Source organism: Litorisediminivivens sp. KMU-197, assembly GCF_056858395.1.
Window position 1 is genome coordinate 1 of the sequence record NZ_JBXEQG010000008.1, and the last position, 55,565, is coordinate 55,565.

Here is a 55,565-nt window from a genome sequence, read left to right on the forward strand (position 1 = left end):
CGATCAAAAAATTCTGGAGCCTCGAGAGCACGTCGCGTTCACGCTTTCTCAAGGTCGTTCTTATCTCCTACACGTGCTCTTAAGATCGCTCTGGCTCGCTGCGTTCAGGGGGGGTGCAGTGAAAAGCCGATTTTGTTCGGCACGGAGCGAGCCAATGGCATGGCTGACATGAAAGGGCTGAACGGCGGGAAGCTGACTTTCGCTGTATAAGCAAACACGCTTCAAGGAATTTCCGAAAGCAGACATTGCGACAGCCACGACGCGCCCCGTTCGCTCCGAACATTGAGCGGAGAGCCACTGCCAGACACGCTTAAAACGAAGCCGGGATGTCCTGCCAAGGCTTGAAGAAGAAATAGACCGACGCCAAAGGAGCCTGCACCGGACTGCGCGGCGGATCGGGTCCATCCATTCTCTCATGACATGCCACGTCTCATGAGCGCCGTGACAGGTTGCCCCGAAGGATGATCTGGTTGATCAGCCGAGCTGCGGCTTCGTGCGTCTCTGGCTCGGACCCAGTGCCATTGGCGTTCTCGTGGGTGGCCGCCGCGTCGCGCAGAATGCCGACGATCTCGGGCTCCGGCAGAAGTCCACGATCATTCAAGGCGAGCAGCAGCGCCTCGCAGATCGACAAGGCCGCGATACCTGCGGGGTCTATCTTGTATGACATGGGCGTTGATCCTTATTGGGTCGCATGACCGAGCGAGGTCGCGAGGTTTGTGCCCATAATGACCTGTGATATGATATGCAGAACTGATCGAAAGCAGCACCGAGGCGATTTCAAAAGTGTAAGGTGCCCTCGAAGGACAACCGATGACCACGGACACCAGTCCGCTCGCACGCAAGCTCGCGGCCTTTGTGGCCATGTCCGACGAAGAACTGGCTGTTCTTGACCGGCTGCACCGGCGGCGAAAGACGTTCAAGGCCGGGCAGGACCTCGTGCATCAGGGGCAATCCGAACAGGCGGCCTATATCCTCGCGTCGGGCTGGGTAGTGTCCTACAAGATCCAGCCCGACGGTTCGCGGCAGATCGTCGATTTCCAGATCCCCGGCGACTTCCTCGGTTTGCGCAGCGTCCTGTTGCACACATCGGATCACGGCATCGAGCCCATTGTCGACATCGAGGCGGCTGAGGTTCTGGTCAGCGATCTCCTCCAGGCCTTTGCCAAGACACCGCGGCTTGCCACCGCCATCCTCTGGGCCGTGTCGCGTGACGAAGCGATGGTGGTCGAGCATCTGGTCGGGCTGGGCCGCCGCGATGCTGATGCCCGGATGGCGCATTTCCTGTTGGAACTCGGCGTCCGGCTGTCGCTTGTCGGGTTGGGCACGCGCGAGGGCTATGGCTGTCCGCTGACGCAATATCATCTGGCCGATGCGCTGGGGTTGAGCGCCGTCCACGTCAACCGCGTGTTGCGCAAGTTGCGCGAGGACGGGCTGGTGACCTTTCGGGACGGCTACGTGAGGTTCGGAGATTATCAGCGTCTGGTAGCACTGGCAGATTTCGATCCGGCCTATCTGGACCAATCGCGACCGCTGTTGCCGTGAAACGGCCGCCCGCATCGCTCGGGCGGCTGACCTTCATATGCCAGAAGCGTGCTCAGCTGAGCGCGCGTCCAGCTTCCTTGAGCTGCTTGTGGGCTTCTTCGTCGTTTTCGGCCTCATGCGCCTGTTCGGCAGCGTCGTAGTGCTGCTGGGACTTGGTCTTCTTGGGGCCTTCGGGGGCCTTGTCCAAGGCAGACTTTATCGAGGCCATGTGCTTGACCGTGTGGTTTTCCTGGCTCTGGTCGTCGTCATTCATGGTGGTGTCCTTTCCTGGACTGTCCGAATAAGAGGCGGAAGGATCGCGCCGCTATTGAGAAACCACACGGTCCTCACGCCTCTGCTACTATTTGAAAAAAGAATGCCGACCCAATATTCGGACGGCTTGTCTTCATAGGCCGGTCGGGTGCCCCCGCGCACTGACGCAGGTTAGCCCACCTGCGCGAGGGAAACAAAGCGCGCCAGAACCACGCCGCCGATAAGGGCAATCAGCACCCATCGGGTGGGGATCGGCGGGGCCATGCTCCATATGGCGTCAGGCAGTTTCGACGTGGAAGGCGGTGCACGGCTCGGCAGCAAGGCGAGGAGTCGTATCGCCACGCTGCTGCTGGCGCGCGCCAGCATCGGAATGTCGCGGATCTCGGCAAGGTGGGCCTCGAGCCGGGCTTGTGCCTCCGGCCTTTTCAGGCGTGCAAGCTCTTGCGCCTCGGTCCAGGGTTCGAGCCCGAGACGCGCCAGCGCTGACAGAACGCTCACGCGCGTGCCGGTCGCATCCTCGCCCACTTCCGCGTGCAGAAAGGCGTCGTAGTCCGGGCCATCCGGTCGAAGAACGTCTGAAATCGTCATGGGGCTTCCTTTCGGCATGCGGGGTGTTGGCCCGCTTGGCAAGGCCTGTCTTCAAATCCCGCTGCCGGAGCCCGGGACCCTGCCATTGGGCATTTTGCCAGAACTGAAACCGTCTGGTGCTAACCTCGATCAGCATGGGGCGCACGCAATGGCGCTATCGTGATCCGAGATGCCATGCCCTGAGCATGTGCCGCGACGGATGCGTCCTGCCCAAGGCCGGCACCGGAAACTTTAAGACACTGATGAATGGATGCCACGGGCGATGCTTGCGCGTTCCGCCAGATTGAAGGGGACGTTCACCCTCACTTCGCGCCTTGCCGCACCGATCAGACCACGATGCAACCGACCGGGATCAGCGCAACGGCGCGTGACCCTGTGCACGATCAAACCAGACATGACAGCGAAGCGGCGCTTTCCCCGTTGGAGGACTTTTCATGACCACACCCGAATGGCTCAAGCCGGGCATCTATGGCGCTGTTGCCGGCGCTGTCTTTGTCGCGATCGTCGGATTTTCGTGGGGCGGCTGGATGACCGGTGGCGGAGCTGACAAGTTCGCCGGTGACAGGGCGCAGACCGAGGTGGTGGCCGCATTGCTGCCCATCTGCGTCGAGAATGCGCGCACCGACGACCAACGCGTCGCAAAGCTTGCCACGATCCGCGACGCTTCGACCTTCAAGCGGCGTGATGCGGTGATGGCCGCCGGATGGGCGACCGTGCCCGGTACAGAGACACCCAACCGTGATCTGGCGCAGGCCTGCCTTGCGGGACTTGATCTGAATGCGTCCTAATCCGGTGTCGCTTGCGCGGTGCCGCCCAGCCACGTTGATCCTGTTCATCGCGGTTGTGATGTTCGGACTTCTCGCGGGTGCATCATCGGCTCGGGCCCAAGCCGTGGCTGTCCCGGAAAACGCCCATGCGGAAAGCTATGGCGACGGTTGGGAATGTGACCGGGGCTTCCGGCCCGAAGGCGACGCCTGCCTGAGCATCACCGTGCCCGAGAACGCCTATCCGACGAACCGGACCTACGGGCTCGGGTGGGACTGCCAGCACGGATACCTTCGGGTCGACGAAAAGGCCTGTGTCGAGGTGGCCGTGCCCGCCGGCGGATACCTTGACCCGTCAGGGGAAAGTTGGAGCTGCCTGCGTGGCTACTCGCGAGTTGGCGATCTCTGCAAGGAAATCATCCTGCCCGCCAACGCCTATCTCTCCGACGACACCCGCAAATCGACCTGGGTATGCAATCGCGGATATGAGGCGATGGGCGACAGCTGCGTGGAGATTACGGTGCCGGAGAACGCCTATCCGAACGGTGCGAACTATGGACAGATCTGGAGCTGCAACCGTGGCTACAGCGAGTTGAACGGCGCTTGCGAAGCCGTCGATGTCCCGGAAAACGCTTACTTCTACGAGGTGAGCTACGGGGCAAGCTGGAGATGCAATCGCGGCTACGAGGTGGTGGATGACGGCTGCGTCGCCATCGAGCTTCCCGCCAATGCGCATCTCGACAGGACTGGGAACCGGTGGGAATGCAACCGGAACCACCAGCGCTCCCGAGGGCGCTGCTTGCTGAACGAATAGCCTGGCCAATACGAAACCTAACCGCGCCGCATGGACCCGGACGCAGTTGTCAAGACTGTAGCCGGGTCAGTGCGGTCGCCAGAAACTGGAACATCTCATGACATCGAACGCAGTTCGAATCCCCGTCGCAAGGCTGTCGACCATGCGGCTTCAGGCTCCTCCCAATGGCTCTGCCGTCATTGCAAATGGTCTCCACAAGTCCGTTGTGACACAGGTGCCGACCGCGGTTGTCTATTGCGAAGGAAATTTTGGCCAGATCGACGGCAAGACCGCGAACGGACTTGTGCGCCACTCGCAGGCCTATCGCATCCTCTCGGTCATCGACAGCCACTGTGCCGGCAGCGACAGCGGCGCCCTGCTGGACGGCGTGGCCAATGGCGTTCCTATCTTGAAGGATCTCGACACTGCGCTTCGGCACGAAGCTGCGGTGCCCGACACGCTGATCTATGGCATGGCGCCTTCGAGCGGAAAGCTCACGCCTTCGGATCGAAAGGTCGTGCTCGAGGCTGTCGCCTGCGGCATGAACCTCGTCAGCGGGCTGCATGAATACCTGGGCGACGACCCGGAGATCTCGGCCGCCGCCGCGAAGTTCGACGTGACGATCCGCGACATCCGCAAGCCCCGGCCCAGCAAAGACATGCGCCTGTTCGACGGCAGCGTGGCAGGGGTCAAGGCCATCCGTATCGCGGTCCTCGGGACCGACTGCGCGATCGGCAAGCGCACCACGGCCACGGTGCTGGCAAAGGCGCTGAACGAGCAGGGGATCAGAACGGTTCTCATTGGCACCGGCCAAACCGGCCTGATGCAGGGCTCCAAGTACGGGATAGCGATGGACGCGGTGCCACCGCAGTTCTGCTGCGGGGAATTGGAGCGCGTGATCGTTGCGGCAGCGCAGGGCGAAGCGCCGGATGTCATCCTGATCGAAGGTCAGGGCGCGCTAAGTCATCCGGCCTTCTGCACCTCGGCCTTCATCTTGCGAGGCAGCCAGCCGCATGCGGTCATCCTCCAGCATGCGCCCAGGCGCGCCCACCGCTGCGACTTCCCAGCCATGCCCATGCCCACCCCGGCAAGCGAGATCGCGATCATCCAGGCGTTCGCGGACACCCGGGTGATCGGCGTCACGCTCAATCACGAGGGGATGACGGATGCCGAACTTGAGACGGCCATCGCAGATCTGCCCGATAAACTGGGTATCCCGGTGACCGATGCGCTGGCCCGGTCTCCGGCGTTTCTGACCGACATGGTTCTCACGGCCTTCCCGCGATTACGCACCGTCGTGGCAGCGGAATGACCGCGCCGCGTGTCGAGATCGATCTGACAAAGATCATCGAGAACACGCGCTGCCTCGTCGAGCGTCTCGCCGCCCTCAGGATCACCGTGACCGGTGTGACCAAGGCCGTCTGCGGCCACCCCGATGTCGCCCGCGCGATGCTGAAGGGCGGTGCTGTCGGGTTGGCGGACGCGCGCCTCTCGAATGTTCTTCGCATGCGGGAGGCCGGGATCACCGCCCCGATCTCGCTGATCCGCGCTCCCATGCAGGGCGAAATCGAAGCGGTCGTTCAATGTTGTGACAGCAGCTACAACACCGAAGCCGACACGATCCAGAAGCTGGCCGCGGCGGCCCGGCTGCACGGGATTGTGCACAACGTGGTTCTGATGGTCGAAATGGGTGACAACCGCGAAGGCATCTTGCCCGACGACCTCGCGGAGCTCGCCGCACGCATCGTGAACCTGCCCGGCCTCGCGCTCAAGGGGATTGCCGCCAATTTTGCCTGTCTGGGCAATACGGCACCGACCACGGACGACATGGCATTGCTGTCACGCCTTGCCGACGCGGTCGAAGCGGCCTGCGGTCCATTCGTGGACGTGGTGTCCGGCGGTGGCTCGGCCAACCTGCATTGGGCGCTGGGCACAGCCGCCACAGGGCGGGTCAACAATCTGCGTTTGGGCGAGGCGATCCTTCTGGGGATCGACCCGGTGACGGGGCAGCCAATTGACGGGCTTCACCTTGATGCCTTCTCCTTCGTGGCCGAGGTCATCGAGACAAGCTTCAAACTGCGGGAGGCACTGGCAACGGCGCGAGACCTTAAGCCTGCACCTCTCAGGCTGGTGCGAAATGGCGACTGCCCGACCCGCTCGGTTCTTGCTGTCGGGCAGCAGGATACCGACACCTGCGGCCTCGCCTATCCCGAGGGTGTCGTCAGCCAGGGTGCGACGAGCGACCATGCTGTCATCTATTCCACTAACCCTATGGCCCTTGTCGGGTCCGAGATGACCATGGGGATGAATTACAGCGCATTGATGCGCGCAATGAGCGCCCATGACGTCGCAAAAGTCGCACGGCCCGACACGTCGACGGCAGCGACAAGTCACGGCAGTCGGTCACTCACCGGTGGGTTCTGACCTGACGACGCGATCTGACGAGTTCTCGCACTTGTTTCATGGCCTGAATGTCGGCTCTGGCGTTATCCATCGCGCGCGGGTTCGTTAGGTTCGCTGGAGAACAGCGCGACCTTGTTACCTTGCGGATCACGAACATAGCCCACGTAGAAGTAGGGGCCATACGAGGCTCGGAAGCCAGGCTGCCCCTCGTTGGTTCCGCCCGCGACTAACGCAGCGACATGAAGGTCGCGGACCTGTTTCTGCGAACCCGCCTGGAACGCGACCATTACGCCGTTCCCAGCCGATGCACATTGCCCGTTGAAAGGGGATTTGACGTAGAAATCGGGCTGAACGGAGGAATGACCTGTTTCGGCAGGCAAGATGTAACTCAAGTCCCCATGATACTTTTCCAGGCGGTAGCCAAGACTTGGGAGGAATGCTGAGTAGAAGCGTTCTGCCTTCACGATGTCGTCTGCACCAACGGTGACGTAAGCAATCATTTTATGGTTTTCCTCCCTAAGTCTCGGCGAAGGCGATGGGCCGCCATCCATCGAGAGAGTAGCACCGGCCGAAGCTGCCATTGCAACAGCCGCAGCGAAAGCTCACTCTGTCCGCACTGCCGACCTACGTCTGCAAGGCCATGCTGCACGATGCATGGATGACCGGTTCGGGGAAACTGCTTGGCAGCGATAGCCATCCCGGCGAATGTCCGGTGAGGGCCGTTCGCGACCCCGTTCCGGGATAAAAGAGATTTTTTGCCTTTCGATGCGTCTCGCACACGCCAAAGCTATTTGGACGTCCGTCATTTCCGTTATGAATTGGCCTGCCCCTCGTTGAGAACATCGAGCAGTGGGCAGTCAGGGGTATCGGTGCCGGTGCAGCGTGCGATGGTCTCGGAGAGAATGGTTTCGATCGCCTGAAGGTCGCGGATCTTGGCGCGGACGACGTCGAGATGGTGGCGCCCTACACGTTCGACCTCGGCGCAGGTATGGCTGCCTCGATCGACCAAGGATAAAAGACCGCGGATCTCTTCCATGGTAAAGCCAAGATCCCGGGCTTGCATCACGAAATTCAGCCGTTTCACATGAGGTGCGCCGTAGCGGCGATGGCCCGACGCCGTGCGCGGCGGATCGGGCATCAGGCCGACGCTCTCGTAGTAGCGGATCGTTTCCAGATTGCAGCCGGTCAGGCGCGCGAGGTCGGAGCGCTTCAGATCGCTCGCGATGGCGTGATCGTCGGACATGAGAAAACCCCCTTGATTCTGTAGCTGCTACAGACCCTATCTTGCCTGTCATCAAGCGGCAACCAAGGTGAAGCGATGAGCGAGATGATTGAGACAGAGCGACAGGCCGGAGACCAACCGGACAGGGCTGGATGGGCTGCCACTGGTGCATGTGTGCTTGGCGCATTGGCGATGACCTCCTGTTGCATCCTGCCGCTGGTCCTTGTCAGCCTTGGCGTCACCGGCGTTTTTATCGGCCAGCTCACGGCACTCTACGCCTACAAATGGGTGACCTTCACTCTCGCAGCAGTGGCTCTCGGCTATGGCTTCTGGAAGGCCTATCGCCCGGTGCCCGCCAATTCCTGCGGCACCGGCGCCTGCGCACGGCCGATGGATCGGGGCGTGATGCGGGCGCTCCTCTGGAGCGCGCTGGCAGTCGTGCTGCTCGCCCTGGCCTTTCCCTATGTCGCCCCGCGCATTCTGACCTTCTGACACGGAGACCCCGATGAAACGAACCCTACTTGCCGCGACGCTAATGCTCGCTCCTGTGATGTCATTGGCCGCCGAGGCCGAGACCCGTCTGCACGTCACCGGGCTGACCTGCCCCTCGTGCAGCTACATCGTCGCCACCGCCCTGAAGAAGGTGGAAACCGTCCGGGTCGCCGAGTTCACCGAGGGCAAGGCGGAGGACGGCACCTATTTGCTGCACTACGACGACGCAGTCACCGATCCCGACGCCCTGGTCGCGGCAGTGACTGGCGTCGGCTACAGTGCGACCCTCGTCGAAGACGGCTCGTGACCCGGCCCGAGGCACCTTCGGGCAAAAACGACCGCCTCCTGCAATACGGGCTGATCGGCACCGTCCTCGTGGCGCTATGCTGCTTTACCCCGATCCTCGTGATCCTGCTGGGCGCGGTCGGGCTGTCGGCCGTGCTGGGCTGGCTCGACATAGTGCTTTTGCCGGCGCTCGCGCTGTTCATCGGCATCACCCTCTACGCGCTCTGGCGGCGCCGACGCATCAACTGAAGAGAGGCTGACATGAAAGATTGCTGCACCCCCAAGGGCGGCGCCTATGACCTTGCCGTGATCGGCGCAGGCTCGGCCGGGTTCTCTGCCGCCATCACCGCCGCCGAGGCCGGGGCGCGGGTGGCGCTGATCGGCGACGGGACCATCGGTGGCACCTGCGTCAATGTGGGCTGCGTGCCCTCCAAGGCGCTGATCCGCGCGGTGGAGAGCCTGCACCATGCCCGTGCCGCGGGCCGCTTTGACGGAATTGAGGCCAACGCCAGAGTGAACGACTGGGCCGCGACAGTGGCGCAGAAGCAGGCGCTGGTAGAAGAGTTGCGCGCGGCGAAATACGCCGACGTTCTGCCCCGGCACGAGAATATTGACTACATTGAGGGCCACGCCCGCTTCGACGACGAGGGTTGCTTGACGGTGGGCGGCGCGGCCTTTCCGGCAGCGAAGATCGTCATTGCCACCGGGTCCCGCCCGCATGTGCCCGCCATCCGCGGCATCGAAAGCGTGGATGCGCTCGACAGTACCTCCGCGCTGGAGATGACCACTCTGCCTGCCTCGATGCTGGTGCTCGGCGCGGGCTACATCGGCGTGGAACTGGCGCAGCTCTTCGCCCGTGCTGGGGTCGCGGTGACGCTGGTCAGTCGTCGTGGCGTGCTGCCGGAGGCCGAGCCAGAGATCTCCGAGGCGCTGGAGGGCTACCTCGCCGAAGAAGGCATCCGCCTGGCGCGGGTCACCGGCTACGAGAGCGTGGCAGGCGACGGGGATACCGTGCGTCTGACCGCCACGGACGGAGAAGCCTTCGACGCCGAGCAGCTGCTGCTGGCTACCGGACGGGTGCCGAACAGCGATGGTCTGAACCTCGGCGCCGCCGGCATCGAGACCGATGCACATGGCGGGATTGTCGTCGATGCGCAAATGCGCACCGCCAACCCGAAGGTCTGGGCCGCAGGCGACGTCACGGGGCGCGACCAGTATGTCTACATGGCGGCCTACGGCGCCAAACTCGCAGCCCGGAATGCGGTGGCGGGCGATGCGCGCAGCTATGACAACGCCACAATGCCCTGGGTGATCTTCTCCGATCCGCAGGTGGCGGGCGTGGGCTTGAGCGAGGCACAGGCGCAGGCCGCCGGGCACGAGGTGGTCACCTCGGTCCTGCCACTGGACGGCGTGCCCCGTGCGCTTGCCGCCCGCGACACGCGCGGGCTGATCAAGCTGGTGGCGGAGGCGGGCAGCAAGCGGCTGCTGGGCGCGCAGATCCTCGCCCCGGAGGGCGCCGACAGTATCCAGACGGCGGCGATGGCGCTCAGGGCGAGGCTCACCTATGAGGAATTGGGCGACACCATCATGCCCTATCTCACCACGGTCGAAGGGCTGAAGCTCGCCGCACAGACCTTTGAGAAGGACGTGGCAGCGCTCAGCTGCTGCGCCGGGTGACCCCATGAGCGAAAGATCAAAGCACGATCTCCTCGGCTCGGCCCGGAACACTGCTCTTGCCTGGTGGCTCCCCCTCGGCGCCATGATCCTGGCGATCCCGCTGCCCGATGGTCTCAAGACCGGTATTTGGCTGCTCGCGCTGGTCTGGATGGGCGGGGCCTGCCTGTTCAATTCTCGGCGGTGCGGTCGGGTGCATTGCCGCTACACGGGGCCCTTCCTGCTGGCGATGACGCTTCCGGTGCTGGCACACGGCACCGGGCTGATACCACTGGGCGACAAAGGCTGGCTGTGGCTCGGGCTGGCGACGGGCGGTGGCATGGCCGCGATCTGGGGGCTGAGCGAGCGCATCATGGGCAGATACCGCTGAAAGCAGGGCGCCTTCCCCGGCCCAACACGTAAGAAACGAGGAGCATAAATGAGCGACACACTCGACCTGATCGTCATCGGTGCCGGCATGGCCGGGATCAACGCCGCGAAGAAATGCAGCATGGCCGGCTGGACCGTCGCCATCGTAGACGAACTTCCTTATGGCGGCACCTGCGCGCTCAGGGGCTGCGATCCGAAGAAGATGCTGCGTGCCGGTGCTGAAGCGATCGAGGCTGCTCGGCGACTTGAGGGCAAAGGCGTTGCGGGCGAGACCCGGATCGACTGGCCCGCGCTGATGAAACACAAGGAGAGCTTCACCGACCCAGTGCCCGAGAGCATGGAGAGCGGGCTGCGGGAGGCCGGGGTGCGAACGCTGCACGGTCGTGCCCGTTTCACGGCTGAAGACCGTATCGAGATCGATGGTCATGGCGAGATCGGCTTCCGCCATGCCCTGGTCGCTACAGGAGCAGAGCCGCGGCCGCTCGACTTCCCCGGCGCCGAAAAGCTGATCGACAGCACCGACTTCCTGAACCTCGCCGAGCTGCCCCACCGGATCGTCTTCGTCGGCGGCGGCTACATCTCCTTCGAGTTCGCCCATATCGCGGCACGGGCCGGGGCAGAGATCACCATCCTCGACCGTGGCGCGCGGCAGCTGAAGATGTTCGACCCCGATCTGGTCGACATGCTGATCGAGCGCAGCCGCGCGGCCGGGATCGAGATCATCCCCGAGGCCGCGATCGAGCGGATCGAGGGGGCGGAGGGAGCCCACCGCGTGGCCTACCGGAAGGGGGACGAGAACCATGCCATCGAGGCCGATCTCCTCGCTCACGGCGCTGGAAGGGCGCCTGCCATCGACCATCTCAACCTCGCTGCTGCCGGGATCGAGACCGAGCATGGCGGCGTGAAGGTCACACCCTGGCTCCAATCGCCGTCGAACCCGCGCATCTTCGCAGCAGGCGATGCCGCCGCATCCCCCGGCAAACCGCTGACCCCGGTAGCGGTCTTCGAGGGCAAGATCGCAGCCTCGAACATGCTGAAGAACAACCGCACCGAGCCTGACTATACCGGCGTGCCGAGCGTCGTGTTTACCATCCCCGAGCTGGCCCGGGTTGGTCTCCTCGAGGAGGAGGCGCGAGATAGGGGCGAAGTCGATGTCAGCTTCACAGACACCTCGGGCTGGTTCTCGCAGAAGCGGCTTGGCGAAAGCCATGCGGGCGCGAAGGTCATTACCGGCAAGGACGGCAAGATCCTCGGCGCGCACATGTTCGGGCCCGACTACGCCGAACTGATCAACGTCTTCTCCCTGGCGATCAAGCTGGGCCTGACCGCGGCGCAGTTGAAGGCCATGCCCGCAGCTTACCCAACGGGCGCATCCGACATCGGGTCGATGTTCTGAAATACCAGCGGCCCATTGCTGCGCGATCCACCAATGTCGGCTAACAGCTTAAAGAGACAGAAGCCCGACGGCCGAAGGTCCGTCGCACCTGGACCCATCTCTCGCACGTCGCAATCAACCGACAGTAGCCTACTCGGCTGATATCGGCTGCGAAGCGAGGGCTTGCTCGACGAGTTCAAGGTTTTTCGCTCGACCATCTTGCAGGACCCCAAAACGCTCAGTCAAATCAATGATCTTCATTAGCTGTTTCGGTGATAGTTCGATGCCAAGATAGACCGCGCCTTTACCTATGGCCCATGTCGCGTCGATGACACGTCCGGAGGAGGGGCAGAGGTTCCAGGCGTGAGAGAACGGGAGCGCCCCCAGTTCGACGTCCCATCCATAGCCCTCACAGTAAGGAAACCCATGCGAAAGGCTCAGTTGCCAAGCATTTCGAAAGCACTGTCTTTGAGGCCCCTTCTTTATGCCTGGCGGCAAAGCACTTCCCGACCAGCGACTGCCTTTCCTGCGAAGGCAATCTGTGAGAGGTAAGGCTCCGTAAGGACCGGCAAAAGTCTGGTCGATCAGGTCGAGTTGCTGAGTGGCGTTCATGTCGTGTCTCCTGTCTGGTGCTCAGCAGATTGGTCTTTGCCAGCAAAACGAAAAACCATGATCGGAGCAAAGGCCCGCTCCCGCTCGAAAGGGACCATCGCACCCTGGGCGATACTGCACGCCGCCGTTTAGCACTACGGAGTGAAGGTGCCGCGCGTCCTGACGTCCTGGAAGGTCCGACAGTGAGATCGCCCACCGTGTAGTCTTTCAACGGCAACTTGATCACAAACGACAGTGTCGGTTGGACGGACTGGCACAATAGGCTGGCAAGTAGGGGTTTGGCAACACTGGTATGTAACGGAGCAATACCGGTATGTAACGAGGCAATACCGCATACATACCAGCACTCGCAGTCGCGCAGGGGGGTCTTCGGACGGCCCAAGATTTAGGGCCTGGTCCTGCCCCTGCGAAAGCATCCCCGCTTCTCGGCCCTATGAAAGGAATGCCCCCGCGCGAGCGGGTGATCTGCTGCCCGCGGCAAGGGCAACTATGTCAGGCTCGTCCGAATGGCCGGTTCAGATGTTCGCGCTTAATCAGCGGCGGTCTAAACTGGCAACTGGTGGATCATGGCACGGGGGCTGCCATCCTCCGCCCAAAGGAACGCTAGCGTGATCGGCAGCCGAAAGCGGCGCGGGCCGGCTGCCCCGGGATTCAACCAGAGAATTGGGCCGGCCTCTTCAATGCTGGGCTTGTGCGAATGGTCCGAGATCACGACATCCCAGCCTGCGGCCTCCGGATCGGCCATTAGATCCTTGCGGTCATGGATCATGTAAATATGCAGCCCACGGATCGTGAGGTTCGCCGTTTTGGGCAGGTCCTGAGCCCTAAAACTGCGATCGATGTTGCCGCGTATTGCCGTCAAAGGCGCTATGCGTGCGAGCGCGTCAAGATGTTCTGGATCGCCTATGTCTCCGGCATGCAGGATGTGGCCGACGCCTTGAAGAGCTTCCAGCGCTTCGGGTCGGAGCAGGCCGTGAGTATCGGAGATGACGCCGACAAGCTCGTCGCGAGACGGCGGGCGAGGAGACTGCACAGTGAAGGCGTCGGTGGTCATCGAAGGAAGTCCTGTATGTGTTTAGCGTCTCGGAGACTGGCTTGGCGCGACAGTAGAATGCGGACGGCTCCATGAGACTGAGTATGCGCTCATCCTGCCCTTTCACCTCCTTGTCAGAGAGTTGATTGGTGGCTCGCGCTATTCAACATCGAGGTCGATATCCGAACTGATACGGCCGCGGGCCTTCTCGAAAGCGTCCCTGAACGCATCATCGCTATCGATCTGCCTGTCCGAGATGAGCAGCGCGAAGTGGCCACCGCACGCAATCACGTAGCGCTCGATGGACGCAAGGCTTGGCACGGGCCCGGACAGGGATTCCAGCCGTGCGACCATCGATTGGGTCATACCCGCGGCCGCCGCAATTTCCCCCTGGGTTAGTCCTCGTGCAACGCGTAAAGCGCGCAGTTTCACGGCGATCTCACGCTTGCGGACGTTCTTGGCTTGGCGCTCCGCGAGCTGCGGATGCGCGAGATGGAGCGCGTTTCGGAGGGATGTGTAACTTTTCGCCATTACCAGTATCTCCGTTGTCGAGTTGTAGTATAGCACATTTGCTATGAATTGATTTGTTACTTGAGAGGTTTTTGACTCGCGTCCGGCCAGTCTGGCCAACCTCGTCGCTTGATGCCTGCCTGTCCTGTCCCCCACTTACAAATAGACCGGCACTTGGACTCGTTTCGGGTAGTGCAATCAGGCGCATTGGGCGCGCTCCGTCAGGAAGCTTCGTCAGCTACCCGGACGGCTCGCTCCCTGAGGGTGTCGAAAGTCTGTGGGGAGAGGGGCTCGTCTCGCGCGCTCTTGCGACCTTCATCAAGAAGCGTGCGAAGTGCCTGCCGATCCAGGTCGCGCCGGATCAGATCGCGCACATATTCGCTCGCAGTGCCGTAGCCGCGTGCCTTGGCCTGAGCGTCCACTGCTGAGCGCATGTCATCCGGCAAGAAGATATTCGTCGTAACCATGCGAGCAAATTGAGGCCTTCGGCAAATTTTGGCAAGACGACGGGTTGATGCCGGCCGAGGGCGGGCTGCCCGGATCAAGCGCAGGAAGTGGCTACATTCTTATCTAAGGGGGTCTGTCGCCAGCGCGCTCAGCCTCGTTGACGGCCTTTGTCGTCTAACAGAAAGCGCCTTCTATGGACGGCGTGACGATCCGAAAAAATATGCGCGCAGGTCGCGAAAAAAATTGCGCGCGGAACGCAGCTAAGTCCTTGATCCCCCGCGTGCCAGACGAAAAAATATGCGCGTCCCTACAGCAGGTTGTAGGGTTTTCTGGTGGCGGCGCGAAGGTTCTTCGCGCCGCGCAGCCATGCGATCCAGCGTTAATCCAGAACAATCTTTTCCTCTCGGACCATCCGACAGCAGGCGTCACCATCCCTCCGCGGCGCGCACGTTGGCGGTTCCGGTGGCATGCATGCATGAGGCCACTCCGGCCATGGCTTTTCAGCCCGGCCTCCCCCGCGAAAGTCCAATCAGACATGGCCTCAGAAAAGTGACGTTACGTTTGTTCAGTTAGCTCTGAACAAAATTGACAGGTCGAGCGCTTATCCAGTAGATGCCCTGCCATCGCAATAGGAGCCCCCCATGTCAGATCATGCTTCCGTTGAAGCGGTTCGCACCGATTTCATAGAAAAGACCGGCCTGATCTCTCAGTCGGAAGGCTTGCCGCGCATCGCCGGCCGCGTGTTCGGCCTGCTGATCTTTGACGGTGAGGCGGTATCGTTCAGCGATCTCGCAACCAGGTTGCAGGTCAGCCGCGCCAGCATCAGCACCAGCATTCGCCTGCTTGAAGAGCGTGGATTGATCAAACGCATCTCCAAGCCCGGCGATCGGACGGACTATCTGCAACTCGCGCCCGATCCCTATGCCACGATGCTCGAAGGTATCCAGAAACGGAACCGCGTCATCAGAGACGACATCGAGAAAACCATCAAGAGCCTGCCCCCCGATGCCGGAGCGGTGTCGCGTCTCAAGGCCCATTCGGATTTCTATGCGTCGCTTGACGCCGCCGTCGGCCTCGCGCTCAGCAAACTCGGCAACCCCGACAAACAGAACATCGGGCATCTGCCCACAGTCCCGAAGGGCCAACGTGATGATGGATGACATGACCAAGCACCGTGACGAAACCGACGTCGTCGAAACGCCAACTCCGGCACCGATTTCCGCCGGCCCGTCCGAAAGTCCGCAAAGGCTGACCTTCGCATCTGACGAAGGCGCGTCGCGCTCGCTATGGATCGCCGGCTTACTCGTGGTTGTGCTGGTGGGCTGGATGGGCAGCGGCTTCATCATTCCATCCGAAGACGCCGCTCCAGTTGTGGTTCGGGAAGATCCGAAACCGGTCGCCGTCGCGGTCTCCAAATCTGTCGCGGAAACCGTCACACAGTTCTATCAGGCCGAGGGGCAAGCCCTTCCTGACCGCGACACCATGCTGAGGGCGGAAACGACCGGCGATGTGGCCGAGATCTTTGTCCGCAAGGGCGAAGACGTCGAGGCCGGACAGGCGATTGCCCGTCTTGTCCCGACAAACAGCAATGCGGAAATCGCACGCGCGCAAGAAGAGGTGGCCAGAACGCGGCGGGATTACGAGAATGCCCAGCAGCTACTCGAACGCGGGGTTTCGACGGCAACCCGTGTTTCGGAAACGCAAGCCGCGTTCGTGGCCGCGCAGGCGCAGCTCACCAAGGCAGAAGAGGCCGCCAAGGCGCTGGTCATAACCGCGCCCTTCGCCGGGCGGGTCGAGACGCTGAACCTCGATGAAGGTGAGTTTGTGTCGGCTGGGTCGGAGGTCGGGCGGCTGGTGGACATCACGCCGCTCACCGTCGCGATTCAGGTGCCACAGCAATCCCTGACACTGCTCGCGGTCGGACAGCCCGCAACGGTCCGCTTCATCACCGGCGAAGAACGTCGGGGCACGGTCAGTTTCGTCGGCACCTCCGCCGCATCCGAAACCCGCACGTTCCTCGCCGAGATCGAGGTGGCAAATGAAGATGGCGCGATACCCGCAGGCATTTCGGCCGAGGTCGTCATACCCACCGGCCAAACGGCGGCGCATTTCATGTCGCCGTCCATCGTGTCCCTGAACGCGCAGGGCGAACTTGGCGCCAAGACCGTCGATGACGACGACGTCGTCACGTTCTACCCGATCGAGGTCGTCAAGGCGCAGATTGACGGCATTTGGGTCACCGGTCTGCCGGAGGAGGTCGACCTGATCACGGTGGGTCAGGGCTTTGTCAACGAGGGCGAGACAGTCGCGCCGAGTGCCGGAGAACAAGCGCAATGAACAGCATCATCGACGCCGCGTTTTCGCGGTCGCGCATCGTGGTCATGGCACTGATCGCCATTCTGACCGTGGGTGCCTACGCCTATGTCTCGATCCCCAAGGAGGCAAATCCAGAGGTGCCGCTACCCCTGTTCTACGTCTCGACGGGCTTGGACGGCATCAGCCCTTCAGATGCCGAACGCCTGCTGTTGGAGCCGATGGAAACCGAATTTGGATCAATTTCCGGCCTGGACAGCATGAAGTCGGACGCCTCCGAAGGCTTTGCCAGCATTCAACTGGAATTCACGCCGGGTGGCGACAACGACGAAGCGCTCGACAAGGTGCGCGAGGCGGCCGACCGGGTGCAAAGCGATCTGCCGGAAGACGCCCGCGACATCACCATCACCGAGATCAACACGGCCCTGTTTCCGATCATCACGGCCATCCTGTCCGGCCCGGTACCGGAGCGTACGCTGAACGATCTTGCCGATACGCTGCAGGAGGAAATCGAAGGCCTGCCAGGTGTGCTTGAGGTCGATATCGGCGGGCAGCGGTTCGAATTTCTCGAAGTGCTGATCGATCCGACCGTCTTCCAGACCTACAATCTGTCGTTCGATGAACTCATCGGGCAGATCCAGCGCAACAACCGTCTGATTGCCGCGGGTGCCATCGAAACCGGATCGGGCCGGATCGTGCTGAAAGTGCCGGGCCTGATCGAGGATCTCGAAGACGTACTGGCGATGCCGGTCAAGGTGCGCGGCGATGCCGTTGTCACCTTCGGCGATGTCGCAACCATCCGGCGCACGTTTGAGGACCCGACGTCCTTCGCCCGTATCAACGGCCAACCTGCTTTGGCGCTCGAGGTGACCAAGCGATCGGGGGCGAACATCATCGAGACGGTCGCCGAGGTGCAGGCGCTGGTCGAAGAACTGAAGGCAGATTGGCCCGACACTATACAGATCACCTATCTTCAGGACCAGTCCAAGCAGGTGAAGGACCTGCTCAGCGATCTCGAAGCCAACGTCATCGCTGCCGTGATCCTTGTGATGATCGTCATCGTGTCGGCGCTCGGCGCCCGGTCCGCCGTGCTGGTCGGCCTGGCGATTCCGGGTGCATTCCTGGCCGGTGTCATCGCGCTTTGGTCCATGGGCTTCACCATGAACATCGTCGTGCTGTTCTCCCTGATCCTCGTGGTCGGGATGTTGGTCGACGGCGCTATCGTCACGACGGAATTGGCCGACCGCAAGCTGCAGGAGGGCGTGCCGCCCCGTCAAGCCTATGCCTTTGCCGCGAAACGCATGGCATGGCCGATCATTGCATCGACAGCGACAACCCTGAGCGTGTTCTTTCCACTGCTGTTCTGGACGGGCATGGTTGGCGAATTCATGAAATTCCTGCCGATCACGGTCATCCTGACGCTCTTTGCATCGCTTTTCATGGCGTTGATCTTTATCCCCGTCGTCGGCGGATTGATCGGCAAGCGTCAACCCCAGTCCGCCGAGGCCAAGGCCGCGCTTCACGCCGCGGAACTCGGCGATCCGCGCGAGATGGGCGGCCTGACCGGGCGTTATGTCCGGTTTCTGGAATGGGCAATTCTGCGGCCCGGCACGACCCTGTTGCTTGCCATTGCCCTCTTGCTGGGCGGGTTCACCCTCTACGGTCAGGTTGGCAAGGGGATCACGTTCTTTCCCTCTGTCGAGCCGGATTTCATGCAAGTCCAGGTGCGCGCCCGCGACAACTTTTCGATCTTCGAACGGGATGCCCTGGTGCGCGCGGTCGAGGATCGGATCCTTGGCTACGATGAAATCGCCAGCATCTATGCACGCTCGACGATGAGCGCCGGGCAGGGCGACGAGGAAACCATCGGCACGTTGCAACTGGAACTGGTCCCTTGGGACACCCGGAGAACCGCGGCCGAAATCGGCGTCGATATACGTGAAAGCGTGTCCGACATCGCGGGCATCGACGTGCAGGTGCAAACCGAAAGTGGCGGGCCGACGTCCGGCAAACCGATCAACCTGCAAATCACCGCGCGAAACGCGGATGCTCAGGCTGAAGCCGTGCAACAGGTGCGCGACGTCATGGACCGTCTGGGTGGCTTCACCGACGTGACCGATACGCGTCCGGTCCCCGGAGTCGAGGTCTCGATCCTAGTCGATCGCGCCGAAGCCGCGCGTTTCGGGGCCGATGTCAGCCTGCTTGGCCAAGCGGTCCAGCTGCTCACCCAAGGCATCACGGTGGCTGATTACCGTCCTGACGATATCGACGGGTCGCTTGATATTCGGGTCCGCTTCCCACGCGAGGACCGCTCGCTCGCGGAACTCGGTGGATTGCGCGTGCCCACGTCCGCTGGTCTCGTCCCGATTTCAAACTTCGTCACGTTCGAGCCGTCCGAGCGCACCGGTGTCATCCGCCGGGTCGACGAAAAACGCGTCACCACGATTGAGGCCAATGTGGCGCCGGGCGTGCTGGTGAACGATCAGGTGGTGGCCCTGACGGCTGCGCTCGAACAGGCCGATCTGCCGGAGGGCGTGGCCTTCAGCTTCGCCGGTGAAGCCGAAGACCAAGCCGAAAGCATGATCTTTCTGGTCGGCGCGTTCGTGACCGCGATCTTCCTGATGTTCGTGATCCTCGTCTTGCAGTTCAACAACTTCTATCAGGCCTTCGTCGTGATGAGCGCGATCGTCTTCTCGATTGCCGGCGTCCTGCTCGGCCTGATCGTGACGGGCCGCCCGTTCGGTGTGGTCATGGGTGGGATCGGTGTCATTGCGCTGGCAGGGATCGTGGTGAACAATAACATCGTTCTCATCGACACCTACAACGATCTGAAGAAGCTGGGTCGGTCGCCCCTGGAAGCGGCTCTGCGCACCGGCGCGCAGCGTCTGCGCCCCGTCATCCTGACGTCCGTGACGACCGCGCTTGGGCTGATGCCGATGGTCATTGGCCTGAACCTGAACTTCTTCACCCGAGAGATCGTCTACGGCGCGCCATCGACACAATGGTGGACCGAACTCAGTTCCGCCATCGCCGGCGGGTTGTTCATCGCGACGGTCCTGACGCTCATCGTGACGCCCGCGATGCTGATGCTGGGCGAGCGGAGATCGGCGCGGCACGTCCCGGCAGAGCCGCAGGCGGCATGACGCGAAGCGGCGCGACGGCGTGGAATACCACGTCGCCGCGCCGCAGCCGCTCGGGCGCTTCAGGTTGGCCACCCGGCTCGGTCCCGCGTGATACGATTCCCGTACTTGAAGTCAAAAGGATCTTGTCTGGTTCGGACTTGGTTAAAATTCAAAGACATCAAGCGATTTTTCGTGTTCAATAGAAATCGTAAGATTGTTGTTGTGTTAAGAATTTCATGGAGTCGACAGTTCCGTGGCACCAAGCCTATTATCGAGGGCGCCACAAAAATCGCGTAACGCACGGGTTTTTCACCCATAACAGCGCCGCAGCCAGCTTGAGACTCGCCGTACCATGGAGGACCGGAGCTTTGTACGAGCTCGGGAGGTTTTTAGTTTTTGGAGTTTAAGCATGTCTGATTCGGCAATTCAGAAGGTCGGCGAGCAGCCTCAAACATTACTCCCAAATTCTACATTTTACCGCAAAGGCGGCAAGCGCGTATTTGATCTGGCGCTGGCGTTCTTGATGCTGCCAGCCGTCGTGCCGATCATCGTCATCTTGGTCGTGGTGGTGTCCCGCAACGGGGGACAACCGCTGTTCGGCCACCGGCGTATCGGGCACCACGGCAAGGTGTTCAGGTGCTGGAAGCTGAGAACCATGGATGTCGATTCAAAGAGGAAACTTCGCAGACACCTTCGCGACAATCCCGACGCGGCGGCGGAATGGGACCGGGATCGCAAGCTGACGGACGATCCCCGCATCACCCGGCTCGGCCAATTCCTGCGGAGGACCAGCCTAGATGAACTGCCGCAGATCTGGAATGTCATCGTCGGCGAGATGAGCTTTGTCGGCCCGCGCCCGGTCGTCCGTTACGAACTGCACAAATACGGCCGGCATCGCCAGACCTACAAGTCGATGAAGCCCGGGATTACCGGGCTGTGGCAGGTTTCGGGGCGCAACGACCTCAGCTATGAGGATCGCGTTTATCTCGACTGGTGCTATTCCAAGATCATCTCGGCCAAGACCGACCTGAAACTGATCGCCCGAACGGTCATCTCCATCCTGCGCGCCACGGGTCGCTGATCAGATGGGGCGCGGGGCGCGGCGGCCCGCTCGTTCAGCCGGCATAGGCGTCGTACTCGCGTCTATTCAGCCACGACTTTTCTAGCGCCTCGGGCACGTTGCACAGCACCACCACAGGCCGATCCGATCCGACGCCCGCAAGGGTGGCAAGCGCTTCGCGCACTGCCGCGCGCGGGCTCTTGTTATAGGATGCGACGAAGACATGGCGATCCATCTGCGCCGCGATCCTGCGTCCGTCGGGCACCACCAGCAACGGCGGCGTATCAAACAGAACCACATCGTAGTGATCACGTAGCGCAACCACCAGGTCGCTGAAACGCGGTGATTCGAGCAGGTCGGCCGGATTGGCAGGGGACTGGCCGCTCGGCAGCAGGTCATAACCGGGACCGGCCAGTTTGACGGTGGCGAAGGCGTAATCCAGCTTGGTGGTGACAACGCCTTTCAGGCCGGGCGCGTCCGGCTTGATGTTCATGGATCGTGACAGCGCCCCGGTCCGCATGTCCGCGTCAACGACAAGCACCCGCTTGCCGATCATGGCCAGGCTGCGCGCCAGCGCATCTGTTACTGTCGACTTGCCTTCGTTCGGCAGGGCCGAGAAGACGCCAGCGGTAAACGGACCCCTGTCACCGACATTGGCTGTCAGAAGTTGCTGGCGCAGCGTCCGGATGGCTTCATGGAAAGGGCCGGTTGCAGTTTGCGCCGCCCGTCTGTCCTTGGCGCGCCTTCGGGCCAGCATGCCACCCTTGATCGCCGGTATCTGGATCACCGGCTCCGGTCCTGCCAGATTGGCAAGGTCCGAGGCACGCCGCACGCGGTCGTTGGCCGCGTCACGCAGCAGCACATAGGCGATGCCTGCGAACAGGCCCAGAAACAGCGCGACCACGACCGTGCGGCGCCGACCTTGTGCCGACGTCCTGTGCGGGAGTTCCGCGCGGGCCAGGATCTGGCCCCCGGCATCGCGCAATCCGGTTTGTACCGACAATTCCTTGAGGCGCGCCAAAGAGGCCGCATAGACCTGCGAGGTGGTGTCGAGATCGACCTCAAGCTGCCGCAGACCGACCTGATAGGCGCTTGCATCCGAGATCTGCGCCTCGATGGCGGCCCGGCTCTGCGTCAGGGCATCACGCAGACGACCCAGCCGCGCGCGTTCCGCCTCGGCCGCGCCGCGCAGCGCCTCTACGTCCGCGTCGAAGCTGCCCGCAGCGACCTGCCGGTTCACCGCCGCTCGTTCCAGCCGTTCCAATATGGCGCTGCCGTCGATCAGCCGGCGCAGCGCACCAAGCTGATCGGCTTCGGCAGTATCAAGCTGTCCGAGCAGCGTGGCGAGGTCATCCAGCGTGGCCTCGGTCGTCTCCAGTCGGGCGCGGACCGAGGCCGCCTCGGCGGCGAGCGCTTCGGCCGTCTGCGGGGTGATGCTCTGCTCACTGCCTCGGAACGCCTCCACAGCCTTCTGGTCTGCCTCGAGTTGCAGCCGCAACTCGCTCACCCGCTGTTCCAGCGCCTCGGCGGCGCGTTCGGTCTCATCCCGGCCCAGGCTGCGTTGGTAATCAAGATAGCCCTCGGCATAGGCATTCGCGATATCGGCCGACATCTGCGGATCGGTCGTCACCGCGCGGATGGACACTACGTTGGTGTTCTGCTCGGCGTTGATCTGAACCACATTGCCAAGCCAATCCAATGCGATCTGCCGCGCCTGTGCCTCCGAATAGACCTCGTCCTCCGGCAGGGCTTCTTCGGGGTCGAACCTGGAATCGACCAGCGGATCGGCGGTCAGGTTCAGGCGTTCGATCACCCGCGTCGCAAGCGTACGCGAGTCCAGAATGGTCAGCGCATTGGACAGAGCACCGGGCTCAAGCGCGAACCCGCCGGCGCTGTCGAATTCCACGATCTCAAGGTTGCCGCGGGTCAGCAGGATCTGCGCTTCGGCCGAGTAGATGTCATCGGATTGCAGCACCAGCGCAGCGGCGAGACCCGCCGACAAAGCGGCCGGCAGGATGATCGCGAGCTTGTTGCGCCACAACAGCCGCCACAGCGACACGATACCAATGGGGCTGCTTTCGGTCTCTGGGAACGCCCTGTAAGGCTCGCTGGGGGTGTATTGCATGTACCTGCCTTGTCATCGTTCCGTATCGTCCGTTCCGGGGTCTGCACCATCGGTCTTGCCGGGCAGGGCCAGTGCAGCACGTCGGCGGACCGGCAGCATGAGGCTACGGGTCTTTCGCTTTCGAGAAAAGGGTGAAGGTACGGCGTCCGCGCGCCGAAGCGCCTCGAAACGGGGTCAATAACCCAAGAAACGCGGTATTGCTGCAACGGTTTGCACCAAGCGGGCCGGATCGGACCGCCGGGATGACGGGACCGGGGCTAGCTCTTGCTTATATGTAAGGTAAATAGGAAAATGCTGTCGGACCGGCGATACGTGGTCTGGAAGCCTTCGACGGACACACCAAACGATGACACTTCCGAACTACATTTATGGAGGGCCGCCAAAGGCGGGGTCGTCTTGGATCTACGCCCTGCTCGACGCGCATCCGGACGTTTTCGTGCCCGAAGGGAAATATGTCCACTTCTTCACCGACTTCTACGACCGGGGCGTCGATTGGTACGAACAGGTTTATGCCAACGCCACGCCAAACTTCGTCGCGCGGTGTGATCTTACCACCGATTACATGTTCGTGCCCGAGGCTGCGGAGCGCATGGCGGAACTGGTCCCCGATGCACGCATCTTCTTTTCACTGCGCAACCCGATCGAACGCGACTGGTCGGCCTATCAGCACCTTTTGCGCACGGGGCAGGCCTATGGGCCGCTGGAAACCGAAATCGACAGCGCCCACCGCCTGCTGTCCAAATGCAGCGCCTATTCCGACGCCATAGAGCGGGCTTGGCGGCTGTTCGGGAAACAAAACACCCATATCCTCTGGTTCGATGACATCCGGGCCGATCCGCAGGCGGCGGCGGATTCCCTGCATGATTTCATGGGGGTCGCGCGTCGTGTCATCACGCCCGAAGACAGCAGCGCCCGCAATATTGCCCGCGCGGCGCGGTTTCGCCATCTGAACGGTCTGCTGAAACGCGGAGCAATCGCCATGCGGGCCGCCGGGTTCAGCCCGATGCTGGGCCGGCTGAAGGACAACTCGGTCGTCGACAAGGTGCTGTTCAGCCCGGAAAAGGTGCCGCATCTGCGGGACTCTCCGGAAGCCTGGGCTTTCCTTGCGCAACGGCATGAAGCCGAGATCTCGCGGCTCGAAACACTGCTGTCGTGCGATCTCTCGCACTGGCGCCGCAAGCCATGACGACACTGGCAGCATCGCGCCCGGAAGCCGATGTCTTCGGCGAGCTCAGTTGGCGGATATACGTGGCGGCGATGGCGCTTGGCTTCTTCGTCGCGTTCGAACCCGCGCCAACGGACATGGTCTTCATGGTCGCGGTTTTCGCCTTCGCCCTGTCCCGGCCGGTGCGCACACCGTTTCTGAGCGGAACCGCCGTGACCGGGATCCTGCTCTACCTCTTCTTTTCGATGCTGTCCCTGATCTACGTGGTCTACGTTCCGGCCTTGGCGACGCGCGCCGTGCTGATCGAATTCTACATGATCGGCCTGTTCGTCATGACCGCCTATTTCACGATGGTCCGCGGTGACCGGGCGTTCCTGACCATCCTGTTGGCCTTCACCTTCGGCGGCATCATCGCGTCCTTCGTGACGGTGGCTGCGCTGATGGGCCTGTTTCCGGATCCAGAGGCGGTCTATCGCGGCGACGGAAGATACCAGCTGCGCGTCAAGGCGACCTTCAAGGATCCGAACGTCTTCGGCCCCTATCTGGTGCCCTGCCTGCTTGTGATGCTCTGGACGGTGCTTGAATCGCCGCGCTGGCGAAAGCTGGCGCTCGTCGCGATCGGCTTTCTGGTTCTGTCGCTGATCTCGACGTATTCGCGCGGCGCGTGGGTCCATTTCGTAATCTCGCTGACCGCGTTCACCGCGGCGCTGCTGATCCAGCGCGAGACCTCGCGCCAGACGTTCATGGGCCTTGTCGGGTTGATCATTGGTGCGCTGGTGGTCGTGTTGCTGTTCCTCGATCAGATCACCGCCCGTCTGTCAGACACGTTCTTCGCTCAGCGCCTGACGCTGCAAAGCTACGATCAATCCCGTTTCGCCTTCGTTGCCGACGCGGCGCAGCTGATCGTGGAACATCCCTTCGGCATCGGACCCTATCAGGCGCGTTACAAGTTCGGCTATCTGCCACATAACACCTTTGTCGCCTTCGCGATGCACAATGGCATCCTCGCCTCTCTGGGGCTGGCGCTGATCTATGTGGCGGCCATGGCGCGCTGCATGACGAAGGTGTTCGCGCGGCGGCCGGGGTGGGTGAAATACGCGCTGATCCTGTCGGTCCTGCTCGGGCTTTCGGTGCTGATCCAGGTGGTCGGCGCGGGCCACTGGCGTCACCTCTACATCATCTGCGGAATGGCTTTCGGGAGCTATACCTCCAATCAATTGTTCCCGGCATCGCTTGGCGGTCGGAGCGCCCAAACCCCGCGCACCTCGCCCGCAGCCAGACCCGCTGGACGGCACGCCGAGCTTCCCGGATGAGGACTCTGGTTCTGGGAAGCGTGATGTCCGCGGGGCTCAAGGTGACGAGTGCCGGGCTGTCCTTTTTGATGTTCCTCTATCTGGCCCGCGTGTTGGGGGCCGAGGAATACGGACACTTCGCAACGATGTTCGCGCTCGGCACCATCGGGGCGATCACCGCGCTTTTCGGCCAGCACACGCTGAGCATCAAGACCTTGTCGGCGCTCGACGAAGGGCCCCAGGCGGCGCGCATCCGGCGGCGCAGCATGATGACCAGCTTCGCCATAACATTTGCCGGGGCCGGAGTGTTCGGGTTGCTGCTGGTAATCACCGCCGTAGGCGCCAAGGTGCTGGGGATCCCGATCCAATCGGGCTACCTGCTGGGCGCCGCGTCGCTTGTCCTGCCCTTCGCGCTGGCCGGGCTGGTGTCGCACCAGTACCGCGCTTTCGGCGCCATCGTCCGCGCTCTCGCACCGCGCGATGTCCTGTGGCGTGCGGCGGTGGTGCTGGCCTGTCTGGGTGCCGCCGCATGGCCATATCTGTTCGCCGACGCGCTGAGCGCGATGCTGGTGATCTCGTCCATGTTGATGCTGATCGTGATGTCGCAGCTTGCCCTGATGATCCGGCAGCACGGCCAGCTTTTCGCCGCCACACCGGCGCAGGACGCGCCCCCGGCAGCGATGCAATGGCGCGCCTCCGCCTGGATGTGGCTGGCCTCGCTGGGCACCGTGGGCGCCAGTTTGAACCTCACCGCAGCCACGCCCTTTCTGCCGGCCGATCAGATCGGTGCCTATTTCGCGGCCCAGAAGACCTCGCAATTGCTGCATCTGCCGATCATCGCGATCAACATCGCCGCGGCGCCCGTCTTCGCCCGGCTGCACGGCCGCAACGATGTCGGGGCCCTGCGCGCGGTCGGCCGCAAGCTGGCGCTGCTGATCGCCGTGCCGCTGTCGCTGGCGGCCCTGGCGGTCATCCTGCTGGCGCCAACGCTGTTGTCGCTGTTCGATCCGGCCTATGTCACCGCCGCAGGGGCGCTGACGATCCTCGCGGGCAGCTACCTGCTGATGGGGCTGGGCGGGCCGACCCGCCAACTCATGCTGATGAGCGACGGCGAACGTGACGTGGTGCGGCTGACCCTGCTGTCGGAAGCGGCCGGGCTGGCGCTGGTGCCGCTGTTGGTGCCGACGCTGGGGATCATCGGCGCCGCGCTGGCCGCGCTGGCGGCGCGCGCGATCTTCACCGTGACGACCGTGGTGTGGTGCCGCAGACACCTTGGGGTCGACACCTCGGTGCTGTCGCTTCTGCCCGGTGCCGGTGCGCGCTTGGGCTGATCGGGCTCAGCCCATGGCATAGCCGTAGCGTCCCGCGACCCGGCCACAGATGATCGCGGCCAGCCGCCGGTCCATCGCCGACACCGCGTTCTGCCACGCGGTGTCGGGACGCAGCCTTACTTCGCCCAGCTCGAAACGCGACGGGTTGCCGCTGATCGAATGCTGGGCCTGCACCACCGCGTCGCGTCTGCCGTTCCCACCTGCGTCGGCGGGTTGCTCGAACAGCCGTCCCGCACCATCAAGCAGCGCGCGGCGCCAGTCTGCGGCAAAGTCTTCGTAACGGACCCGGAAATAGGCGTCCGGGGCCAGCCCGCTAAACCGGTTGCAGCGCGAATTGACAACCGCCCACTGGGTGAGCGACCTGAGCGACGAATATCGCGGGAACTGCTTGCCGCCGCCGCTGTCCTCGCGCGCCTTGACCTTCTTCCACGAATGCAGAACCGCACGCGGGTCGCGCACGAGATGCAGGAACACCACGTCAAACGGCCGGTCGGGATACAGCATGTTCACCGCGTAGAACGGGCTTTTCGAGGCATCGACAAGAACCCTTGCGCCGGCGCTTTCGAAGCCCGCGGCGTAAAGCCCCATCAGCGCGTCGAGGTCAGGGCGGTTGCGATCGAAATAAGACTTCATGGCGCGGGTGCTGTGCAGCGCCGGAATCTGTGCAGGCCGTGCGCCGCTGCCGATGCGCCGGGTCAACGCGCTGGCCTGCTCTGCCGAAAGGTCGCCAAGCCGGGATGCCCCGAACGGCAGATCCGGCCACCATGGACAGGCGTCGAAGGGCGCGCCGCAACCGCAGATGCCGTTCTCCAGCACCCCGCGGTCGAAAAGGTAGCGCACTTCGCCCAACGAAGCGCCGCCGTCCAGCGAGCCCAGGATATTGGCCAGGATCGAACTTCCACTGCGGCCCCAGCCGAGGATGTAGACCAGCGTCGGGCGCAAATCCGGCGAAAAGGTCATGGGCGCTGCGGTGGTCATTGACGCTCCGGTCGGTGGACGGCGGGCGGCTGACAGACCCGCGCGCTTCGATTTCGAATGACGTATCTCAAGCTCTGATGGACGATCCGCGCCCGGTCAAGCCCCGCCGTGAGACGGCCCTGTCGGGCGCCGCCAAGGCGGGCACGATGGGGCCATTCGCGCCGTCAAGCCCGCTGCACGGGCGAAGCGACTGGACAAACCGCGCGAAAGACAGGCAGTCTGGCCCGGGTCGGTCGCGGCCCGACCGGATAGCGCGCAGGGCATCGGAGCATGGCAATGGCATCATCGAGACGGGTCATCGGTCGCGCATCCGCAGGCGCGATGGTCGCATTGGCGCTGGCTGCCCTGACGGTCCTCGGCCCGCATTCGGCATCGGCGGATGCGTACAGGCTCGCCGCCGGTGACAAGGTGCGCGCGCTGATCATCGGGGTCGATAACGAAACCTACGTGGCGACGGTCGACTCCACCGGCAACATCCGCTTGCCCTATCTCGGCGTGCACGAAGCCGCCGGCAAAACCTTGGACGAACTGACCCGTGACATCGCGGTGGGCACCGCCGGCCGGCGTATCCGACAGGTGCGGGACAACGTCGACACGTTCATCGTGCTCGACGATGGCGACGTCTTCCTCGACGTGGAAACCTATCGCCCCGTGACGGTCATCGGCCTTGTGGCATCCCCCGGGCAAACCTCCTTCGCGCCGGGGATGAGCGCGCGCGCCGCCATAGGCTCGGCCGGGGGCGCGAAACTGCTTGGCGATCTCGACGGCTCCGATCGGCTTGCCGACTGGCGCACACGGCAATCCGAACTGCGCCAGACCGAGGCCTGGCTGCTGGCCGATCTCTGGCGGATCGAGGCGCTTCTGACCGCCGAAACCGGGGATGCCCCGCCCGAGGATTTCGCGGCAACGCTGACCGACCGGCTGACGGACGCCGACCTCGAACTGGTGCGCAACCGGATCCAGAACGCCCGCGACCAGCTTGCCCGCCAGCGCGACGACATCGACGCCCGCATGGAACTGACCCGCAGGCGCATCGAGTTCCTGCAGACCGCCATGAGCCAATTCCAGACCGCCTCCGACATCGAGGAGCAGCGGTTGCAGGACGTCCTGAAGCTGTCTGCCCGCGGGCTGGCCACGGCAAACGTGCTGGATAACGCGCGGGAAGGCGCGCTCAACGCATCGTCGCGGCTGCTGACGACACAGGCCGATCTGGCCGCGGCCGAGCGGGACCTGCAATCCCTGTCGCTCGCCAAACGGGGACTGGACGAGGTATCCGACGCGCGTCTGCTGGAAGAACAGTCCCGCGCCGAACGGAAACTGGCCGAGACCCGCGCGCGCCTGTCCAGCCTCAGGCAGGAACTGGCGCTGGGTGCGGTGACGGACCAGGGCCCGACCACGACCGAGGTGCGCATTCTTCTGCACCGCCGGATCGACGGCGAAGAAGTCAGCCGTGAGATCGCGCCAAGCGCGCTGTTACAGCCCGGCGATGTGATCGAGGTCGTCCTCGTTTCCGAATAGGCGCTCGCTGCCGACGTTTCCTGTCACAACGGGCAGTCGCGCGGATCCTGCCGGGTCTCGTTGCCCTCTTCCGACGCACCGATGCGGTTCCAGACCGCGCCGCCCGAATTCACGATCAGGTTGTCGCGCACCGTGAACCGCTGCGCGAAGTCGCCGATCCCACCCAGCCGCACCGCATCGCGCCGGACACGGCACAGGCAGTTCTGCGCAATGGTGACGTCGGCAAACAGCCCCTTTTGGCTGTCGTCCCGGTGGCGGTAGGCGTGAATGCCGTATTTTTCCACGTTGACCACCAGATTGTCGGTGATCGTGATGTCATGCAGGTTCGGGTGCAGAGGGTCGCGGTCGGATTCGCGGGCCAGCACGATACCGCTGCGCGCGCCGAAGACGGCGTTTCGGGTGACATCGATATTGGCCACCCGGCGGCTCCCAGTGTCGAGGTAGATGCCGTGCCGCTCGACGGCGTAAACGACGTTGTCCTCGACCACGCCGTTCTTCGCCCCGGCCTTGACGTCGATGCCGTATTGCCGCGTGTCGTGGATATAATTGTTCCGGATGACAAACCCGTCGACCCCGGCCCCGAGCGAGATCGCCTCGTTCCTGCCGGCAGGCTCGTTGGTACGGGTGATGCGATTGCCCTCGATCAGGACGTCGAACAGCCGATATTCATCCACCCCGCTGAGAAAGCGCATCGGCAGGCCCGCCGCGTAGACAGCGGAATTGCCGGTATTCGCGATGTCGTTATCCAGAACGCGGATGCCACGTTCGCCCTCGGCGGTCCCCTCGACAAAGACACCGTCACGCGGCGCGTTCCGCAACCTGAAGCCCGCGACGGTGACATGGCTGGCCTCGCGCACGGCGATGAGCCCGCGGACCTTGTTTCCTGCGCCGTCGATCTCGGCCATCCCGTCACCGTCGCCGTTGCCGACAAGGACGATCGGTGCCTGTGCGGTGCCGGAGACGCGGATCTCCACCGGGGCGTATCGGCCCGGCAGGACCTCGATGCGGTCACCGGGCTTGGCCTGATCCACGGCCTGCTGGATGTCGCGGAACGGACGCTCCCGCGTGCCGTCGCCCTCGGCCGTGGCGGTCGATGACACGAAGACCCGCCGCAGCGGTTCAGGGTCCGATGTGCGTTCCGACCGGACCATGCGGTCAAGCAGGATCGACACCTGCGTGTCGCGATCCATCTCGTCGGCGCGCAGGGCCGTAAGCGTATCCAGACACCACGATCCCGCACCGCCTGCCGCCATGCTGGCAGACCCGACTGAACCGAGGCACAGGGCCATCGCCAGAACCCTCGCGGCGGTGCTGTGTGATACTGATCGCATTTGGGCAGGTCCTGTCCAGCAATCCCTACCCCTATCGCAGTCGCACAGATCGCCGGCACCTGTCCAGCTTCGGATCATGTCACGTACATGGACGTGGCTTGACCTGTTGGCCTCGTCGCCGATTGTGTATCAAGCTATACAACCGGCCCCAGACATGGCCGCCAGACCCTGTCAGGAGTTCAGGTCGCCAGTCATGCCCCCCGTTCTCGACACATCCCGAAGCCGCGCGCCCGGCAGCATCCGGCCCGAAGGCAGCGCTCACGCCGCATTGAAGATCGCCCTGATCCTCGAACCCTCGGGCGGTGGGTCGGGACGGCACGTGCTGGATCTGGCCGAGGGGCTTGTCGCACGCGGCCACGCGGTCACCGTGATCTGGTCGCCGGTGCGCGCGCAGGACGATTTTCGGTTGCGTCTCGGTGCTCTTCAGGGGGCGCAGGCCCATGAGCTTCAGATGCACCGGTCCGTCGCCGCCCACGATGTGACAAGCTTGCGCGGCCTCGCGACCCTGCTGCGAAAACTAGGTCCGTTCGACGTGCTGCATGGCCACAGTTCGAAGGCGGGGGCACTCGTCAGGATGTTGCCACGCGGGATTCCCGGCCTGCGGATCTATACACCGCACGCCTTTCGCACGATGGACCCGACCATGGGGCCTGTGTCCCGGCGCATCTACGGCGCGATCGAACGGATTCTCGCACCGCGCGCTGACCGGATCATCGCCGTCAGCGCGGCGGAACACGCCCACGCGCTGCGCCTCGGCATCGCCAAGCGGCGCATGACGCAGGTGGTGAACGGGGCCGCGCTGCCGAACGGCGTAACCCGGCAAGCGGCGCGCGCCGAACTGGCCGCGTCCGACGAGGTGATACTGGGCTTCATCGGACGGCTGGACGACCAGAAGGACCCACTGCGCTTCGTCGATGCGGTCTTGCGCGTCAGGGCACGGGTTCCTGCGGTCCGGGGCGTGGTCATCGGCGACGGCCCCTTGCGCCGCGCGGTCGAGGACGCGGCCGATCCTCAGGCCGTTCGGTGCCTCGGATGGCGCGACGGGCCGGCGCTGTTCCCCGGTCTCGACATCTTCTGCATGTGCAGCCGCTACGAGGCCATGCCCTACACCCTGCTCGAAGCCCTGCACGCCGGCGTTCCGGTCGTAACCACCGCCGTCGGGGGCACGCAGGAAACGGTGATCGATGGCAAAAACGGGTTTGTCCTGCCGGTGGATTGCAGTGCGGCCGACTTTTCCGAGAAGCTGGCGATGCTGGCGGCGGATGCCCCGCGCCGCGCCGCGTTTGGTGAAGCGGCCCGCCAACTCGCGCGTCATCGCACGGTCGATGACATGGTCGAGGCGACGCTCGCCGTCTATGTCGCGGCCGGCGATCCGGACACTTAGCCGCCGCCCACTCCGATCCGCTGTCTAAGCGGGATAGTCAGCGCCGACCGGTCACCGCGCCCGCGCGGCATTCACCCGGCGGCAGATGCAGCCTGTCCCAGCCGAGATCGGCAAAGCAGGGCCCTTGGGCCACCTCGGCGAAATGAACACGGCCACGCTCCCACTCCAGAAGCTGCGGCTGGTTCCTGTCGTCCAGCACAAGGTCCCACAACAGGAACCGCGCGAGGGGATAGGCCGCATGCAGCCGGCGGGCTGCGGCCAGTGTCTCCCCAAGGTCGGGCAGGGCGACGTTGGCGAAGGCCGGTCCGCCGTCGGGGTGTGCCGTGACACGCTGCCAGCCCGAGGTGAAGCCCTGATCGTCCAGCGCGCTTCGCCGCCAGTCCACGGCCACGCGGATTTGGTCGGAGGCACGGTTGTGCGCGTCCCCGCGCCGCCCCAGCTTGAGATAGCAGCAGCGCACCGCCGGCACACCGTCCCGCGCGATCACCGTGCCGATCCGAAGCGTCGGCAGCGCAGTCAGGCCGAACACGTCGAAGGCAGGATGGGGCGCGATCCGCGGTTGAAGAACGCCATTTCCAAGGCTGGCCAAAGTCGCCGGTGTCAGCGCATCGGCCGAGAAACTGCGCGTGCCCATGCCGGAGTGCGACCCGTCCGACTTGAAGACGAACTCCTTGCCAGCCGCGCGAAGAACACCGCTCGCCGCTTCAGCGGTCAGGACCTGCTCGGACGCGTCGAAGATCAGGCCGTTCAGGAAATAGACAAGGTCGGGCACGGTCGGATCGTTCAACAGGCGACTGGCAAGCGCCCGCGTCTCGGTCACGTCCGCCGCGGCCCCGTTCACGACAGGGGCCACCGTCGCATCGAAATAGCCCACCGGCAGCCAGCCATCGCGATAGGTGCCTGCAACGGCGGCATAGGCCATCAGCCACCTTGCGTGGCGCGGGTGTCCCAGCCTCTCGATCGCATCTTCGCGCGCACGGCGGTGCAGGGTAGGGGACAACCGGCCCAGTTGGGCCTCGAAGGCAGACAGCGCGCGCATGGCCGCGCGCCGGTCGCGATGCCGATGCACCGCGCGTCGCGCCCGGGCTATCAGGCGAACGCTCAGGGCCCGCCCGTCAGCCATCGTGGCGCGCCTTCGCCGCGCGCGGGGCAAACAGAAGCCGGCACGCCACCACCGCTGCGGCCAGCTGCGTCGCCAGCCCCGCCATCAGCGCCCAGGCCGCACCGGGCGAACCGAACGCCGGGATCAGCAGTACCGCGGCCAGCGCGGCGGCCACAAAGGCGACCGCCGCCACCACCAACCGCACCCGGAAGGCATGGGCCGAGGCGATCACGGTCATCAGCGGCGCCGAAAGCAGCCCGAAGGATGAGGCCCCGACGATGATGGTCAGCAACTCGCGGTCGGCATACTCCGGCCCATAGAACAGGGTCAGCACCGGCGTGCCCAGAAACCACGCCACGGCCAGCGCCACCACGGCCAGACCGGCCGAGAACAGCAGCAGCCGGCGCGTCAGCCGCCAGAACGCGCGGCGCTCGCCCGACCGGAAGTGCCGGCGCAGGCGCGCGGCCGAGGCGTTGTGAACCCCGGTGGCCAGCATCGAAAGCCCGGTATGGACATAGGCCAGCGCACCGAAAAGCCCGACCGCCGCGAGGCCCGCCTCATGCTCCAGCACGACGGGCGGCGCGCTGGCGACAGCGCGGCCCAGCCACAACGCAACCCCCAGCGGCAGCGTCCAGATTATCAGCCGCGCCAGACGTGACAGGCGGACGCGCGCCAGATCGGCGCGTGTGACCCGGATGCCGACCCGCGCCAGCAGCGCCCGGTCAACGAAAAGATACACCGCCAGCGCCGACAGCGCCTCGATGCAGAGGGCGAGGGCAAGCGTGCCGGTCTGCCAATACACCAGCGCGAAAATCGCGAAGCCCAAGGTGCAGCGCACCGCGATCGACAGCGCCACGAGGTCGAGTCTCTCGACCCGCTGGAACATCGCGTGGGTCAGCCCGGCCTGCGACCAGAAGAACCGCAGGATCGCGTAGGCCACGATGGTCGCCTGCGTACTCAGCCCCTCCTGACCATAGACAAACCCCGCCAGACCCGCCGACAGAAGCACCGCGACGCCGCCACCAAGCCCGCGCAGCGCCACGTAATCCGCGTTCGAAAACCCGTCCAGATCATCGACCGTGTGCGCATCGCGCATCCCGAGCGACGTCAGGAAGAACAACGGCACGACGATCGCGGCGGCCAACGTCAGCGTGCCAAGCTCTTCAAGACTGCCAAGCCGGGCGACCAGCGCGATGACCGCGAACTGGGCCAGCGCCTGATAGACGCGGGCGATGCTCGAATATCCCAGGTTGCGGCGCAGCGACGGACGTCGCGATGGTCGGTCTCCCCGGGCCGGTGAGACTTCCGTTGCCATCAGCGCGCGGTCCCGGGCCTGACACGTCCGTCGGCGGCCGCGGCCGCGGCCACGCGGCGGCGCAACATGCCGTCATAGATGTCCATCAGCCCGCTCAGGTGCGCCTGCGGCGAGAACATGCGCGCTAGTTCGTCGGTCTCAAAGGGCCCGATGGTCTGAAGATCGCGCAGGGCCTGGGCAAGGCTCTCTGCGTCTGGCGCGTCGTAGATAATGCCCGATTCGCCATGCCGGACGGTCTCGGAGGCGGCCGACCAGCGTCCGCACACCACCGGAATGCCACGCAACTGCGCTTCGACGGGAACGAGCGGCTGGCACTCGTACCAGATGCTTGGAAAGACCACCGCGCGGGCCCGCGAAAGATGGTGCTGCACCTCTTCCTCCGGCAGCCATCCGGTGATTTCCGCGTCCGGCAGGATCTTGCGGATCTTCGGCGCATCCAGTCCGTCGCCGACGAAGGTCGCGGGAAAGCCGGTCATGCGGCACGCCTCGGCAAAGATGGTGGCGCCTTTTTCGGGCGACAGCCGGCCCACGAACGTGAGCCGCTCGTTTGACTGGAAATCCACCCGAGGCCCCCCTGCCGAGACCGGATTCGGCAATGGATGCAGCCGGGTCTCCGGGTTGAAGAACGGCTCCATCACCCGGCGCTGGGTCTCGGACAGAAAGACCACGTCCCGCAACCCAGCCGGAAGATGCCCGAAAGACCTTGCCACCACTGTGCGCATGACGCGCCATATCTTGTGGGAATAGCGGCGCATATCGCAATTCGTGGTGCAGCAAGCCGTGCTCAGGGGCGTAAGCCCGCAGATCTTGCTGGTCTGGTAGTTCAGGAACCCGCCGTTCGGACAGGCCAGAAAATATTCGTGCATCGTGTACAGAGTAGCAAAGCCCGACTTGGTCAGCGCGGGCCCGATCGACGGAGACAGCGCCTTGGCCCAGCCGTGGCAATGCAGCACCGTTGTGTCCGGCGACAGGTCCGCCATGACCTCGCGCAGCCGGCGCAGCGCCCTGCGATTCCACAGCCCCATGGCCGCCGCGCGACTGCGGATCGTGTCATCCAGGATCAGGTTCTGGTTCAGGCAGACGGTGGAAATCCGTGGGTGATCCAACGTCGCGCTGATCGGTCCGCTCGCGGCAAAAAAAACCACGTCAATTCCAGCCTCCGCCAGAATGCGCGCGCTGTCGATGGCGACCTTGGCCTGGCCTCCGTTCATGGCAGCAAAATCGCCAACGATGACAACGGTTTTCAATTGCGTTTCAGTGCTCACGAAAATCACTTAATAATGTTGGTCGTTTTCTAGCGACAATTGTGCGCTTCCGCGCGCTTGACACAACAGTTAATAAATACCGTCCTATGGATCATGGCGCACTCCGCAAGAATTCGGGCCTCTTCGGCATGGGGATGACTCCTGTCGAAAAGGCGGATCTGAAGGGCAAGGTCGATCAGTTTCTGGTCGATCGTCTGCCCGATGGTGGCGGACCGCTTCAGCGGGTCATGGTGACGCCCCGGCTGACCTGGAACCGCTTCGATCTGGCGTTCAAGCTCGCGTATCTCCGCGCGCTCGGCGGCCCGACCGAGGCGTTCGCCAAGCGCCTCTACGATGCCCATATTCTTGCCTTTTCGCTCGGTCGCCCGCACGAGCCGGGCAATGACGGCAAGGTCGGGCTGGATCGGTTCCGCGCGGATTTCCGGACCATTGCCGAGAGCCTGCGGAAGGAAGGCTTTGATCCGGCGCGCAGCCTCGTTCCGCTGGCCCGCGACGGCAGCCCGCTGAATGGTGCCCATCGTGTCAGCGCCGCGATGGCGCTGGGCCGGCCGGTGGCCGCGGTCAAGACCGATCTGGACCCGGAGATCTTCGACCAGAGGTTCTTCCGCGCGCGCGGTGTGCCCGAACCGTTTCTCCTTGCCGCCGCGCTCTGCGCCGCCGAAGTCTCGCCGGATGCCGTCGTGACCGTGACGACCAGCGCACGCCGTACCACGTCTGAGCAGCGGCCGCTCTACAGCCGGTGGGTCACACTGACACCGCAGGGCGTCCGCAATCTTGGTCTGCAACTCGCACCCGAGGATGTCACCCCGCCTTCACTCGAAAACGGCCAGCAATGGCCGGGCCGCGTCCGTGTCGATCTCTGGGCGGCGAAAGGCGACATCGGCGATGGCGCCGGAACGGACCTGTGCGCAAGCCGCACGCCCGGGGCGGCGTTGGCACTCGCGCGGCTTCTGTTCGTTCCGAACTCGCTACATCACCTGATTGCTGTTCCCCTCCGTGCCGATGACCGGGTCTGGAGCCTTGCACGTGACGCCCAGCCCGACCCGTCAGGCCACTTCGCCTTCGACATGGACATGGTGCTTGCAGCCTATGGTATTTGCGATGCGCCCCGGATGGTGTATCGCGGCGACCGGCCTTCGCAGGCCGGTCCCGCTGCCGAAAGGTGCACGATCCCCCACGCCGTGCCCGAGGGCGAACTGCTCGGTGATCCGCGCCATCATTTCTTTGCTTTCGGACGTCGCTTCGTGGCGCTTCGCCTGGTGGCCGACACACTCGAACGGCAGGGCGATCCGGCCTTCGTGCCGGTACTGGCAGCCGCGCGCCAGCTGTGCGAACCGCCGCCAGAGCCACTGGCCGACCTGCCCAAGACACGGCTGCGCTACCACCGGTTCCGGGCGGCGCTGATCGCCCTCGTTTTCCGGTTCGGGGTCGGCGAACGGCTGCGGCGCCTGTATCGCAGGATGCGGCGCTGAGTGCCCCTCCGCCATCGCCCGGAACATGGCCCCGGCCTTCAACCTGCTTTGCGATGGCGGGCAGTCATGCCTACAGTCGGGGCATGAAAAGGGATACCGAGGGGCCCGTATTCAGGTGGTCCGCGCGATGAAACAGGGGCAGTCCGCTCCAGATGCCTATGCAGCGCCCACATCCTTGGTCGTTGCCTTCGCCACAAGCGGCCGGCCGGATATCCTGCGCCGCACAGTCGCGCTCATCGGCACCCAGACCCGCACGCCCGATCGTGTCATCATCAGCGCAATCACCCCCGACGATTGCGCCGGCGTCTCGGTCCCGGGGGTGCCGCTGGACATCATCACCGAAGGGCGCGGCCTGACCCAGCAACGCAATTGCGTCCGCGCGCGGCTGAGCCCACAGGATATCGTGGTGTTTCTGGACGACGATTTCGTTCCTTGTCCGGATTTCCTCGAAACGGTCTGGGAGGTGTTCCAGAGCCAACCAGGGGTGGTCATGGTCACCGGCACGGTTCTTCTTGACGGCATCCATGGTCCGGGTCTCGGCTTCGATGCCGCCTTGGCGCGCGTGCGGGCGGCACGCGATCCCACAGCAAGCACGCTCGAGGATGTCTACAACGGCTATGGCTGCAACATGGCCATCCGCGCCGCGCCCATGCTCAAGCACGACATCCTGTTCGACGAGGCCCTGCCGCTTTACGGATGGTTGGAGGACGTCGATTTCAGCCGACGGATGGCGCCGTTCGGCAGAATTGTCCGCGCGTCCGACGCGTGTGGCGTTCATCTCGGCATAAAATCGGGGCGCACCTCGGGGGTTCGCCTTGGGTATTCGCAGATCGTCAATCCCTATTACCTCTACCGGAAGGGCTCCATCACCCCAACCTTCGGGCTGCGTCTGGCGTCCAAGAATATTGTGGCCAACTGCGTGAAATCAGCCGTCCCCGAGCCGTACATCGACAGGTTGGGCCGTCTGAAGGGCAATATCCGCGGCCTGCGCGACATGTTCGCGGGGCGGGCCGATCCAAGGCGTATTACTGAATTCTGACAGCTGACGCCCATGCCTGAAACAACCCTACGGCGGCAAAGGCGCTCAGTCGGGCTGGCGCTCGAAACCGATCTGAAGCAGACGGAACGCACACAGGCACAGCACGGTAATCAGGACAAGCTCGGTGCCGTCCTCAACAAGTCCGATCGACTGGTTGACCAGCAGTCCAGGTATCTGGGCGATGGCCACCGCGTGCACCGCGTCGAGCAGCACGCCAAACACCGCAAGCCCGGCAATGGCCATTATCATGCCGGCCAGCACCGTGCGCTCGGCCGCGTCGGCACGCCGGTAGGCGGCGGTCAGCAAGGCAACCTGGATCAGCCCCAGCACGGCGAAAACGGCCAGCTCGCCCACCGCGTTCGTCAAGTCGCCATAGCGTTCGGCAAGGACGGTCTCGGCCAGCCAGTCGCCTGCCCGCTCGTGCACACGGCCGGCGTCGTCTACCAAAAAGATGACAAACATCGGCACAAGCCAGCGCGCCGCCAGGCTGCGGGTCCAATACGCGGCCGCGAGCGCGAAGACCCCCGCCATCGTCCATTTCACGAAGTTGAAATGTTCCGGAATGGCGTTGTCGAAGAAGATCGAGAAATGATCGTAGAGCGCCTCGGTGAGCGGCGTCTCGACCGCCAAGTGCGCGGCCCCGGTCGCGACATGCGCCAGGATCAGCAGCCCATCCAGAACCAGCATTGTCGTCAGCAGCGACCGCAACATCGTCGGGGGCGTGCGCCCGGTCGCATAGGCCACTGCCGATGACCACGCCTCCGAAAGCGCCGCTCCGAACGCCGTCATGATGAGACTCTCCAAGGGGTGGTGCCGGACGAGTGGGACGGCAGGATCATGTCAGCGGGTCTTTTCAAGGATGAGGGGCTTCGATCCCGATCATGACGACCCGAGCGGCCAATGGCAACGCATCGAACATCGGTCATGCGATGCAATCCGGTCGCGACACGGGATACCCGGTCCGGGCTGGGACTGCCTAAAGCCAAAAGTCCTCCGCGCCGAAATCATTGGCCGAAAATCCCGCGCCGTGTTGGATGCGGATCGCAAGATCGATCGCGTTGTCGCCGTCAACCGACCCATAGACGAAGGTCTGTCCGTTGACATCTTCCAACCACAATGCGCCCGCGCCATGTGCTAGCCCCGCGTCGGTCGTCAATTCTCCCAGGAATTCGAACGTCTGGTTTCCGGCGCGGCCCGTGTCCGCATCGATCTGGGACAGGTCGATCACGTCGCCCCCTGCGGCACCGATCCCCTCCATGCCATCGATGAAGTCCTCCGCTCCAAAAGCGGAGTCGGTGACCGAGGAAAACATGAACCTGTCATCGCCAACCTGACCCCGCAGCGTGTCCGCCCCGTTCCCGCCGTCCAGCAGGTCGTTTTCCGCACCGCCGTTCAGGACATCGGAACCGCCTATACCGTAAAGCGTGTCGCTGCCCCGGCCACCGTTCAGGGTATCGTCTCCTATACCGCCGAAAAGCAGGTCGTTCCCGGACTGACCATCCAGATAATCGTTGCCCAGGGCGCCCCGCAGAACGTCGGCCGCGTCGCCTCCGGTCAGGCTGTCGTTGCCGTCATCCCCATTGAGGGTGTCCTGCCCTGCATCGCCATACAGGGTGTCGGACCCGCGGCCGCCGTCCAGTTCATCGTGTCCGTCGCCCCCCCTGAGGGAGTCGAGCCCGTCGCCGCCATCAATGAAGTCCGCGCCAAGGCCTCCTTCTGCGGAATCGTCGCCAATGCCTCCGTAGATGGTGTCATTGCCGTTGCCACCCGCGATCGTGTCGGCGCCGCTTTGTCCATGCAGTTCGTCTGCGTGGTTTTCGCCGCGCAGGATGTCGTCGCCATTGCCTCCGTAAAGCACGTCGTCGCCGTCGCTTCCGGCAAGTACATCGTTCCCGTCACCGCCGGAAAGATTGTCGTTGTCTCCCCCGCCCCCGATCAGATCGTCATCCGTGCCACCATCGATCGTGTCGCCGCCTGCGCCGCCCCAGATCGTGTCCGCGCCGCTGCCACCGGTGAGCCAGTCCGTCCCCGCGCGGCCTTCGATATTGTCGTTGCCCTCCTGTCCGTGAACGGTGTCCGCACCGTCGTGGGAAATCAGGAAGTCATCGCCGCGACCGCCATACATGACATCGTTACCCGATCCGCCAAACAGCATGTCCAGACCGTCGCCGCCATCCAGGGTGTCGGCGCCGATCCCGCCGAACAAACGGTCCAGCCCCGTGCCGCCCGAGATCGAATCGTTTCCGGCGCCGCCGAACAGAACGTCGTTGCCGTCCGCGCCGGTGAGCGTGTCATTGTGGCCCTGACCATTCAGCGTGTCATGGCCTGTGCCGCCGTCAAGCACGTCGTCTCCGTCCCCCGCGATAAGGGAATCGTTGCCCATTCCGCCCTGCATGACATCCAGGCCGGCATAGCCGCGAAGCGAGTCGTTTCCGGCCTCGCCGAACAAGGTGTCGTCGCCGGTTGCACCGATGACCAGATCATGACCGCCTCCGGCTCTGACAAGATCGTCGTTGGTTCCCGCGTTGATCACATCGTCGCCGTCGAAACCGTACAAGGTGTCCGATCCCGCCAGACCCCAAAGCGTGTCTGCGCCCGCCGTTCCGGAAACCAGATCGTCGGTCTCGGCCGGAGCCTCGACCTCGGCCGGGTCGAAGACAGTGATGTCGAGGCTGCCGACGGAGTTCCCGTAAAGCAAGGCACCCGAGTTGTCCCAGATCGCCCGGTTGGCGTCGCTGATGATGTTGCCGGTTGCGGACAGGCCGCTGGAGAAGTCGCCGACGTATCCGAACCGAATTCCGTCAAGCCCGACGCTGCGGATGGTGTTCCCGTCGATGGCGACGTTGTAGATCGTCCCGCCACCCATGTCGTCGATATGCCGGTAGAGCAGGACACCATATCCCTCGATATTCTCGATAAGATTGCCGGTGACCGTGATGTTCAGCAGGTTCGCGTTGTCGGGGTCCTTTCTGGCCTCTCGGGCAAGGACGATTCCGTTCTCCGCCCCCGAGATCGAATTGCCCTGCACGACGATTTCCGAAACCGTCCGGCTGCCGGCATCAAGGTAGATGCCGAAGCGTTCGATGCCATGGATATCGTTGTTGACGATCGTGCCGTTGCGGGCCCCGGCCTTGACGTCAATGCCGTACTGGTCCGTGTCGTAAACGTGGTTGCCTTCGATATTGAAGTTCTCGACACCGCCGCCGACGGTGATCGCCTCGCTCACGCCATCGGGCGTGTTGGTGTTGGTCACCGTGTTACCGACGATCTCGACGCCCGACAGGTAGTACGGGTTGTCGAGATCCGTGATCAGGTCCAACCTGCGTCCGGCGACGTGAATGCCCGAGCTGCCGGTGGTGTCCACGACGTTGTTGGTGATGCTGATACCCTGCTCAGGTGCCTCCTGCGGACCGGAGCCTTCGACATAGGCCCGGACGTAGATCCCGTGGTTGGGGGCATTGATCAGGTTGAAGCCGTCGACGTGGATATGGCTCTGCCCGGTGATGTTGATCAGACCGACGACGTCGTGTCCGGTGCCGTCGATCGTGACACCGCCGTTCCCCGACAGCGTTGTGATCGTGATCGGCTCTGCCGCGGTGCCTGACACACCGACCGTGAACGGGTCATACTGTCCATCCGCGACGATGATGGTGTCGCCGGGCATCGCATCGTCCACGGCAGCCTGTATGCTCGTATAATCCGCCGCCTGACCGGCGGGTAGCGCGCTAGGGTCGGACGCAACATATAGCTGTCTGGACATCTTACATTCCCGTATAGTGTCGTTATGTCATCCCGTATGGTCCTGCAAAAACGATATCAAGGCTGCCGCGAAGTCAGTGGATTTGAGCGGCGAATCCACGCCTATTTCGCCTCTGTGGCGAGCGGAAATGCCCTATTTTTCTGGCGTTGATTTGGTTGGAAGATGGCAAAGATGTGGCGGCCGGACCGGTCGGCGGCAAAGCCCCCTCGGCCGCGCCGAAACAGGCAGGATTCCGCCGGTGCCGCGCTGCCTTTCGGCGCGGCTCATGTCACGCCGCATCGCAAGCCCGCGACGCGGCTTCCTTGACTGAAGAACAGCAGCCCGAGGGACGCGGCTGCCCCTCGGTCCTATGGGTCACGGATAACCGTTTTCCAGCGTCAGCGCGCGGGGCTCACCCCTGCTCGGGCAGGAAGACATAGCCGTCGCCCCGCCGCTCGGTCCGGCCCAGACCGCCCGGCAGGTGGAACCCGATCAGCCGCATTCCATCGGCGCTGATCCGGTCGAGCAATGTCTGGCGGGTCGCGGCGGCGGTCTCCGGGTCATGATCGGCGCCCGACGCCCAGCCGGGCTGCTCGAAGGCCACGTGATGATTGCCGATGGCATCGCCCACCACCATCACCGACTCCGACCCGCCGCGCAGCTCGAACGCCATGTGGCCGGGCGTGTGCCCGAAGCTTTCCACCGCCAGCACACCGGGCAGCACCTCGTCTCCATCGCCGAAGGTCGTCACCCGATCCGCGATCCCCTCGAGCCGCCGCTTGGCGCCCACCGCAAAGGATTGCCGTGCCGCCCCGATGCTGTCGACGGTGCCGTCGTCCATCCAGTAATCGAACTCGGTCGCGCCCATCAGGTACGCGGCATCAGGGAACAGCGGGTCGTCGAAATCATCGAGCAGACCCCAGATGTGATCCGGGTGCCCGTGGGTCATCACCACATGCGTCACCTCGTCCGGGCTGAGGCCGATGGTGTCGAACGCTTCCATAAGCTTGCCCGCGCTCGGCTGAAAATCCGGCCCGGCACCGACATCGAACAGCACCACCCTGTCCTCGTCGCGCAACAGCGTGAGGTTGCACGGCGGCGTCAGCGTGTCGGCCGACAGGTCGTACTTCTCGATGATGGGCTGGAGCGGTTGCTTCGGCATTGGCCCGAAGATGAACTCGGCGGGCAGGGTCAGGTGCCCGTCGCTAAGCGTGTCGATCCGCGCGCCGCCCAGCGCAACGCTCGACCAGACCGGCGGTGCCGCCGCCATGCCCGCGGCTGCACCGATACCTGCCAGAACCTTGCGCCGGCTAAGTGCCATGACCTGTCCTCCCAAACATAATGTCATATGCGAATATGACCGGGTGTCGCGCGCGAGGCAACGGTGTATCGGGGGCGCTGCCCCCGCCTTCGGCTCCCCCGGGATATTTTCGGCCAGAAGAAGGACTAGACCCCGTAGTCACCGCCAAGGTGCTTCTCGCCGCGTTTGCGGGCCAGTTCGATCTGCTTCTGGCGTTCGCGGAAACGCGCCTTGTCGGCGTCCGAGGTCTCGTCGATGCAGTGATGGCACGAAACGCCGTGTTCATAGTCGGGCCGGTCGCGGTCTTCGGGCAGGATCGGCCGCCGGCAGGCGTGGCACAGCAGGTGCGGACCCTCGCGCAACCCGTGCCCGACCGAGACGCGCCCATCGAAAACGAAGCAGTCGCCCCGCCAGGTGCTGTCTGCTTCGGGCACCTCTTCGAGGTATTTCAGGATGCCGCCCTTCAGGTGATAGACCTCCTCGACCCCCTGCCCCAGCAGGTAGTTGGTCGATTTCTCGCAACGGATGCCGCCGGTGCAGAACATCGCCACCTTCTTGTTGTGAAAGCGGTGCTTGTTCTGCTCCCACCACTTCGGGAAGTCGCGGAAGCTGGCGGTGCCGGGGTCGATGGCGCCTTCGAAGGTGCCGATGGCGGTCTCGTAATCGTTGCGGGTGTCGATGACCGCCACGTCCTCCGCGCAGATCAGATCGTTCCAGTCCTGCGGCGCGACGTAGTGGCCGGTGCGCGCCCGCGGGTCCACGTCGGGCTGACCCATGGTCACGATCTCGCGCTTCAGCCGCACCTTCATGCGGGCGAAGGGCGGCGCCGCGGCGGTGCTTTCCTTGTGCTCCAGATCGGCACAGCCGGGCAGGGCGCGAAGATGCGCCAGCACCGCGTCGATGCCGCCGCGCGTGCCGGCAATGGTGCCGTTGATGCCCTCGTGGGCCAGCAGAAGGGTGCCGGTAACACCGTGATGCGCGCAGAGATCCCGCAACGGCCCCTGCACGGCGGCGGGATCCTCAAGGCGGGTGAAATGATAGAGCGCGGCGACGATGAACATGCGCCTCAGATACGCAGCCCCGACGACGCAGACAAGATCACGATTGCATAGCGGCACGGTCCTCGGCCGCGATCGCCAGCCCGTGGACGACGGCGGTAAAGACCTCCGCGGTTTCCTGCCGCGCGTCGGGGAAACGGCCGGCGAGCGCCTTACGCACCCCGCCAAGCAGGCTCGACCCGCCGACGAAGACCACCATGTCGACGCTGTCGGGCGTGCATCCCGCATCCACCACCGTCGCCAGCGCCATCTCTCCGATGCGGTCGCTGGCGGCCTGAAGCTCATGTTGCATCTGGATGTTCCACAGGTCCACGCTCAGCCCGCGCGCGACCACCTCGAGCGCGATCTCGCCCCGCTGGGTGTCGTTGGCCGCAATCTTCCCGGCCTCAACCGCGTAGGCGATGTCATGACCCAGATGCATCTCCAACACCGCCGCCAGCCGTTCGAACAGCACCGGCTCCTCCGCCATCCGCGCCCAGCGCCTGACCTCGCGCAGCAGCGTCGGTTCGTAGACGAAGGCGATCTTCTCCCAGCTTGCCAGATCGTGAAACAGCGCCCGCGGGGCGGTGTGCGTCTTGTCGCCCAGCTCTGCGCCGATCGCCGCGCCATGCCCGAGCAGGGGCATCACGTGGGCGAGGCTCAGGCTGCGGTCGAAATCGGTGCCGCCCAGCCTGAGCCCGCGGCTGGCAATCACCCGGGTCCGGCCATCGGCCCGCTCGCACAGGGTGAAGTCCGACGTGCCGCCGCCGATGTCCACGATCAGCATCCGCCCCGCGCCCGCCACCGCCAGCGCCGCTGCCTCGGGTTCGGGCAGGAAATCGACCTCGCGAAACCCCGCCAATCCATAGGCCTCGCGCAGGTCCGTTTCCGCTTGCGCATCCCTGTCCGCCGAGGCCGAGTGAAACATCACCGGCCGCCCGGACAGGACCGCGTCATAGCGCCGCCCGGTCAGCCGTTCGGCGCGGCCCTTCATCTCGGCCAGGAACCGCCCGATCACCTCGATCAGTGTCACCCGATCATTCAGCAACCGCCGCTTTTCCCGCGCCAGCGGCGTGCCGAGGATGCTTTTTAACCCGCGCATGAAGCGGCCGTCCTGCCCCTCCATCATCGCCCGCGCCGCCGCCGCGCCATAGACAAAGCGCTGCGCGTCGAAATCCACGAAGACCGCCGTGGGCAGGGTCTGCGCCCCGTCCTCCAGCCGGAGCGCCTCGGGGCGTCCGCCGGTGACGATGCCTGCCCCGCTGTTGGACGTCCCGAAGTCAATGCCAAGCCGCGCCATACCTGCCTCACCCGTACCGAAAGCGGCGGTGATACCCGCAAGCCTGCCCCATGGCAATTCGCGAAACCGGACTCTAAGCTGCGCCCAGCAATCAAATCAGGAGGCCGCCCCATGCGCGCGCTACTCGTCATCGACGTGCAAAACGATTTCTGCCCAGGCGGGGCGCTCGCGGTGGCCGGCGGAGACGAGATCGTCGGCCCGATCAACGCGCTGATGGGCGACTACGACGCCGTGCTTCTGACCCAGGACTGGCACCCCGAGGGCCACTCTTCCTTCGCCAGCCGCCATCCCGGCAAGGCCCCCTTCGAGCTGACCCAGATGCCCTATGGCCCGCAGGTGCTCTGGCCCGAGCATTGCGTGCAGGGATCAGAGGGCGCGGCCTTTCACCCGTCGCTCGACACCACCCGCGCCGACCTGATCATCCGCAAGGGCTTCCGCCCTCAGATCGACAGCTACTCCGCCTTCTTCGAAAACGATCACACCACCCCCACCGGGCTGGAAGGCTACCTCCGCACCCGTGGCATCACCGACCTGACGATGGTGGGCCTCGCCACCGATTTCTGCGTCGCCTTTTCCGCTGTGGACGCCGCCAGGCTGGGCTTCGCCGTCACGGTGCTGACCGATCATTGCCGCGCCATCGACCTCGACGGCTCGCTCGCCGGGGCGCAATCCAACATGCGCGACGCCGGCGTCACCCTGTCCTGAAAGGCCCCGATATGGTCGACATCGCCACCCGCGTCTGGAACCACAAGTGGAAGATCGACCCCATCGTGCGGTCGCTGATCGACACCGATTTCTACAAGCTCCTGATGTGCCAATCGGTGTTCCGCAACAAGCCCGAGACGCAGGTCACCTTCTCGCTGATCAACCGTTCGAAACACATTCGCCTGGCCGAACTGATCGACGAGGGCGAGTTGCGCGAACAGCTCGACCATATCCGCTCGCTGTCGCTGTCGCGCGGCGAAAGCACATGGCTGCGCGGCAACATGTTCTATGGCAAGCGCTCGATGTTCCGCCCCGACTTCATGGAATGGTTCGAGGCCCTGCGCCTGCCACCCTACCACCTGGAAAAGCGCGACGGCCAGTACGAGCTGACCTTCGAAGGCGCCTGGCCCGAAGTCATGCTCTGGGAAATCCCGGCTCTGGCGGTGCTGATGGAACTGCGAAGCCGTGCCGTGCTGAACGACATGGGCCGGTTCGAGCTTCAGGTGCTCTACGCCCGCGCCATGACCAAGCTGTGGGAAAAGGTCGAACGCCTGCGCGCGATCGACACGCTGCGGATTGCCGATTTCGGCACCCGGCGGCGGCATAGCTTCCTGTGGCAGGACTGGTGCGTACAGGCCATGACCGAGGGGCTGGGGCCCAGCTTCGTCGGCACCTCCAACTGCCTGATCGCCAAGGAACGCGACCTCGAGGCGATCGGCACCAACGCGCACGAACTGCCGATGGTCTATGCCGCGCTGGCCGACACCGACGCCGAATTGGCGCAGGCCCCTTACGACGTGCTGGCCGACTGGCACGAAGAGCACGAGGGCAACCTCCGCGTCATTCTGCCCGACACCTTCGGCACCAAGGGCTTCCTCGACCGTGCGCCCGACTGGCTGGCCGGCTGGACCGGCATCCGCATCGACAGCGGCGACCCCGCCAAGGCCGCCGAGATCGCCATCGACTGGTGGAAATCCCGCGGCGAGGACCCACGCGAGAAGCTGGTGATCTTCTCCGACGGTCTCGACGTGGACAACATCGCGTCCCTCCACGCGCAGTTCTCCGGCCGGGTTCGCGTGTCCTTCGGTTGGGGCACCAACCTGACCAACGATTTCCGCGGGCTGGTGCCTAATGGCGGTTTGGACGCGTTCTCCTTGGTGTGCAAGGCGGTGTCGGCGGAGGGTCGGCCCACGGTCAAGCTCTCGGACAACCCGGAGAAGGCGATGGGTCCGGCGGACGAGATCGCGCGCTACAAGCGGGTGTTCGGGGTGGGCGAGCAGGAGCGGATCGAGGTAGTTGTGTGACGAAAACTGCCAAAATCCCGTGAATAGTCGGAAACACTCCGATTATACTCCTATTATCCTCATTTGACGCATTGATTCTCGACCGAAATGGTGCGATTGTGCGCTCGCGGCGTGACAGCCGTCCGCCAAATTTGGAACATATCAATAGGTTATGTGTTGAGTGATGACAGATCGCCCGAACTACGAGTGCAAACTGAGTATCACGGACACGAACAGCCGAGGCATTTTATGACGAAGAACCCCACCCGCGTTCAACTTGATTTTACCCCGCGACAGGTCGCCCGTCTGAACAAGCTGATGGAGGACTGCGATATCCAGACCCGTAAGGAATTGTTTAACTACGCCTTCACCGCCTTCGAATGGATGGTGAAGCAGCGTCGCGCTAGCCGCAACATCTATTCCTGGGACGACCACAGCGATACCCGCTACGCCTTGCAGCTTCCGGCACTCGACAATGTCGAGGTCGAAGCCGAGCTGGCGAAGGCTGCCGCCGGAGATACCGAGGATTATCAAGGCGAACATCCGAAGACCGCAGTCGGCTTCTAGTTGCTGACTTCAACCTGAAAACGATTTACCATCCCGAGTTGAACTTACTCGGGATGACATTGGTTGAAGACCATTTTCGAAGAGCCGGAATCGTTTCTGCCGGACGTGGAATTGAAAGACGCGGCTGCGGTCAGACACATTGTTGTCTGCCTGCACGGCATCTTTTCGGTCTCTGGAGACTGGGCATCCTATGAGCGTGTGACGGCAAGATTCAACGACATTGCCGTTACCTATGCGCCGGTGTCCTATGCCATGACAGGCGTGACGGACATCCTCTTCCTGCGCGGCGAAAAGGAACGCAGGGCGCGGGTGGGGCGCCGCATCGCACAGGCGCTGGCCTCCAGGGATTTCGAATCCGCAACGATCATCTGCCACAGCTACGGCACCAAGGTCTTCAGCGCGCTGCCCCGCAGGGTTCAGGAGGCCTTCGACTGGGTCTTCTTCGTCGGCTCGGTCTGTCACATCGACGATGACGAAAGCTTCGAGGTCTGCAAGGCCAAGCTCGTGAACGAATGCGGCATCAACGATCCCTGGCCGATCCTGCTGGCGGCGATCCGGCCAAAGACCTATTGGCACACCGGCGTCGTCGGCTTCAACAATTACCCGATCCGGGACAGGTACTTCCTCTATGGTCACTCGCTTGGCGTGCAGGCCCGCCACTTCGAGCGCTGGGTTCTGCCCGTCCTGCGCACCGACGACGTCCGCCCCGCGCAGAAGCACCGGCCGAGACAATGGCGGGTAAATGCGCCCTACATCCTTCGCGGGCTCGGCGCTGTGGCCGTGGCGGTCAGCCTTGTCTACGTGGCGTGGTAAGGCTGCCTGGTGGTCCCGGCGGGTGATTACTCCTCCACCTTCCCCCTGAGCGCCTTCACCTCGCCCCGCTTCTTCTTCGCATCCACACGCTTGCGCTTCTGGTTCTGCGACACCCGCGTCGGCACCCGGCGTTTCGGACGCTCCAGCGCGCGTCGCACCATCTCCGCCAAACGCTCCCGCGCAATCTCGCGGTTGCGGGCCTGGGACCGGGTCTCGTCGACCTGCACGACCACCGCGCCCTCGCGGGTCCACTTGCGGCCCGCGACGCGCTGCAGCCGGCGCTTAACCGCGTCGGGCAGGGACGGGGACCGCTCGGCCTCGAACCGCAGTTCGACCGCCGTCGACACCTTGTTGACGTTCTGGCCGCCCGGACCGGAGGAGCGGATGAACTGCTCGGTCAGCTCCCAATCGGCGATTTCGATGGCGTCATTGATGGTCAAGGGCATGGTACGGTCCGGCAGGGGCTTTTGTACAAAACCATAGGTCGTTTTGTACAAATTGTACAAAATCGAAAAGGGCCATGCCCGGCGGCATGGCCCTTCGAGAATGTCAGGAGGTGGGGCCGGTTAGGTCCTACCAATTCGGAGTTTGCACTCCCCAAGGGCTGCCTTAGAGGGCGCCTCCCCGAACTGTTCCGACACCTTTCTCCAATACCTCTCTAGACACTGAAGCACCTCCTTTCTGTTTGTTGTCCGTACCCCGAATCATGGCACGGCAATTCTGAATCTCAAATAAAAACTTCACGCCACGGCGCGATTTTTTCCAAGGTGCGTGACGATCGCCCGAAACGGGATCAGCGCCACCACAGCCAGCGTCAGCTTCACCAGCCAGTCGGCGAAGGCCAGCGTCACCCAGAGCGGCAGCAGCGGCCCGGCGTTCATGAAAGGCACCGGCTCCCACGCCCAGTTGATCGCCGCGTCGGCATCCGCGCCGAAGAAGGTGACCGAGGCGGAAAAGGCGATGGTGAAGAACATCGCGGTGTCGAGCGCCGAGCCAACCAGCGTCGAGGCCAGCGGCGCACGCCACCAGCGGCCCTCGCGGAAGCGGTTGAACACCGCGATATCAACCAGTTGCGCGATCAGGAAGGCAGTGCCCGAAGCCACGGCGATGCGCAGCGGCACGGCGGCATAGGTATAGCCGTCGCCCTGCAGCATGATCTGGCTGCCGATCAGCGAGCAGACCACGCCGGTCACGAAGCCCGCCAGCACGACCTTGCGCGCGGCGGTCACGCCGTAGACGCGGTTCATGATGTCGGTGACCAGAAAGGCCAGCGGATAGGTGAAAGCGCCCCAGGTCAGCAATCCGTCGAGGATCAGGAACTGGACGAGGATGTTCGAGGCCACGACGATGGCGGCCATGGCAAGAATGCCAGGAAGGTGGGTGCGGTTCATGATGCGTGCCCGTTTTATCAAGGTTGCGGCGACTTGGCCCCCGGGGTCGGGAACGGGCGGCTCTTAACGGCGGCGCGGTGCCGACGCAAGCGTTTAATCCCCGGCGGGGCCGGTCCGTCGCCGGACCGGCCGCTTATCGTAGGACGTATTCGACGATCTCAGTCCGCTGGAAGATGCCGAAGTTGTCGTCCGAGATCATCGTCAGCCGGATCGCCCCGGTTTCGGTACGGGTCACGGCGATGCCTTCAAGGTTGTCGTGCCGGGCCAAAGTGCTCGACAGCAGCACCTCGCCGCTACTGATCCCTGATCCGTTCACCACGAAACGGCGCACCCGTGACCGGAACCCCAAGCCGGTGAACTCACGCTCCAACAGATAAAGCCTGCCGTCCGGACCAAAGTCGGCACCCACGGGCAGGAAGCCTCCGGTCCGCGGGATCGAGAAAGGCTGGTCCCAGCGGGTTCCGTTGAACCGATAGACCGGGAAGGGTCTGGTCATCTGGCCGGACCGCTCGGGGATGGTGTAAAGCCAGCCGCGATCATCGACCGCCAGCGCCTCGAGCGAGGAATTGGCCTGCAGGTGTTTGAAGTCCGGATGTCTTTCCATCCGCGCGGCACGGTTCATCGTGGGATAGGGCCAGACCCGGTGCCAGCCTTCGAACGACACGAAGCGGCGTCCGTCCGCGCCGATCGCAAGCCCCTCGCTGTCCCGGTCGCCGCGCCGCTTGATGATGGCGCCGTCCACGTTGCGCAAGGGTGCGGGCTGAGTGCTCTCGATCCGGACGATGCGGCCGTCCTCGCGCACCAGCCGCGCCTCGACATAGCTGCCACGGTCCGACAGCGCCACGAAGTGTTCGCCGTTGTCGGTAAAGTCGATGGCCGAGAAGCCGCCGAACCCCTCGGCATCCATTTGCCAGGTAAAGCTCTGGATATGCGTGGCACGGGGCGCGTTCTCGGCGGCGATGGTGCAGCCGGCCAGCACGGTCAGCGCCGCGCCGATGATAAACCGTTTCATGGGATCCTACTGAGCCTGCAACACGTCTGCGCATTGCGCCGGAAGATCGGCCAGCACCAGCTCGCGCTTGGGCTTCGGTGCGGGCGCGTCCGGGTCCGGCGGCGGCGGGTTGAGAATATTGTTCACCCATTCCTGCGCCTGGTCACAGCCGTCGCCCGGCGGGGGCGGGTTCTGGTTCACGCAGCCCCTTGTGCCGCTGGGGCAGGCAAGCCTGACGTGGAAATGATAGTGATGTCCGTACCATGGCCGGATTTTGCGCAGCCACGACCGATCACCGGTCTCGTCGTTGCACATCTTCACCTTGGCCCCGGGGAAGATGAAGATCCGCGCCACCCTTGGGTCGCTGGCGGCGGCCTTGAGAAGTTCGTGGTGTTGCGGTGTCCAGCTGTCGTTGGTGAAGGCGCCGTTGGCGCGCCGGAGCGAGATCGACGACAGTTGTTCCCGGGCTTGCCGCGACAGTTGCAGGTTGGTGGCGGGGCGCAGCCAGATGTCGCCGTCAAGACCGATCTGATGGCTGGCATGGCCGGTCAGCATCGGGCCGCCGCGCGGTTGCGACAGGTCACCGATGTAGAGCCCGTTCCAGCCCGGCAGGCGCGCTGCCTTCTTTGACAGGTCCTGCAGATAGTCGATCAGTTGCGGATGACCCCAGTTGCGGTTGCGTGACAGCCGCATCGCCTGCCAGGTCGGTCCGGTTTCGGGCAGTTGCGCGCCGCCCGCCAGGCAGCCCTTCGAGTAGCTGCCGTATGGGGCCGGCGATTGGCCCGACCCGTCCGACTTGGCGCCGAACAGTTGCTTGGCCTGTTTCGAGGACAGCACACCCATGCTGTCGCCGATGGTCGGCAGCGCCTCGGCGCGGACGGCGGACTTGGTGGCGGCGGATTCGTCGCCACAGGCGCTCAGAACGGCGCAGACAAGGGCTGCGGCGGCTAGGCGATAACGGTGTCGGACCATGCTGCTCGGTCTCCTTCGGGTTTGACCCAGCGTAGCAGCAAGAGACCGATCAGGAAAAGGGCGATGAGCGGGGTCACGCCCAATTGTTGTGAGCCAGTGATCTGGGTCATCACCCCGATCGACAATGGCGCAAGGAACGACGTCGCCTTGCCGGCCAGCGCATAGAGCCCGAAGGCTTCGGTCATGCGGGCCGGGTTGGCCTGGCGGACCATCATCGTGCGGCTGGCGGATTGCAGCACACCCCCCGCCGCGCCGATCAGCGCACCGATCAGGTAGAAGGCCACGTCGGGCAGGCCGGACCCCTCGGGCAGGGCCACGCCATAAAGCGAGGTGGGTGACACCAGCACCGTCGAGATTGCCGCGAAGGTCAGCGCGAGGATCGCACCGGTGATGACCGGTTTCGGACCGAAGCGCGAATCCCACATCCCGCCCAGCCACGCGAAAAGCGCCCCCGCAATGATTGCCACGATGCCGAAGATGCCCACGTCCACCACGCTCCAGCCCAGCACGCCGGCGGCGTAGATGCCGCCGAAGACGTACATCCCGTTCAGCGCATCGCGGTAGAACATCGACGAGGCGAGGTAGGCGAACAGCGACGGGCTTTGCGGCAGGTGTTTCAACGTGCCCTTCAGGTCGCTCAGCGCCCGGCCCATCGCACCCGGCACACGGGCGGCGGGCTTGGGGTCGCGCACCCAGGCGAAGAACGGCACCATGAACACCACGTACCACACAGCCGTCAGCGGGCCGACGAAGCGGGTGCCCTCGCGCGCTTCGGCGTCCAGCCCGAGGATCGGCGAGATGCCGATCAGGGTCTTGCCGGTGGTGGCGTTCTCGGCGAACAGCGTCAGCATCATCACCAGTGCCACCAGCCCGCCGACGTAGCCGAAGGCCCAGCCATTGCCCGAGATCCGGCCGATCTCTTCGCGGGTGCCCAGGTCTGGCAACATGGAGTTGGTGAAGATCGTGGCGAATTCCATGCCGATCAGTCCGATGGCAAAGAACATCAGCGTGAGCGTCAGGTTGAAGTCGTCGGGCGCCGCGAACCACAGCACCGCCGAGCCGACGACATACATCGCCGAGAACAGCCAGATGAACCGCATCCGGTGCCCCGAGGTGTCGGCCACCGCGCCCAGCACCGGCGCCAGCAGCGCGATCACCAGACCGGCGGCGCCGATGCCGTAGCCCCAGGCCGCCTGCGCGGCGGTGCCGTCGCCCACCAGTTCCTTGACATAGGGGCCGAAGATGAAGGTCAGCAGCAGTGTGTTGAATGGCTGGCTGGCCCAGTCGAAGAAGAACCAGCCCCAGATGCGCTTGCGTTTGCCTGCCTGCATGTCTCACCCCTGTTTTGCAGGGTTAGAGCGCGGTTTGGGCCAAGCGCGCAAGCATTTGTTGCCCGGACGTAAGGGAACCGACGGGGACGGGAGTGGACCGAAGCGGCCATCTCGCCGCCGAGCCTGTTGCCTGAGGCACGGCCGCGATATCCGGTTCGGGTCATGCAGCGGCCACTGTCCCGGCGGCATTGCCAATAGGCTCCGGGCAGGATCAGCCGAGATTGAAACTGACGATCACCCGGTCCTCGCCAGACAGGTTCGGGTGCACCTCGTGATAGAGCCAGCCGGGAAACAGCACCAGCATCCCCGCCTCGGGCCGCAACGCCACGGAGGGGCGGCAGACCTCGGGCCGATTGGCATAGCGCGGCTGGCGCATCAGGTTCGCGGTGCGCGGATCGGTGAACTCGATATCGCCGGAGCCTTCCGGCACCGAGACGTAATACACCCCGCTCCACAGCGCGCCGGGATGCAGATGCGACCGGTTGGCTGCACCGGGGGAGTTCACGATTGCCCACATGCCCAGAATCTCCGGCCGCGCCTGCGGGTCGTAGCCCAAATCCTCGGCGACCAGTGCCGCCATGGACCGCACCGCGCTAGAAAGGCTGGCGAACTCGGCATCGCGGTGCAGGGTGTCACGGCTGTGCCAGCCACCCTGTGACCTCAGGTTCGAACGGCTCAGGCCGGCGGCGTCCGCGCGCCGCTCATCGGTGATGGCCCGTGCCAGCGTGGTATTGACGGACGCGGGATGCTCCAGACGGGCCTGAAAGATCAGGGTTGGAAACAGGTCCTGACGTTGGAATGAGCCGATCATGCGGTCCCCCTGCGAGGCTGCGACGATGGGACCACGTCACCCCTACCGGGGTAAAGCGCAAACCGCTCAGTCGATCATTCCGGTGTCGATCCAGCGGCGGAACAGGTCGACGTCCGCCTTCGGCCATCCGCCATCGTCGGGCATGGTGCCGTCGTCCAGCCGCTCGAAGATGCGTTCGGCATTGGTGCGCACATCGTCTAGGTCATGCAGGTCGAACCGCGCGTAGGTCTTCATGCACAGCCGGTCGCGGCGGCGGAACAACGGCCTGATATCAGCCTCGAAGCTGGGTTCGTCCTTGGCGTCGGGATGCAGCAGCGTGACCTCGTCGGGCGACAACCGGGCCATCGGCGGCAGGAAGCGGGCGTCGGTGGCGAACATCACGCAGCGTATGGTTTCTTGCGCGTGGACGCGGACCCCGCGCAGCGGCGCCCCCGGCCCCCAGAAGTTGGCCTCGTCACAGGGTGCGACAGCGGTGTCGGCGTGGACCGGCGTCAGCATCGGCAGCACGGTCTGCCCGGCGGCGGGCCGGCGCGCGATGAAATCGAACTCCAGAACGCCATCCCGTGGCGGCAGGGCGAAGAACCGCATGTCGAGCCGCGGATTGGCCCAGCCGGTGCTGGTGACCCGGCCCGAGGCCATCACGATCATCGTCGGCGGGTCCGTCCGGACGATCTTTACCGTGACCTGATCGACCGAGTAAATCGACGGCATGAGGGTCTCCTGAAAGGCGGGCCGGGACTTGAAAGCATCGAAGCCCGCGCCCGAACCGAAAAACACAAAAACCGGATGCGCAAACCCTGCGGCGGAGACGTGAATATTTCGTCATCGCGGCCGCGTAAGGCTGCAAAAAGATCGTGAAAACGGAGGGTTCCGTGGCGCCGCCGGCAGGTGCGCAGGACTCGACACCGCTGCGCAGGCAGGTATCGTCGCGGCAACCAAACAGGAGCGGATCATGGACAGGCGACCCCTTGGACGGACCGGGCTTTCGGTCACCCCGATCTGTTTCGGCACCTCGGCGTTGGGCGACATGCCCGACACTTACGGCTACGAGGTGCCCGAGGCGCGGGCGCGCGAGACGCTTGAGGCGATCTTCGCCGGCCCGATCAATTTCCTCGACAGTTCGCGCAATTACGGTTTCGGCCGCTCCGAGGC

General features: G+C 64.1%; 54 protein-coding genes (1 of these 54 running past the window's edge). 27 read left to right on the plus strand and 27 right to left on the minus strand.

Features of this window, described 5'->3' with window-relative positions; all coding sequences use genetic code 11:
- Nucleotides 1-430 precede the first annotated feature (430 nt).
- Nucleotides 431-667 carry a hypothetical protein gene (locus AC04PT_RS15690; RefSeq protein WP_482874666.1) on the minus strand — a complete coding sequence of 79 codons (237 nt, stop codon included), beginning with the start codon at nt 665-667 and terminating at the stop codon, nt 431-433.
- 143 nt (nt 668-810) lie between these two features.
- On the opposite strand from AC04PT_RS15690, the gene AC04PT_RS15695 reads away from it, so the two are divergent.
- Nucleotides 811-1,542, plus strand: coding sequence for a Crp/Fnr family transcriptional regulator (locus tag AC04PT_RS15695; RefSeq protein ID WP_482874667.1), 732 nt, complete (start codon nt 811-813; stop codon nt 1,540-1,542).
- A gap of 52 nt (nt 1,543-1,594) precedes the next feature.
- Here the strand turns inward: AC04PT_RS15695 and AC04PT_RS15700 are convergent, their stop codons facing one another.
- Together AC04PT_RS15700 and AC04PT_RS15705 are read right to left on the minus strand one after the other, a co-directional pair.
- Nucleotides 1,595-1,795: a hypothetical protein gene (locus AC04PT_RS15700; RefSeq protein WP_482874668.1), complete on the minus strand. Its 201-nt coding sequence runs from the start codon at nt 1,793-1,795 to the stop codon at nt 1,595-1,597.
- Between the two features lie 170 nt (nt 1,796-1,965).
- Nucleotides 1,966-2,382: a hypothetical protein gene (locus tag AC04PT_RS15705; RefSeq protein ID WP_482874669.1), complete on the minus strand. Its 417-nt coding sequence runs from the start codon at nt 2,380-2,382 to the stop codon at nt 1,966-1,968.
- Nucleotides 2,383-2,816: 434 nt separating this feature from the next.
- On the opposite strand from AC04PT_RS15705, the gene AC04PT_RS15710 reads away from it, so the two are divergent.
- The 4 genes from AC04PT_RS15710 to AC04PT_RS15725 all read left to right on the plus strand — a co-directional run bounded on the left by AC04PT_RS15710 (nt 2,817) and on the right by AC04PT_RS15725 (nt 6,363).
- On the plus strand, nt 2,817-3,170 hold the full coding sequence (locus AC04PT_RS15710; RefSeq protein WP_482874670.1) for a hypothetical protein: 354 nt from the start codon (nt 2,817-2,819) through the stop codon (nt 3,168-3,170).
- 103 nt (nt 3,171-3,273) lie between these two features.
- Nucleotides 3,274-3,960, plus strand: coding sequence for a hypothetical protein (locus AC04PT_RS15715; protein WP_482874671.1), 687 nt, complete (start codon nt 3,274-3,276; stop codon nt 3,958-3,960).
- A 214-nt stretch (nt 3,961-4,174) separates the two neighbouring features.
- Nucleotides 4,175-5,251 (plus strand): N-acetyltransferase DgcN family protein, encoded by a 1,077-nt coding sequence (locus tag AC04PT_RS15720; protein WP_482874672.1) that lies wholly within the window; start codon nt 4,175-4,177, stop codon nt 5,249-5,251.
- Nucleotides 5,248-6,363: an alanine racemase gene (locus tag AC04PT_RS15725; protein WP_482874673.1), complete on the plus strand. Its 1,116-nt coding sequence runs from the start codon at nt 5,248-5,250 to the stop codon at nt 6,361-6,363. Before AC04PT_RS15720 ends, AC04PT_RS15725 begins: the two co-directional genes overlap by 4 nt.
- Before the next feature lie 62 nt (nt 6,364-6,425).
- On the opposite strand, the gene AC04PT_RS15730 is transcribed toward AC04PT_RS15725, so the two are convergent.
- On the minus strand, nt 6,426-6,842 hold the full coding sequence (locus AC04PT_RS15730; protein WP_482874674.1) for a VOC family protein: 417 nt from the start codon (nt 6,840-6,842) through the stop codon (nt 6,426-6,428).
- Between the two features lie 311 nt (nt 6,843-7,153).
- Nucleotides 7,154-7,585, minus strand: coding sequence for a MerR family transcriptional regulator (locus AC04PT_RS15735; RefSeq protein ID WP_482874675.1), 432 nt, complete (start codon nt 7,583-7,585; stop codon nt 7,154-7,156).
- 75 nt (nt 7,586-7,660) lie between these two features.
- Here AC04PT_RS15735 and AC04PT_RS15740 point away from each other — a divergent pair, with 75 nt between their 5' ends.
- Genes AC04PT_RS15740 through AC04PT_RS15765 form a run of 6 tightly spaced genes read left to right on the plus strand, consistent with a single transcriptional unit; the run spans nt 7,661 to nt 11,780 of the window.
- A complete protein-coding gene (locus AC04PT_RS15740; RefSeq protein WP_482874676.1) occupies nt 7,661-8,056 on the plus strand; it encodes a mercuric transporter MerT family protein in 396 nt (131 codons plus the stop codon).
- Nucleotides 8,057-8,069: 13 nt separating this feature from the next.
- Nucleotides 8,070-8,363 carry a hypothetical protein gene (locus AC04PT_RS15745; protein WP_482874677.1) on the plus strand — a complete coding sequence of 98 codons (294 nt, stop codon included), beginning with the start codon at nt 8,070-8,072 and terminating at the stop codon, nt 8,361-8,363.
- The gene (gene merF / locus AC04PT_RS15750) at nt 8,360-8,590 is read left to right on the plus strand and encodes a mercury resistance system transport protein MerF (protein ID WP_482874678.1); all 231 of its coding nucleotides are present in this window, start codon (nt 8,360-8,362) and stop codon (nt 8,588-8,590) included. Before AC04PT_RS15745 ends, merF begins: the two co-directional genes overlap by 4 nt.
- Before the next feature lie 12 nt (nt 8,591-8,602).
- Complete coding sequence (gene merA, locus AC04PT_RS15755) at nt 8,603-10,018, plus strand: mercury(II) reductase (RefSeq protein WP_482874679.1); 1,416 nt, start codon at nt 8,603-8,605, stop codon at nt 10,016-10,018.
- Nucleotides 10,019-10,022: 4 nt separating this feature from the next.
- Nucleotides 10,023-10,385 (plus strand): hypothetical protein, encoded by a 363-nt coding sequence (locus tag AC04PT_RS15760; protein WP_482874680.1) that lies wholly within the window; start codon nt 10,023-10,025, stop codon nt 10,383-10,385.
- A 48-nt stretch (nt 10,386-10,433) separates the two neighbouring features.
- Nucleotides 10,434-11,780, plus strand: a complete 1,347-nt coding sequence (locus tag AC04PT_RS15765; RefSeq protein ID WP_482874681.1) for a dihydrolipoyl dehydrogenase family protein — start codon at nt 10,434-10,436, stop codon at nt 11,778-11,780.
- Nucleotides 11,781-11,909: 129 nt separating this feature from the next.
- Here the strand turns inward: AC04PT_RS15765 and AC04PT_RS15770 are convergent, their stop codons facing one another.
- The 4 genes from AC04PT_RS15770 to AC04PT_RS15785 all read right to left on the minus strand — a co-directional run bounded on the left by AC04PT_RS15770 (nt 11,910) and on the right by AC04PT_RS15785 (nt 14,381).
- Nucleotides 11,910-12,371, minus strand: coding sequence for a hypothetical protein (locus AC04PT_RS15770; protein ID WP_482874682.1), 462 nt, complete (start codon nt 12,369-12,371; stop codon nt 11,910-11,912).
- Nucleotides 12,372-12,915: 544 nt separating this feature from the next.
- On the minus strand, nt 12,916-13,425 hold the full coding sequence (locus tag AC04PT_RS15775; RefSeq protein WP_482874683.1) for a metallophosphoesterase family protein: 510 nt from the start codon (nt 13,423-13,425) through the stop codon (nt 12,916-12,918).
- A gap of 138 nt (nt 13,426-13,563) precedes the next feature.
- Nucleotides 13,564-13,935, minus strand: coding sequence for a helix-turn-helix domain-containing protein (locus tag AC04PT_RS15780; protein ID WP_482874684.1), 372 nt, complete (start codon nt 13,933-13,935; stop codon nt 13,564-13,566).
- A gap of 200 nt (nt 13,936-14,135) precedes the next feature.
- Nucleotides 14,136-14,381 carry a ribbon-helix-helix domain-containing protein gene (locus AC04PT_RS15785; RefSeq protein ID WP_482874685.1) on the minus strand — a complete coding sequence of 82 codons (246 nt, stop codon included), beginning with the start codon at nt 14,379-14,381 and terminating at the stop codon, nt 14,136-14,138.
- A gap of 621 nt (nt 14,382-15,002) precedes the next feature.
- Between AC04PT_RS15785 and AC04PT_RS15790 the strand changes: the two genes are divergently transcribed.
- The 4 genes from AC04PT_RS15790 (at nt 15,003) to AC04PT_RS15805 (ending at nt 20,877) form a co-directional block, all read left to right on the plus strand.
- Entirely contained in the window at nt 15,003-15,521 is a 519-nt protein-coding gene (locus tag AC04PT_RS15790; protein ID WP_482874686.1) for a GbsR/MarR family transcriptional regulator, read from the plus strand.
- Entirely contained in the window at nt 15,511-16,698 is a 1,188-nt protein-coding gene (locus tag AC04PT_RS15795; RefSeq protein ID WP_482874687.1) for an efflux RND transporter periplasmic adaptor subunit, read from the plus strand. The genes AC04PT_RS15790 and AC04PT_RS15795 overlap by 11 nt, the downstream gene beginning before the upstream one ends.
- Complete coding sequence (locus AC04PT_RS15800) at nt 16,695-19,817, plus strand: efflux RND transporter permease subunit (protein WP_482874688.1); 3,123 nt, start codon at nt 16,695-16,697, stop codon at nt 19,815-19,817. Before AC04PT_RS15795 ends, AC04PT_RS15800 begins: the two co-directional genes overlap by 4 nt.
- 331 nt (nt 19,818-20,148) lie before the next feature.
- Complete coding sequence (locus AC04PT_RS15805; protein WP_482874689.1) at nt 20,149-20,877, plus strand: sugar transferase; 729 nt, start codon at nt 20,149-20,151, stop codon at nt 20,875-20,877.
- 34 nt (nt 20,878-20,911) lie between these two features.
- Here the strand turns inward: AC04PT_RS15805 and AC04PT_RS15810 are convergent, their stop codons facing one another.
- Nucleotides 20,912-22,981 (minus strand): GumC family protein, encoded by a 2,070-nt coding sequence (locus AC04PT_RS15810; RefSeq protein WP_482874690.1) that lies wholly within the window; start codon nt 22,979-22,981, stop codon nt 20,912-20,914.
- Between the two features lie 346 nt (nt 22,982-23,327).
- Between AC04PT_RS15810 and AC04PT_RS15815 the strand changes: the two genes are divergently transcribed.
- Genes AC04PT_RS15815 through AC04PT_RS15825 form a run of 3 tightly spaced genes read left to right on the plus strand, consistent with a single transcriptional unit; the run spans nt 23,328 to nt 26,769 of the window.
- The gene (locus tag AC04PT_RS15815; protein ID WP_482874691.1) at nt 23,328-24,167 is read left to right on the plus strand and encodes a sulfotransferase family protein; all 840 of its coding nucleotides are present in this window, start codon (nt 23,328-23,330) and stop codon (nt 24,165-24,167) included.
- Complete coding sequence (locus AC04PT_RS15820; RefSeq protein WP_482874692.1) at nt 24,164-25,459, plus strand: O-antigen ligase family protein; 1,296 nt, start codon at nt 24,164-24,166, stop codon at nt 25,457-25,459. The genes AC04PT_RS15815 and AC04PT_RS15820 overlap by 4 nt, the downstream gene beginning before the upstream one ends.
- On the plus strand, nt 25,456-26,769 hold the full coding sequence (locus tag AC04PT_RS15825) for a lipopolysaccharide biosynthesis protein (protein WP_482874693.1): 1,314 nt from the start codon (nt 25,456-25,458) through the stop codon (nt 26,767-26,769). The genes AC04PT_RS15820 and AC04PT_RS15825 overlap by 4 nt, the downstream gene beginning before the upstream one ends.
- A 6-nt stretch (nt 26,770-26,775) precedes the next feature.
- On the opposite strand, the gene AC04PT_RS15830 is transcribed toward AC04PT_RS15825, so the two are convergent.
- Complete coding sequence (locus AC04PT_RS15830) at nt 26,776-27,747, minus strand: sulfotransferase (protein WP_482874694.1); 972 nt, start codon at nt 27,745-27,747, stop codon at nt 26,776-26,778.
- A gap of 276 nt (nt 27,748-28,023) precedes the next feature.
- Here AC04PT_RS15830 and AC04PT_RS15835 point away from each other — a divergent pair, with 276 nt between their 5' ends.
- On the plus strand, nt 28,024-29,265 hold the full coding sequence (locus AC04PT_RS15835; RefSeq protein WP_482874695.1) for a polysaccharide biosynthesis/export family protein: 1,242 nt from the start codon (nt 28,024-28,026) through the stop codon (nt 29,263-29,265).
- 23 nt (nt 29,266-29,288) lie between these two features.
- On the opposite strand, the gene AC04PT_RS15840 is transcribed toward AC04PT_RS15835, so the two are convergent.
- Entirely contained in the window at nt 29,289-30,596 is a 1,308-nt protein-coding gene (locus tag AC04PT_RS15840) for a right-handed parallel beta-helix repeat-containing protein (protein WP_482874696.1), read from the minus strand.
- Between the two features lie 193 nt (nt 30,597-30,789).
- Between AC04PT_RS15840 and AC04PT_RS15845 the strand changes: the two genes are divergently transcribed.
- Entirely contained in the window at nt 30,790-31,980 is a 1,191-nt protein-coding gene (locus AC04PT_RS15845; RefSeq protein ID WP_482874697.1) for a glycosyltransferase, read from the plus strand.
- Nucleotides 31,981-32,017: 37 nt separating this feature from the next.
- Here the strand turns inward: AC04PT_RS15845 and AC04PT_RS15850 are convergent, their stop codons facing one another.
- Genes AC04PT_RS15850 through AC04PT_RS15860 form a run of 3 tightly spaced genes read right to left on the minus strand, consistent with a single transcriptional unit; the run spans nt 32,018 to nt 35,608 of the window.
- A complete protein-coding gene (locus tag AC04PT_RS15850) occupies nt 32,018-33,103 on the minus strand; it encodes a sugar-transfer associated ATP-grasp domain-containing protein (protein WP_482874698.1) in 1,086 nt (361 codons plus the stop codon).
- Nucleotides 33,096-34,397 (minus strand): lipopolysaccharide biosynthesis protein, encoded by a 1,302-nt coding sequence (locus AC04PT_RS15855; RefSeq protein ID WP_482874699.1) that lies wholly within the window; start codon nt 34,395-34,397, stop codon nt 33,096-33,098. Before AC04PT_RS15855 ends, AC04PT_RS15850 begins: the two co-directional genes overlap by 8 nt.
- Nucleotides 34,397-35,608 carry a glycosyltransferase family 4 protein gene (locus AC04PT_RS15860; protein ID WP_482874700.1) on the minus strand — a complete coding sequence of 404 codons (1,212 nt, stop codon included), beginning with the start codon at nt 35,606-35,608 and terminating at the stop codon, nt 34,397-34,399. Before AC04PT_RS15860 ends, AC04PT_RS15855 begins: the two co-directional genes overlap by 1 nt.
- A 140-nt stretch (nt 35,609-35,748) precedes the next feature.
- Between AC04PT_RS15860 and AC04PT_RS15865 the strand changes: the two genes are divergently transcribed.
- Together AC04PT_RS15865 and AC04PT_RS15870 are read left to right on the plus strand one after the other, a co-directional pair.
- Nucleotides 35,749-37,134, plus strand: a complete 1,386-nt coding sequence (locus AC04PT_RS15865) for a hypothetical protein (protein ID WP_482874701.1) — start codon at nt 35,749-35,751, stop codon at nt 37,132-37,134.
- A gap of 25 nt (nt 37,135-37,159) precedes the next feature.
- Complete coding sequence (locus AC04PT_RS15870) at nt 37,160-38,173, plus strand: glycosyltransferase family 2 protein (protein WP_482874702.1); 1,014 nt, start codon at nt 37,160-37,162, stop codon at nt 38,171-38,173.
- Between the two features lie 45 nt (nt 38,174-38,218).
- Here AC04PT_RS15870 and AC04PT_RS15875 read toward each other — a convergent pair whose 3' ends face one another.
- The 5 genes from AC04PT_RS15875 to AC04PT_RS15895 form a co-directional block, all read right to left on the minus strand.
- Nucleotides 38,219-38,962: a hypothetical protein gene (locus tag AC04PT_RS15875; RefSeq protein ID WP_482874703.1), complete on the minus strand. Its 744-nt coding sequence runs from the start codon at nt 38,960-38,962 to the stop codon at nt 38,219-38,221.
- 187 nt (nt 38,963-39,149) lie between these two features.
- Nucleotides 39,150-41,933, minus strand: coding sequence for a right-handed parallel beta-helix repeat-containing protein (locus tag AC04PT_RS15880; RefSeq protein WP_482874704.1), 2,784 nt, complete (start codon nt 41,931-41,933; stop codon nt 39,150-39,152).
- 391 nt (nt 41,934-42,324) lie between these two features.
- Entirely contained in the window at nt 42,325-43,233 is a 909-nt protein-coding gene (locus AC04PT_RS15885; RefSeq protein ID WP_482874705.1) for an MBL fold metallo-hydrolase, read from the minus strand.
- 125 nt (nt 43,234-43,358) lie between these two features.
- The gene (gene trhO, locus AC04PT_RS15890) at nt 43,359-44,273 is read right to left on the minus strand and encodes an oxygen-dependent tRNA uridine(34) hydroxylase TrhO (RefSeq protein ID WP_482874706.1); all 915 of its coding nucleotides are present in this window, start codon (nt 44,271-44,273) and stop codon (nt 43,359-43,361) included.
- Nucleotides 44,274-44,310: 37 nt separating this feature from the next.
- On the minus strand, nt 44,311-45,549 hold the full coding sequence (locus AC04PT_RS15895) for an Hsp70 family protein (protein WP_482874707.1): 1,239 nt from the start codon (nt 45,547-45,549) through the stop codon (nt 44,311-44,313).
- A 111-nt stretch (nt 45,550-45,660) separates the two neighbouring features.
- On the opposite strand from AC04PT_RS15895, the gene pncA reads away from it, so the two are divergent.
- From pncA to AC04PT_RS15915, 4 genes are all read left to right on the plus strand, one after another.
- Nucleotides 45,661-46,254 carry a bifunctional nicotinamidase/pyrazinamidase gene (gene pncA, locus AC04PT_RS15900; protein ID WP_482874708.1) on the plus strand — a complete coding sequence of 198 codons (594 nt, stop codon included), beginning with the start codon at nt 45,661-45,663 and terminating at the stop codon, nt 46,252-46,254.
- 11 nt (nt 46,255-46,265) lie between these two features.
- Complete coding sequence (gene pncB, locus AC04PT_RS15905) at nt 46,266-47,558, plus strand: nicotinate phosphoribosyltransferase (RefSeq protein WP_482874709.1); 1,293 nt, start codon at nt 46,266-46,268, stop codon at nt 47,556-47,558.
- 228 nt (nt 47,559-47,786) lie between these two features.
- Complete coding sequence (locus AC04PT_RS15910; protein ID WP_482874710.1) at nt 47,787-48,104, plus strand: hypothetical protein; 318 nt, start codon at nt 47,787-47,789, stop codon at nt 48,102-48,104.
- Nucleotides 48,105-48,167: 63 nt separating this feature from the next.
- Nucleotides 48,168-48,917 carry a hypothetical protein gene (locus AC04PT_RS15915; RefSeq protein ID WP_482874711.1) on the plus strand — a complete coding sequence of 250 codons (750 nt, stop codon included), beginning with the start codon at nt 48,168-48,170 and terminating at the stop codon, nt 48,915-48,917.
- Nucleotides 48,918-48,943: 26 nt separating this feature from the next.
- Here the strand turns inward: AC04PT_RS15915 and arfB are convergent, their stop codons facing one another.
- The 7 genes from arfB to AC04PT_RS15950 form a co-directional block, all read right to left on the minus strand.
- Nucleotides 48,944-49,363: an alternative ribosome rescue aminoacyl-tRNA hydrolase ArfB gene (arfB, locus tag AC04PT_RS15920; RefSeq protein WP_482874712.1), complete on the minus strand. Its 420-nt coding sequence runs from the start codon at nt 49,361-49,363 to the stop codon at nt 48,944-48,946.
- 294 nt (nt 49,364-49,657) lie between these two features.
- Nucleotides 49,658-50,308 (minus strand): queuosine precursor transporter, encoded by a 651-nt coding sequence (locus AC04PT_RS15925; RefSeq protein WP_482874713.1) that lies wholly within the window; start codon nt 50,306-50,308, stop codon nt 49,658-49,660.
- 133 nt (nt 50,309-50,441) lie between these two features.
- On the minus strand, nt 50,442-51,320 hold the full coding sequence (locus tag AC04PT_RS15930) for an esterase-like activity of phytase family protein (protein ID WP_482874714.1): 879 nt from the start codon (nt 51,318-51,320) through the stop codon (nt 50,442-50,444).
- 6 nt (nt 51,321-51,326) lie between these two features.
- The gene (gene mepA / locus AC04PT_RS15935) at nt 51,327-52,271 is read right to left on the minus strand and encodes a penicillin-insensitive murein endopeptidase (RefSeq protein ID WP_482874715.1); all 945 of its coding nucleotides are present in this window, start codon (nt 52,269-52,271) and stop codon (nt 51,327-51,329) included.
- A complete protein-coding gene (locus AC04PT_RS15940) occupies nt 52,247-53,602 on the minus strand; it encodes an MFS transporter (protein ID WP_482874716.1) in 1,356 nt (451 codons plus the stop codon). The genes mepA and AC04PT_RS15940 overlap by 25 nt, the downstream gene beginning before the upstream one ends.
- A 211-nt stretch (nt 53,603-53,813) precedes the next feature.
- Nucleotides 53,814-54,413, minus strand: coding sequence for a TIGR02466 family protein (locus AC04PT_RS15945; protein WP_482874717.1), 600 nt, complete (start codon nt 54,411-54,413; stop codon nt 53,814-53,816).
- Between the two features lie 66 nt (nt 54,414-54,479).
- A complete protein-coding gene (locus tag AC04PT_RS15950) occupies nt 54,480-55,124 on the minus strand; it encodes a hypothetical protein (protein WP_482874718.1) in 645 nt (214 codons plus the stop codon).
- A 241-nt stretch (nt 55,125-55,365) separates the two neighbouring features.
- Here AC04PT_RS15950 and AC04PT_RS15955 point away from each other — a divergent pair, with 241 nt between their 5' ends.
- Nucleotides 55,366-55,565 carry the start of an aldo/keto reductase gene (locus AC04PT_RS15955; protein ID WP_482874719.1) on the plus strand. Its footprint extends 763 nt past the window's final position, so 200 of the gene's 963 nt are visible here — the first part of the coding sequence; its start codon is at nt 55,366-55,368; its stop codon lies off the right edge, out of view.

Bases quoted from the DNA above. Each gene is read 5' to 3' on its own strand.
- AC04PT_RS15745 (WP_482874677.1), top strand. From the start codon at position 8,070: ATGAAACGAACCCTACTTGCCGCGACGCTAATGCTCGCTCCTGTGATG.
- AC04PT_RS15860 (WP_482874700.1), bottom strand. From the start codon at position 35,608: ATGAACGGAGGCCAGGCCAAGGTCGCCATCGACAGCGCGCGCATTCTG.
- AC04PT_RS15885 (WP_482874705.1), bottom strand. From the start codon at position 43,233: ATGGCACTTAGCCGGCGCAAGGTTCTGGCAGGTATCGGTGCAGCCGCG.
- trhO (WP_482874706.1), bottom strand. From the start codon at position 44,273: ATGTTCATCGTCGCCGCGCTCTATCATTTCACCCGCCTTGAGGATCCC.
- AC04PT_RS15925 (WP_482874713.1), bottom strand. From the start codon at position 50,308: ATGAACCGCACCCACCTTCCTGGCATTCTTGCCATGGCCGCCATCGTC.
- AC04PT_RS15785 (WP_482874685.1), bottom strand. From the start codon at position 14,381: ATGGTTACGACGAATATCTTCTTGCCGGATGACATGCGCTCAGCAGTG.
- AC04PT_RS15695 (WP_482874667.1), top strand. From the start codon at position 811: ATGACCACGGACACCAGTCCGCTCGCACGCAAGCTCGCGGCCTTTGTG.
- AC04PT_RS15940 (WP_482874716.1), bottom strand. From the start codon at position 53,602: ATGCAGGCAGGCAAACGCAAGCGCATCTGGGGCTGGTTCTTCTTCGAC.
- AC04PT_RS15815 (WP_482874691.1), top strand. From the start codon at position 23,328: ATGACACTTCCGAACTACATTTATGGAGGGCCGCCAAAGGCGGGGTCG.
- AC04PT_RS15950 (WP_482874718.1), bottom strand. From the start codon at position 55,124: ATGCCGTCGATTTACTCGGTCGATCAGGTCACGGTAAAGATCGTCCGG.
- AC04PT_RS15875 (WP_482874703.1), bottom strand. From the start codon at position 38,962: ATGACGGCGTTCGGAGCGGCGCTTTCGGAGGCGTGGTCATCGGCAGTG.
- AC04PT_RS15705 (WP_482874669.1), bottom strand. From the start codon at position 2,382: ATGACGATTTCAGACGTTCTTCGACCGGATGGCCCGGACTACGACGCC.
- arfB (WP_482874712.1), bottom strand. From the start codon at position 49,363: ATGCCCTTGACCATCAATGACGCCATCGAAATCGCCGATTGGGAGCTG.
- AC04PT_RS15895 (WP_482874707.1), bottom strand. From the start codon at position 45,549: ATGGCGCGGCTTGGCATTGACTTCGGGACGTCCAACAGCGGGGCAGGC.
- AC04PT_RS15780 (WP_482874684.1), bottom strand. From the start codon at position 13,935: ATGGCGAAAAGTTACACATCCCTCCGAAACGCGCTCCATCTCGCGCAT.
- AC04PT_RS15840 (WP_482874696.1), bottom strand. From the start codon at position 30,596: ATGCGATCAGTATCACACAGCACCGCCGCGAGGGTTCTGGCGATGGCC.
- AC04PT_RS15930 (WP_482874714.1), bottom strand. From the start codon at position 51,320: ATGAAACGGTTTATCATCGGCGCGGCGCTGACCGTGCTGGCCGGCTGC.
- AC04PT_RS15810 (WP_482874690.1), bottom strand. From the start codon at position 22,981: ATGCAATACACCCCCAGCGAGCCTTACAGGGCGTTCCCAGAGACCGAA.
- AC04PT_RS15845 (WP_482874697.1), top strand. From the start codon at position 30,790: ATGCCCCCCGTTCTCGACACATCCCGAAGCCGCGCGCCCGGCAGCATC.
- AC04PT_RS15865 (WP_482874701.1), top strand. From the start codon at position 35,749: ATGGATCATGGCGCACTCCGCAAGAATTCGGGCCTCTTCGGCATGGGG.
- AC04PT_RS15795 (WP_482874687.1), top strand. From the start codon at position 15,511: ATGATGGATGACATGACCAAGCACCGTGACGAAACCGACGTCGTCGAA.
- AC04PT_RS15700 (WP_482874668.1), bottom strand. From the start codon at position 1,795: ATGAATGACGACGACCAGAGCCAGGAAAACCACACGGTCAAGCACATG.
- AC04PT_RS15880 (WP_482874704.1), bottom strand. From the start codon at position 41,933: ATGTCCAGACAGCTATATGTTGCGTCCGACCCTAGCGCGCTACCCGCC.
- AC04PT_RS15835 (WP_482874695.1), top strand. From the start codon at position 28,024: ATGGCATCATCGAGACGGGTCATCGGTCGCGCATCCGCAGGCGCGATG.
- AC04PT_RS15770 (WP_482874682.1), bottom strand. From the start codon at position 12,371: ATGAACGCCACTCAGCAACTCGACCTGATCGACCAGACTTTTGCCGGT.
- AC04PT_RS15805 (WP_482874689.1), top strand. From the start codon at position 20,149: ATGGAGGACCGGAGCTTTGTACGAGCTCGGGAGGTTTTTAGTTTTTGG.
- AC04PT_RS15945 (WP_482874717.1), bottom strand. From the start codon at position 54,413: ATGATCGGCTCATTCCAACGTCAGGACCTGTTTCCAACCCTGATCTTT.
- AC04PT_RS15765 (WP_482874681.1), top strand. From the start codon at position 10,434: ATGAGCGACACACTCGACCTGATCGTCATCGGTGCCGGCATGGCCGGG.
- AC04PT_RS15820 (WP_482874692.1), top strand. From the start codon at position 24,164: ATGACGACACTGGCAGCATCGCGCCCGGAAGCCGATGTCTTCGGCGAG.
- AC04PT_RS15725 (WP_482874673.1), top strand. From the start codon at position 5,248: ATGACCGCGCCGCGTGTCGAGATCGATCTGACAAAGATCATCGAGAAC.
- mepA (WP_482874715.1), bottom strand. From the start codon at position 52,271: ATGGTCCGACACCGTTATCGCCTAGCCGCCGCAGCCCTTGTCTGCGCC.
- AC04PT_RS15870 (WP_482874702.1), top strand. From the start codon at position 37,160: ATGGCCCCGGCCTTCAACCTGCTTTGCGATGGCGGGCAGTCATGCCTA.
- AC04PT_RS15850 (WP_482874698.1), bottom strand. From the start codon at position 33,103: ATGGCTGACGGGCGGGCCCTGAGCGTTCGCCTGATAGCCCGGGCGCGA.
- AC04PT_RS15790 (WP_482874686.1), top strand. From the start codon at position 15,003: ATGTCAGATCATGCTTCCGTTGAAGCGGTTCGCACCGATTTCATAGAA.
- AC04PT_RS15690 (WP_482874666.1), bottom strand. From the start codon at position 667: ATGTCATACAAGATAGACCCCGCAGGTATCGCGGCCTTGTCGATCTGC.
- AC04PT_RS15735 (WP_482874675.1), bottom strand. From the start codon at position 7,585: ATGTCCGACGATCACGCCATCGCGAGCGATCTGAAGCGCTCCGACCTC.
- AC04PT_RS15710 (WP_482874670.1), top strand. From the start codon at position 2,817: ATGACCACACCCGAATGGCTCAAGCCGGGCATCTATGGCGCTGTTGCC.
- AC04PT_RS15855 (WP_482874699.1), bottom strand. From the start codon at position 34,397: ATGGCAACGGAAGTCTCACCGGCCCGGGGAGACCGACCATCGCGACGT.
- pncA (WP_482874708.1), top strand. From the start codon at position 45,661: ATGCGCGCGCTACTCGTCATCGACGTGCAAAACGATTTCTGCCCAGGC.
- AC04PT_RS15910 (WP_482874710.1), top strand. From the start codon at position 47,787: ATGACGAAGAACCCCACCCGCGTTCAACTTGATTTTACCCCGCGACAG.
- AC04PT_RS15760 (WP_482874680.1), top strand. From the start codon at position 10,023: ATGAGCGAAAGATCAAAGCACGATCTCCTCGGCTCGGCCCGGAACACT.
- merA (WP_482874679.1), top strand. From the start codon at position 8,603: ATGAAAGATTGCTGCACCCCCAAGGGCGGCGCCTATGACCTTGCCGTG.
- AC04PT_RS15730 (WP_482874674.1), bottom strand. From the start codon at position 6,842: ATGATTGCTTACGTCACCGTTGGTGCAGACGACATCGTGAAGGCAGAA.
- AC04PT_RS15775 (WP_482874683.1), bottom strand. From the start codon at position 13,425: ATGACCACCGACGCCTTCACTGTGCAGTCTCCTCGCCCGCCGTCTCGC.
- AC04PT_RS15740 (WP_482874676.1), top strand. From the start codon at position 7,661: ATGAGCGAGATGATTGAGACAGAGCGACAGGCCGGAGACCAACCGGAC.
- pncB (WP_482874709.1), top strand. From the start codon at position 46,266: ATGGTCGACATCGCCACCCGCGTCTGGAACCACAAGTGGAAGATCGAC.
- AC04PT_RS15800 (WP_482874688.1), top strand. From the start codon at position 16,695: ATGAACAGCATCATCGACGCCGCGTTTTCGCGGTCGCGCATCGTGGTC.
- AC04PT_RS15830 (WP_482874694.1), bottom strand. From the start codon at position 27,747: ATGACCACCGCAGCGCCCATGACCTTTTCGCCGGATTTGCGCCCGACG.
- AC04PT_RS15825 (WP_482874693.1), top strand. From the start codon at position 25,456: ATGAGGACTCTGGTTCTGGGAAGCGTGATGTCCGCGGGGCTCAAGGTG.